The following is a 54,359-nucleotide window of genomic DNA, read 5'->3' on the forward strand; positions in this document are numbered from 1 at the left end:
GCGGCGGCCCTCGCAGACCACGGGGGAGTGCGCGATCACCTCGATCGGACGCGGGGTGGGGAAGGCGGTGTCCACCCGGTCGTACTCGACGCCGACCAGGTGCGGGAAGGACGCCCCGGTGGCGACGCCGGTGCCCTCGAACGCCCAGTGCTCCGGCGAGCCGACCACGTACGGGGCGTCCACCGGGTAGCCGTCGTAGATCACGCCGAGCATCGAGCTCTCCGGGTCGGCGCCCGGGCCGGCCCGGAAGTCGGTGGTCGCCGGGGCGCCGGTCTGGTGGCCCGGGTCCTGCGCCCACGCGTCCTTGTAGCAGACCACCGTCCGGTCCGGGCCCAGCTCCGAGGGCTCGAAGCGGACCCGGCGGAAACAGCAATTGGCGCCCAGGACCGCCAGGTTGGTGCCGGCGTCCCGGGCCGCGACCACCTGGGCGCGCTGCTCGGGGGACCAGTACTCGTCGTGGCCGAGCGAGAGGACGGCGCTCGCGCCGTGCAGCAGCCCGGGCTCGCGGGCCACGTCGATCCCGGTGGTGTAGGCGAGCGGTAGCCCGAGCCGCTCGGCGAGCGCGACCAGTGGCGCCTCGTACACCAGGAACAGCCCGGCGCCGTGGTCGTAGTCGTAGGGCCGGTCGAAGACCACCCGCAGCGAGCGGGTGGCCAGACCGCCGGTGGGGCCGTTGTAGAGGCTGTACCCGCCCCACCCGTTGTACGCCTGCCAGGTGGCGGGGGCGCTCATCACCACCGTCCGCCCGGCGGTGGCGGCGGAGCGGACGGTGAGCGGGACGTAGCGCTGGCCGGAGCCGTCCTCGGCGTCCAGGCGCAGCAGGTAGGCGCCCTCGGGCCAGCCGGTGGTGTCCACGGCGAGGGTGCGCTGCCAGCCGGTCAGCACGGTCCTGGTCGCGGGGTCCACCCGCGGGGCGGGCTGCCGGCCGCCCGGGACGTGCTCGCGGCGCCAGACCAGGCGGGCGCGGGCGCCGTCGTACCAGCCGGTGCGGTAGGCGGAGACGGTGAAGGCGGCGGCCGGGGTGGAGACGTGCAGGCCGAACTGCTCACCGGGCAGCACGCTGACCCGGTCGGCGAAGCCCTCGATGGCGTCGGCGGGGCCGGGGTTGGTGATCTCCCAGTCGGGCGCGCCGGGCAGGGACTGCTCCGGCGGGACGCCCACGTGCTGGGCGTCAGCGGTCGGGGCGGGGTCGTCGGGCGAGGGGCGCGGGGCAGGGCCGTCGGACGAGGAGTGCGGGGCGGGGTCCGGGCGGCGGGTGCCGCAGGAGGCGGTGGCCGCCGCCAGCAGGCCCAGGCCCAGAATCCCCCGCCGACTCGGTTCCGCCACCGCTGCCTCCCTGGTGTCCGTCCTCGGCAAACCTGCACACATCGGTCGATCGCGCGGACATCCTCGCCCGTTCCGGGCAGCAGGTGCGGCCCGCCGCGCCGGGACGACCAGCCCGGCGGGGCGCCGCCCGCCACCGCTGAGGGCCGTCCGGGGCACCGCTGGCGTGTCCGGACGCGCTGCTCCCCGGCGGCACCGATCCGGTCCCCTAGCCTGACCAGGCCCGCCGTCCGGCGGCCTTTGGGGGGCCGGAGCCGAGCGCGGCCGGCCGACTCGTGGACAGGGGTGCACGTGGTGTCGTCGGATTCGGCCGATCCGGGGGTGACGCCCGCGACCCGCGGCGCGAGGTTCCGGGAGTGGATGCTGGAAGGCCTGTCGGACATGGCCAAGCAGCACCCCGGCCCGCACGCCGAGGCGCCGCACGTCAAGGGCCAGCGCTGGTGGCGGGTGATGTGCCTGACCGGCCTGGACTACTTCTCCACGCTCGGCTACCAGCCCGGCATCGCCGCCCTCGCCGCCGGCCTGCTCTCGCCGCTGGCGACCATCGTGCTGGTGATCGTCACCCTGCTCGGCGCCCTGCCCGTCTACCGGCGGGTCGCCCAGGAGAGCCCGCACGGCCAGGGCTCGATCGCGATGCTGGAGCGGCTGCTGTCGTTCTGGCAGGGCAAGCTCTTCGTGCTCACGCTGCTCGGCTTCGCGGCCACCGACTTCATGATCACCATCACCCTGTCGGCCGCCGACGCGACCGCGCACCTGGTGGAGAACCCGCATCTGCACAGCGTGCTGACCGGCAAGCAGGTGACGATCACCCTCATCATGGTGGCCCTGCTCGGCGGGGTCTTCCTCAAGGGCTTCAGCGAGGCGATCGGCATCGCCGTCGTCCTGGTCGCGGTCTACCTCGCGCTGAACGTCGTGGTGGTGACCAACGGACTCTGGCACGTGCTGAAGGCCCCGCACGTCGTCGGCGACTGGACGGACGCGCTCACCGCCGAGCACGGCAACGTGATCGCGATGATCGGCGTCGCACTGATCGTCTTTCCGAAGCTCGCGCTCGGCCTGTCCGGCTTCGAGACCGGCGTCGCCGTGATGCCGCACATCGAGGGCGACCCGGACGACACCGAGGAGAAGCCCACCGGCCGGATCCGCGGCGCCCGCAAGCTGCTCACCACCGCGGCCGTGATCATGAGCTGCTTCCTGATCACCACCAGCCTCATCACCACCCTGCTGATCCCGGCGGACGCCTTCAAGGCCGGCGGCCAGGCCAACGGGCGGGCGCTCGCCTACCTCGCCCACCAGAACCTCGGCAACACCTTCGGCAGCGTCTACGACCTGTCCACGATCGCCATCCTCTGGTTCGCCGGCGCCTCCGCGATGGCCGGACTGCTCAACCTGATGCCGCGCTACCTGCCCCGCTACGGCATGGCCCCGCACTGGGCCCGCGCGGTGCGCCCCACCGTGATCGTCCTCACCCTGATCGCCTTCCTGGTCACCTGGCTGTTCGACGCCAACGTGGACGCCCAGGGCGGCGCGTACGCGACCGGCGTGCTGGTGCTGATCAGTTCGGCCGCCATCGCCGTCACCATCGCCGCCCACAAGTCCGGGCAGCGCCGCAGGACGGTCGGCTTCGCCGTGATCGCCGGGGTCTTCCTCTACACCACGGCCGTGAACATCGCCGAGCGGCCGGACGGCGTCAAGATCGGCGGCTGCTTCATCGCCGGCATCATGCTGGTCTCCTTCCTCTCCCGGCTCAAGCGGGCCTTCGAACTGCGCGTCACCGACGTGGTGCTCGACGCCGTCGCGGAACGCTTCGTCCGGGACTACATGCACCGCCCGCTGCGGCTGATCGCCAACGAGCCGAACAGCCGGGACCTCGCCGAGTACCGCGACAAGATCCGCCAGATCCGCGCCGACAACGACATCCCGGTCGAGGACGACCTGGTGTTCGTGGAGGTCACGGTGCTCGACCCGTCCGACTTCGAGGCCGAGCTGACCGTGCGCGGCGAGGTGCTGCACGACCGCTACCGGGTGCTGACGCTGCAGAGCTCCAGCGTGCCGAACGCGCTGGCCGCCCTGCTGCTGCGGGTGCGGGACCTCACCGGGCAGCAGCCGCACATCTACTTCGAGTGGACCGAGGGCAACCCCTTCGCCCAGTTCCTCAGGTTCTTCCTGTTCGGGCAGGGCGAGATCGCCCCCGTCACCCGCGAAGTCCTGCGCGAGGCCGAACCGGACCGCAGCCGCCGCCCGGCCGTCCACGTCGGCTGACGGCACCTCCCCGCCGAACGGGTCGGCCGTCTGCGCCTCCTGCTCAGTGGCAGTCCAGGTCAGCGGCAGTCCGGGTCGTTCTGGTCAGCGACTCGGGTGGGACTTGCTCCAGGCCGGGGCGACGAAGGCCACCAGGGCGACGGCGAAGCCGAGTTGGAGAAGGTGCCGGATCCAGTCGATGCCCGAGGTGTGGCGGACACCGATCCATCCGGAGACGGCGTTGCCGAGCCAGGCCCCGGCGGCGCCGAGCAGCATCGTCAGCCACCAGGGGATCGACTGCGGCCCGCGCAGGATCAGCTTGGCCAGTACGCCCAGCACGAAGCCGATGATCAGAATCCACAGGAGCTGGAACATCGCAGTCCACCTTCCGGGCGCCGCCGGACTGACCCCGGTGCGCCGAATCGCCGAGACGCGGTTCGTCCCATGATCGCCCGGATCGGCCGAACGGGCACGTCGGGAGCTTCTACCGCTCCGGCCGCACCTGCTCGGTCCTGAGCTTCACCGAGGACTCCTGGCGGCCGGCTCTCAGCGCTCCAGTGCCGCCTCGACGGCCTCGCGGACGTCCGGGTGCGGGTCGTTCGCGAGGCCGTCGAGCAGGGCGGCGACACCCGGGGTGGACCAGCCGGCGACGGCCCACACCAGTTCCTCGCGCACGGCCGGGTCCGGGTGGGCGGCCAGCCGGGCGAGGCGGTCCAGTGGGCCGCGGCGGCGGCGCCCGAAGCTCTGCAGGGCGGCGAGCAGTTCGGCGGGGTCGCCCGGCTCGCCGGCGGCCTCGATCCGGGCGAGCAGGACGGGCACGGGCGGCGGCGGGGCGTCCAACGGGTGCTGGTGGCGCTCGCGCAGTCGACGGCTGCCGTACCCGCCGACGGGCTGGCAGCCCATGCAGGGACAAGGCCGGGTGCCGTGGGCGTTCGGCTGGTAGCGCCAGCCGGAGACCTGCGGCACGCCGCGGATCCGGTGGACCTCGCGGGCGCCCACCGCGCGCGGCACGAACACCTCCCAGCCGCGCGGGTCCGCCAGTTCGGCGATCCGCCGCACCGCCTCGGCGGCGGGTACCCGCTGCTGGGCGTCCCTCGCGCGGTCCCGGTAGTGCCCGGCCAGCACCTGCTGCGTGTCGTCCAGCCGGAGGTGCACCGCGACCAGCGAGCCCCCGGTGCCGAACCGGGCCAGTTCGCGCAGCCACTGGTGGGTCAGCGGGTACGAGGGCAGTACCGGGAAGCAGTACAGCCCGCGCACCCCGCCCTGCCCCCGGCTGTCGGCCCGGATCCCGGCGCGGCGGATCCGCGGCGCGTTCGCCGCGGCGGTCAGGTGCACGAACATCGCCATGGCCCGGGATGCTAGCGGCTGGCCGACCGCGGGCCCATCGGATTTCCTCGGGAGGCGGGGCGGGGCGGGGCGGCGCGGGGCGGGGCGGGAGGCAGAGCAGGAGGCGGGGCAGGAGGCGTCAGGCGGTGCCCGTGCGGCGGGTGATCAGGGCGGCGAGGCCGTCCAGGATGCGGTCCAGGCCGAAGTCCAGGGCCTGGTCGCGCCCGTCCTCGCCGGTCATGGCGGCGGCCAGGGCGGGGTAGCGGTCGGCGTGCTGGTGCACCAGCGTGCCGAGGGCGGTGAGGAGTTCGGCTTCGGGGGAGCCGTCGGGCCCGGCGGCGCGGGACTGCTGGGCGATGCTGCGGACGTGTCCGGCGAGCAGGACGGCGGCGTCCATCCGCTCGGGGCCGGTCAGTCCGTGGCCGTCGAGGGCGGTCACCACCCGTTCCAGCCAGGTGAGTTCCTTCGGGCCCATCACCCGGGGGCCGACGGTGGCGTCGAGCAGCCACGGGTGGCGGCCGAACGACTCGGTCAAGTGGTGCGCCCAGGCCGTGAGTTGGCTCCTCCAGTCGTGGGCGCGCCGGTCCTGCGGGGGCTCGCCGACGGCGGCCTCGACCATCAGGGCGACGAGTTCGGCCTTGCCGGGCACGTAGCGGTAGAGCGACATCTTGGTGAAGTCGAGCAGCCCGGCGACCTTCTGCATCGAGACCGCGCCCAGGCCTTCGGCGTCCGCGATCTCGACGCCCGCCGCCGCGATCCGCTCCAGGCTGAGGGCCGGTTTCGGCCCGCGGGTGGGCTTGGCCGGGGGGCCCCAGAGCAGCCGCACCATGTCGTTCGCCGCCTCGCTCACATTCCGCTCCCGTTCTGGGGGTTGCTCGTCCGACCTAACTGCGTCTACCGTACACAGCAGCAAACAGTATCCACCGGACACAGTTTCTCGATCCTCTCGGACGGAGTGGTTTCCCATGAGCACCAAGGTCCTGATCTCGGGCGCGAGCATCGCCGGCCCCGCCCTGGCCCACTGGCTCAGCCGGTACGGCTTCGAGGTCACCGTCGTCGAACTCGCCCCGGCGCTGCGCGGCGGCGGCCAGAACGTCGACTTCCGCGGCCGCACCCACCTGACGGTGCTGGAGCGGATGGGCGTCCTCGACGAACTGCGCGCGCTCGACACCGGCGGCAGCCCGATGACCTTCCTCGGCGCCGACGGCCGCCGACTCCTGCACCTGCCCGCCGAGTTCGCGGGCGGCGAACTGGAGATCCCGCGCGGCGAACTCGCCCAGCTGCTGTACCGGCACAGCCGCGCCCGCGCCGATTACGTCTTCGGCGACTCCATCACCGCCCTGGAGGAGACCCCGAGCGGTGTGCGGGCCGCCTTCCGGCACGGCGCGCCGCGCGAGTTCGACCTGGTGATCGGCGCCGACGGGCTGCACTCCAACGTCCGCCGGCTCGCCTTCGGCCCCGAGCAGCGCTACGTCCGCCACCTCGGCTACTACGCGGCCACCTGGCAGTTCCCCAACGACCTCGGCCTGCCGCCCGGTTCGGTCGGCCTCAACGTCCCCGGCCGGCTCGCCTCGATCGGCGCCGACCACCGCGACCCGGCCCGCGCGGGCGCCTTCTGCCTCTTCGCCTCGCCCGAACTGCGCTACGACCGCCACGACCAGGAGCAGCAGAAGGCCCTGGTGCGGGACGCCTTCTCGGGCCTGGGCTGGGAGGTACCGCGCCTGCTGGAGAGCCTGCGGCACGCCCCCGAGCTCTACTTCGACTCGATCAGCCGCGCCGACGTCCCCACCTGGTCCAGCGGCCGGATCGCCCTGCTCGGCGACGCGGCCTGCGGCGCCACCATCGGCGGCATGGGCATCGGCACCGCCGTGGTGGCCGCGTACGTCCTGGCCGGCGAACTGGCCCGGGCCCGCGGCGACCACCGCACCGCCTTCGCCCGGTACGAGCAACTGCTGCGCGGCTACGCCCAGGGCTGCCAGAAGGGCGGGGACCGCACCGGCCCGTTCCTGGCGCCGCGCACCGCCACCGGCCTGCGCGTGCGCAACGGGCTGCTGAACCGGCGCTGGGTGCTGAACCGGATGCTGGAGCTCGGGAAGCAGGTCTCCAGCGTCGAGCTGCCGGACTACGAGCTGCCGAAGGGCGGGCTGCCGGACTGCGAGCCGCTGGAGAGCGAGCTGCCGGAGGGCGAGCTGCCGAAGTGCGCGCGCGAGTCGGCCGGCCGGTTCAGTGCGGCGGGCTGATCCGGGCGCCGCCGTCCAGGGCCGCCTCCACCTGGACGGCCGCCCGGGCCGGGCGCTCGACGGCCAGCGTGTGGTCCGGGGCGGGCCGGTCGGCGGACCAGTCCGGGCCCTTGACGGCGAGCCGGGTGACCCGCCGGCTGCCCGCCGCGAGTAGGAACTCCGCCCCCTGCGGGGAGCGCCACCAGGCCCAGCCGACGACGTCCTGCTCGAACCGGCTGCACGCCCGCCCCGGGCCGCCGCCGGTGCGCTGCGGGCCGCGGGCGGTCGGCAGCAGGACGGCGGTGGCGGCGCTGCCCTCGCCGGTCCAGCGGTCGGCTCGCAGGCAGACCCAGGACGCCGAGCCCGCGTTCTGCGGCAGCGGCTGCACCGCGAAGGCCCACAGGTTGAGCTGCTTGACGCCCGGCGTGCCGTCCGGGACGGCGCAGCCCGCGCGGGCCCAGGCCAGCAGCGCGTCCTGGCCGGTGGCCTCGCGCGGCTCGCGGGCCGGCTGGGTACGGTCCGGTGGCGGGGAGTAGGTGAGGTGCGCGGGGACGAGTCCGCCGAGGTCGGTCAGCAGGAAGGCGTGCTTCTCGGCGATGGCGGGGGAGGAGTGCAGCTGGAGCACCGTGGCGCCGTGGCAGTCCGCGAGCCCACCGCCCGGGACCGCCGCCGTGACCCCGTCAGGGTGGTCCAACGGCCGTGCGGGGGAGTCGGGTTGGTCGATCCGGCGGGTCTCGGCGGCGTCCACCCAGGGGGCCAGCAGATAGCGCACGGCGGTGCCCTGGCGGCGCAGCACCACCGCGCCCGCCGTGGTCACGTCCGAGTCGTCGGCCCGGGCGAGGTCCAGGCCGCCGTCGCGCCCGTCGGTGTAGCGGGCGAGCCGCCGGCCGTCGAACAGCACCACCACGGCGGCGCCGTCGACCGTCCCGGCGAACAGCAGGGCCGGCGGGGCGACGGGCGGCGTGGCGTCCACGCCCGGCTCGGTGCGGGTCTGCGGGCCCGGCCGCTCCCAGGCGGCCAGGGCGCGGCCGAGCAGCGCGCCGTCGTCGCGGCGGTCGCCGCGGGCGGGCCAGGCGGTGAAGTCGACCCGCGCGGTGTGCTGCCACCGGTCCGGCTCGACCCGGGTCAGGCGGGCCGGGTCGGCCGCGGTGCCGGACGGGGCGGGTGCGGGGCGGGCCGCAGGCGCGGCCGGGCCGGAGTCGGCCACCACGGCCGCCGTCGTGCTGAGCCCGAGCAGGCCGACCAGCAGCACGGCGCTCCACGTCCGGCGGCGGCGCAGCAGGTCGGTGGGCTGGACCCGCACCGCGCACGGGTCGAAGGCGGGCGGCTCCGGGTCCGCCCCGCCGGTCACACCGGCCGCCGCCGCGACGGCCTCCTCGGGGCGCTCGACCCCGGCCTGTCGCAGCACCCCGGCCGCCTGCTCCGGCGTCAGCCCCTCCACCGCGCGCAGGGCGAAGGCCGCCCGGGCGGGGGCGTCGAGCGCCGCGAGCGCGTGGTCCAGCGCCGCGTCCTCCTCGCCGCCGTGCGGGGTGAACAGCCGCAGTCCCCAGATCCGGGGAGCGGGCAGCCGCCGCGCGGGGTGCGGCCGCAGCGTTGCGCGCAGCACCCGCAGGCGCAGTGCGGCGTACACCGGGTCCTCGTCCGCTGCCGGCGGACCGGCCGGGCGGGTCCAGCGGGAGGGTAGGGCGCGCTGGACGGTCGCGTGCGCGGCCAGCACCCGGCTGTGTCGGTCCCGGTCGGCGGGCAGCGCGAGGTACGCCAGCCGGGCCAGCCTGCGGTAGTGGCGCACCAGCGCGGCCTCGGCCTGGGCCACCGGGCGTGCCGCGGCGCCCTGCGCCGGCGATGCCGCGCCCATCGTCCGTCCTGCCAACGGGCCCTCCCCGGATGCCGTGCGTGCTGTCGTGGTGGACGGTCCAACGAGTCGATCATGTGATGGTTGCGCCGTCCGGGTCGCCGGGTCGGTGCGTTGCTGGTTTCGGCGAGGCGGCGGGCGGGCGGCGGTTCGGCACGGTGTCGGATCCGCGTTCGGCGGGCGGGCCCAAGGTCCCGCCCGTTCAGCCCCTTGGCCCCTGGCGGCCCGTGCCGCCGGGCGCGATGCTGCCGGTACCGGCCGGGACGATCCGCGCCCGGCCGCAAGAGTGTCGTGGACGAGGTGAACCGGCGTGCGGCATGCCACCGTCGAATCAGTGATGACCAGCCCCGTGGTCCGGGTCGCGCCCGAGACCGGCTTCCGGGAGATCGTCGCGCTGCTGACCGAGTACGACATCACCGGGGTGCCGGTGGTGGACGCGGAGGGGCGGCCGCTCGGGATCGTCTCCGAGGCCGACCTGCTGCGCACGCTGGCCGCGCAGGAGGATCCGGGCGCGCTGCTGCCCGCCCCCGAGGCGGCGCCGGCCGGCCCGGGCGGTGCCGTGACCGCGGCCGACCTGATGACCGGGCAGCCGGTCTGCACGACGCCCGGGACCAGCGTGGTCGCGGCGGCCCGGCTGATGAGCCGGCACGGGCTGAAGCGGCTGCCGGTGCTGGACGAGGACGGACGGGTGACCGGCATGGTCAGCCGCGGGGACCTGCTGCGGGTGTTCCTGCGCGAGGACGTGGTGATCCGGCGGGAGATCGTCGAGGAGGTGCTCGGCCGGATCGACGGGGTGAGCCCGGCGGAGATCGGCGTCGAGGTCGATCAGGGCCGGGTGGTGCTCAGCGGTACGGTGCCCGAGCCGTACCTGGTCCCGATCGTGCTCAACCTGTGCCGCTCGGTGGACGGCGTGGTCTCGGTCACCGACCGGCTCGGTGCGGGCGGGGCGGCCGCTCCGGTGGGCTGATCCGTCGATCCTGCGATCCGACCGCTGTGCGCCGCCCCGGCCCGGGCGGTTCGCTTCGCATACTGCGGAGCGTATCGGGTAACTCACCCTGTGTGCCCGGCGGGTCGAACTGTCGGGGCGCCGGAGCACAGGGGAGGCGGCCGTGGCGGTCGTATTCGACGCGGACTTCACTTCGACCAGACAGTGGACTGCCGGGCGCACCAGTGCCTACCCCCGGATGGGGCCGACCAACCGGAGCGACCACAAGCTCGACTACCTCGGCCGCGGCTACTGCCCGGGCGGCGTGTTCAGCGCCACCCGGCGGCTCGTCGGCGGGCTCTGGACGTGCAACCTGCTCACCACCGAGGGCAGTCCGGACGGCTTCCAGGCCCGCACCGGCGACCAGCTGTCGGCACGCATCACGCTGCCCGTCGGCCTGGGTGCCTGGCCGGCCGTCTGGACCTGGCGGGACGGCGGCAACGAGGTCGACCTCTTCGAGTACCACCCCGACCACCCTGACCTGTTGGAGTTCTCCAACCACGTCCGGGGTGGGTACCGGTACTGGCACGGCGCCGGCTCGGGGATCGCGCCCGGGTCGACCTTCGACCTGCGGGTCGTGCTCGGCGCGAACTCGGTGGACTGGTACGTCGAGGACGAGCTGGTCTACGCGGACCTGCACGGGGTCGGTCCCGGCTGGCAGGCGTACCTGATCGTCAACCTGTCGGTCGCGGACGGCACGTACCACGACCGGCCGCCGCTGCAGGGGCCGGACCGGCTCAGCTGGGTCTGCCACAGCCTTCAGGTCGAGCGCTGAGCGTCCCGCCTCACGGGGCGAAGGTGGCGGTGACCGGGCCGCGCGGGCCGGAGCGCTGGAACCAGACCGTCCGGCGGTGCGCGCCGATGTGCGCGGGGTGGGCCACGTACAGGTCGTCGCGCGGGGCGCGTTCGTTGCCGGGGGCCAGGGCCGCGTCCACGGCGCGCGCGGCGATGGCGCGCAGCAGGGCGGTGGCGGTCGCTTCGGCCGCGGGCGGTGCGATGGCGAGCGCGGTGAGTTCGGCCCAGAGCGCGGTGGAGACGTAGCTGATCGGGGAGTGGCCGAGCGCGGGATGGGGGCGGTGGTCCCCGTGGCGCCGCAGTACCCCGGCCGTGACGAGCTGCTCGGGCGAGCGGTCGTCGGCCGGTGGGTGGTGGTTCATGGGCGGCAACGCTACCCCGGTGGGCCGGGCGCTGAGCGCCGGAACGTTTTCTCAGGCTTTCTTCAGGGCGCTTCGGCCCGGTGCGGGCGCACGATGGTGGTGAGGCGCTGGTCACCTCGGCGGGCCCCGGCTGCGGGGCCGGAGGAGGAGGTCCCCATGAGGTACTGGCACGGACACGGCCACGTCCTGGGTGGCTGGGGCATCGGTGTGATGGCGGTCTTGACGCTGCTGGTCCTGCTGGTGCTGGTGCTCGCCGCCATCGCCCTGTTCCGGTACGTGTCGCGGTCGCGTCGACCGCTGCCGTACGGCCCGGCGGGTCCGGGTGCGGCGGGGCCGGGTTCGGGTTCGGCGGCTTCGGGTGCGGCGGGGCCGGGGTGGGGCGCACCGCACGGCGCGGCGGCCGGGCCGACGCCCGAGCAACTGCTCGCGGAGCGGTTCGCGCGTGGCGAGATCGACACCGAGGAGTACCGGCACAGGCTCGACACGCTGCGCTCGGTGAACGGGCCGGGTGACGGCTGAGCCGGGGCGCACGCGGGCCCGCCACACGGTGGTGCGTGTGGCGGGCCCGTCTGCGGTGGCGGCCTGGCCGGCGTTTGCGCAGCCCGTTCGGCCTGCGCGGTCTACTCGGCGTGCGTGGCCTGCTGGGCCTATTCGACGACCAGCTCGACCGGGATGTTGCCGCGGGTGGCGCGCGAGTACGGGCAGACCTCGTGCGCCTGCTTGACCAGCTGCTCGCCGGTCCCGTCCGCGAGTGCCTCGGGCAGTTCGACGCGCAGCACGACGGCCAGGCCGAAGCCGGCGCCGTCCTTGCCGATCGACACCTCGGCGGTGACCGAGACCTCGCTGGTGTCGACCCGGGCCTGGCGGCCGACCAGGCCGAGGGCGCTGGCGAAGCAGGCCGCGTAGCCGGCCGCGAACAGCTGCTCGGGGTTGGTGCCCTGGCCGCTGCCGCCGAGCGCGGGCGGCATCGCGAGCGCGAGGTCCAGCTGCCCGTCGGAGCTGACGGCGCGGCCCTCCCGGCCGTTGGCGGTGGCGGCTGCGGTGTAGAGCGCGTCCATGGTCGGTTCCCTTCGTGTGTTCCGGCGGCCGCCGGGCCGCCCTCTGGAGATAAGTAGAGCACACAATTCAATTGCGCACAACTGAATGGCGTGAGGGTGATCGGTACCATGGAGCCATGACCACGCTCCCCGGCATGGCGGACGAGGAACTGCTCCGCCTCGACCAGCAGATCTGCTTCTCGCTGAACGCGGCCTCCCGCGCCTTCGGCGGCGTCTACCGGGTGCTGCTCCGCGACCTCGGACTCACCTACCCCCAGTACCTCGTCCTGCTCGTGCTCTGGGAGGACGGCGACCTGCCCGTCAAGCGGATCGGCGAGCGCCTGCGGCTCGACTCCGGCACGCTCTCCCCGCTGCTCAAGCGGCTGGAGGCGGCCGGGTTGGTGCGGCGCGAGCGCAGCCCGGAGGATGAGCGGTCGGTCACCGTCAGCCTCACCGCCGAGGGCTCCGCCCTGCGCGAGCGGGCCGGCCGGGTGCCGCGCCGGCTGTTCGATGCGACCGGACTGCCGGTCGAGGACCTGGCCGCGCTGCGCGTACTGCTGGAGCGGGTGACCGCCGCGCTGGACTCGGCGGTGGTGGAGCCGGCGCCGTAGTCGCGGCATCCTCCCTGTCAAGTCGGGCGGTCCACGGTCTGTGACGTGGGTCACGTGCGTCTGGGTCCCGGGCTCCTGTCGGGGCCGAACCGGCAGGTCAGCGCCGGTTTTCGAAAGTGAACGGAAACGGTCGCCAATTGTCCGCCCGATCCGGTCAACAACCCGGGCCGCCCGGACGGTTACACCACGAGCCCCCAGGGGCCGTCGGCGTGCCACCCGGTGGGCCGGCCAGCTGACCCACGAAAGGGGGGCGCGTGTGCTGAACACCCCCGGGCCGGGCGAGAAGCGGGACCTGCGGGCGGACCCGCTCGGCGCGCTGCCGGCCGACTTCGAGGCCTTCTTCACCCGCGAGCACCCGGGCTACCTCCGGTACGCCCAGCAGCGCCTGCGACATCGCGAGGACGCGCAGGACGCCGTCCAGAACGCGGGCGCCACGCTCTACAAGAACTGGCGCCGCGCCCTGGCCAGCGCCGACCCGCAGGCCTTCGCCTTCAAGATCGTCAAGGATGCGGTGGTGGACCTCCTGCGCGAGCGCCGCCGTGCCGAACGCAAACGGCTGCGCGTCATCGCGCAACGCCGGCCCGACACCAGCCAGGACGAACTGGACCAGCTCGCCGAACTCGACGCGCTGGACTGGGCGATGGAGGAACTCGCACGCGCCGCCCCGGTCCAGGCCGACGTCGTCCGGCTGCGCCAGGCGGGCCTGTCCTACCCGGACATCGGCCGCAGCCTCGGCATCGCGCACACCACCGCCCGCACCTACTACAGCCTCGGGCGGCGCCACCTGGAGTACCTGCTGGAGCAGCCGGACGACGGGCAGGCGCCGTGAAGGTCACCGAACTGCTGCGGGCGGACGCCGCCCTGCTGGAACGCGAGTTCCGCGACCACGACCCGGCCGCCTTCACCCGTCGGCTGGCCGAGCGGCTCGCCGCCGCCCGCCGGCCCGCGCCACCCGCCCGCGAACGCCCGGCCCGCCCGCCCGCGAACGCCCGGCCGCCGCACGCATTCGGCGAGCCCCCGTGGGCCGGCGGCCGGACCGAGCTCCGCCGCGACCTGCGGCACCTGTGCGCCACCGTGGCGGGCGCGGTGGACCCGGCCGAACTGGCTCTGGACCTCGAACTCGCCGAGAAGACGGCCTTCCGCACCCTCGGCTGCCTGCTCTACGGGATGGGCCGCACCGCCGACGGCGTCTTCTGGTGGCGGATCGCGACGCAGTACGGCGACCAGCTGGCCGTGCACTGCCTGGCCGTCCACTACGCGGCCGAGGGCGAGACCCGGGACGCGGCCCGCTGGGCCGCCCAGGCCGAGGACCTCAGCGCCCCCGGTCACCTGCCCGCCCTGGCCCCGGACGCCGGGCCGGGCGGCGCCGCGCAACTGGCGCGGGAACTGGCCGAGCGCTACGACGGCGAGATCCTGCTGACGCTCAGGGACGTGCTGGCGGTGCGCCCGGGGGCGGACGGCGGACGGCTGGGCCTGCGGTCGGTGCGGGGGAGAGGGGTGGTGCGCATCCGGTGAGCCGGGCGGTGGGGCGGTGGGGCGCTGGTGGGTGGAGGGCGGTGGTGGTGGCAGCGGGGCGGCCGCCGCCCGCGGGCTCACGCGAGCCCCGTGATGGCGTCGCCGACGTACTCGGCCCCGATCACGGCCAGCACGGTGGTCGTGATCGCCGTGCTGTGGGTGGCCAGCCAGGCCTTCCACTCCCCGAGGGTCCGCGCCGAGCGGTCCCCGCGGAGCAGGTGGACCGCGAGCGGAAGCAGCGTGCACAGCGAACCGATCAGCACCATCAGCGCGGCGGCCACCACCGTGCCCCCGACCCCGGCCGTACTGGCGGCGATCGAGGCCGCGCCGCCGACGGCCAGTGCCAGGTTCTTCGGGCCGGTCGTGACCAGGGCCACCGCGAGACCGGCCGACCGGCCCGCGCTGAAGCGGCCCACCTCCCGCATCCACCTCGGCGGCGCGGTGACGTGCCCCGCGCGGGGCCGGTCGCGCCACTGCTTCGCGGTCATCAGGACGAACAGGACGCCCAGCGCGAGCTCCAGCCAGTACGACCAGGTCGGCCGGCCGCCACCCGAACCCAGTGCGCTGCCCGCCGCCACCACGACCGCCACCACCGCCGCCAGGCCGACCGCCCAGCCGGCCGCGAAGGCGAGCGCGATGGTCCGCCCGCGCGGTGCGGCCAGCATCAGGACCACCGCGACCAGCGCCGGCGGGCTGATCGCGAGGCCCACCGCCGACGCCAGCATCGAACCGACCGCCTCGCCCATCCCGCTCCCGCCTCCTCGCCGTCGCCCGGGCTCGCCCGGCGCAGCCGCCGTCAGCGCCCGTCCGGCGCAGCCGCGGTTCGGGCCCGTGCCGTGAAACCGCTGCCCCGGGGCGTCTGGTGAAGCCGCTGCCCCGGGCCTGCTCCGCCGGGCACACGTCTGCCCCATTCAGCTACGCCCGGGGCCGCCGTGCACGGCCGGGGCCGCTGTGCGGGTGAGGTCCGGGGGTGGTGCTCAGGCCCGGAACGGCCGTCGTTCGCCCGGAACCGCCGAGGGCCGCCGCACCGGTGCGGTGCGGCGGCCCTCGGACGTGGTCACGGCAGCGGATCAGTCGTTGCCCGACTCGATCGCGGCGCTGTCGAGCGCGGTGGACTTGGCCGCCAGCGCCTCGGCGTCGGGGCCGGCGGCGGCGATCGGCGCCGCCCCGCCGGGCGCCAGCTCACCGATCAGGCCGCTCCACGGCGCCAGCTGGCCGTGCACCGCGTACTGCTCCAGCTTGCTGCGCGAGTCGGCGATGTCGAGGTTGCGCATGGTCAGCTGGCCGATGCGGTCGTCCGGGACGAACGCGGCGTCGACGCTGCGCTCCATGGACAGCTTCTCGGGGTGGTAGCTGAGGTTCGGGCCCTGGGTGTCGAGCACCGAGTAGTCCTGGCCGCGGCGCAGTCGCAGCGTGACGCTGCCGGTGACCGGCTGGCCGACCCAGCGCTGCAGGCTGTCGCGGAGCATCAGCGACTGCGGGTCGAACCAGCGGCCCTCGTACAGCAGCCGCCCGAGCCGGCGGCCCTGCGTGTGGTAGGTGGCGACGGTGTCCTCGTTGTGGATCGCGTTGAGCAGCCGCTCGTAGGCGGTGTGCAGCAGCGCCATGCCGGGGGCCTCGTAGATGCCGCGGCTCTTGGCCTCGATGATGCGGTTCTCGATCTGGTCCGACATGCCCAGGCCGTGGCGCCCGCCGATCCGGTTGGCCTCGTGCACCAGCTCGACGGCGTCGGCGAACGCCCGGCCGTTGATGCGGACCGGACGGCCGAACTCGAACTCGATCGTCACGTCCTCGGTCTGGATCTCGACCGCCGGGTCCCAGAAGGCCACGCCCATGATCGGGCTGACGATCTCCATCGAGGTGTCCAGGTACTCCAGCCGCTTGGCCTCGTGGGTGGCGCCCCAGATGTTGGCGTCGGTGGAGTAGGCCTTCTCGGCGGAGTCGCGGTACGGCAGGTCGCGCTCGGAGAGCCAGGCGGACATCTCCTTGCGGCCGCCGAGCTCGGTGACGAACCGCTGGTCCAGCCACGGCTTGTAGATCCGCAGGCTGGGGTTGGCGAGCAGGCCGTAGCGGTAGAACCGCTCGATGTCGTTGCCCTTGTAGGTGGAGCCGTCGCCCCAGATGGAGACCTCGTCCTCGCGCATCGCGCGGACCAGCAGGGTGCCGGTCACGGCGCGGCCGAGCGGGGTGGTGTTGAAGTACGTCTGCCCGGCGGAGCGGATGTGGAAGGCGCCGCAGGCGAGGGCGGCCAGGCCCTCCTCGACCAGCGCCGCCCGGCAGTCGACCAGCCGGGCCTGCTCGGCGCCGTAGGCGCGGCCGCGGGCCGGGACGTCGGCGAGGTTCGGCTCGTCGTACTGGCCGATGTCGGCCGTGTAGGCGTAGGGGACGGCGCCGTGCTCGCGCATCCACGCGACGGCGACGGAGGTGTCCAATCCACCGGAGAATGCGATGCCGATCCGTTCACCGACCGGCAGCTTGCTCAAGACCTTCGACATGCATGCACCCTTGACCCGCGAGGCGCGGGCTCCTGACTTAGCGACGTGTGAGGGGATTCGGCGTATCCGATGCCCGCACTCTGGCATAGGTTTGCAGAGTACCGCAAGAGCATACGATCGGCTCGGCGAGGGGCGGCCGCTCCTGTTGCCGCCCCCGGCCGTGGCCGATCGGTGGTCGCCGTACCTCAACCCGGCTTTCTCCCAGGCGCGTTGGGAGGTCGGATGTCGGGGCGGGGGTCAGGAGGCGCTGTCGGCGTCCGGCCCCTGGGCGCGCAGGCGGCGGACGTTCTCCAGCGACTCGCGCAGTTCGGTGAGCCAGGTGTCGGAGTGGCGCTGCACCAGGCGGACACACCAGGCGAGCGCCTCGCTGCGGCTGCGGGCGACGCCCGCCTCCACCAGGGTGTCGAGCACCTGCCGTTCGGGCTGGCGCAGCCGGGTCATGACGGGGGCGGAGACGGTGGTGAACATGCCCCTCAGGTCGCCGCACTCGGCGCCCCAGGAGACCTTGCGGCCGTAACGGCGCTCGGCCTCCCGGGCGACGGCGATCCGGGCGTCCCTGGTCCGGTCGCGGAACTCGGCGATCCGGCCCTCGAACGCCGCTTCGCGCTCGGCGTCCGATGCTGCTTGGTCGAGGACGGGTTCGGTGATGCGGCCGACGACGGTGATCTCTTCGCGGTCCGGGGTGATCTCGACGAGATCGGTGAACAGGTCGGCGGGGAGGCGGCCGGTGAACCACCCCCGGAGCTCTTCGGGCGAGGTTGTAATCATGTAATCAGCATTACTCGGGGTGGGGGTGATCGCAAGACCCCGGGGAGGAACGTCGGGAGGAGCGCCGGAGGAACGGCGGAGGGCCGTCAGCGCGTGGCGGAGACCGGCACCCGGGCCCGGGCCCGCGCCCGGCCGCGCAGCCAGGGCGTCCGGGCGGCCAGCGCGCCGAGGCCGAGCGCCACCAGGTGCCCGGCGTCGGCCAGTTGCTGGTCCAGCGCCCAGGTCACGGCCAGCCCCAGCCCGAGCGCGGGCAGCCCGAACCGGCGCAGCGGAGCCGGGCCCAGGGCCAGCAGGCAGCCGGCGGTGCCGACCAGCCCGTAGCTGATCCCGACGTCACGCGCCCGGGACAGCGCCCCCGGGATCCGGGCGGTGAGCATCACCCACATGGCGCCCTCGGTGAGCAGAGTGGCGCCCAGGTGCCCGAAGACGAAGACCGCGCCGGCCCGGGCCGGGCCCCAGCGCCACTCGGCCAGACCCAGCACCACGGCCACCGCCGCGATGCCCGCCCAGGCGGGCACCCCGTCGACCACCAGCCCGCTGGTGAACATCGTCCACCACTTGCCGACCTCCATGTGGTGGACGTTGCTGCTGTTGTGCCGGACGAACCGGGCCCGGGCGCCGTGGCTCTGGCCGGCCAGCCAGCAGGCCGTCGCGGTCAGCAGCAGCACGTACACCGTGGTCAGCCGCAGCCGGTCCGCCACGCGCAGCGCCGGGTGCCGCGCGTCGGCGCCGGCGTCGAGACCTGCAGGTGCGGTCGTTGTGCCGCGCTCGCTCATCGTGCCCGTCGCCCTCGCTGTGCGGTCCCGGTGGTGCCGCCCGGCGGCCCCCGGCGGCCCGTTCCGGGCGGTCAGAGCGCCAGCGTACGCCAGCCCCGGGTGATCTCCTCGCCGACCGAACTCGCGTTCGGCGCCGGGCTGCCCGGGACCGGAGCGGCCGTCAGCAGCTCCAGCAGCTCCAGCAGCTCCAGCAGCGCCGCGCCGTCCGCCGGGCGCCCGGCCGGGTCGGCGTTCAGCGCGCGGACCACCACGGCGGCCAGCGCTAGGGGCTCTCTTTCGGATCACGTCGGATCAGCGCGCGGCGTCGGAGTGCGTGCATCGCAAGGCGGAGGAGGGAGTCCATGCGGAGTATCGGCGACCGACGACAACGCGGCGAGGTGCGTGCTCCGGCGTCGCGCGCCCGGCGTGATCCGAAAGAGAGCCCCTAGGCCCAGGGCGTGGGGGACGCGGGAGACCGTCCGCGAGACCCGCTCACCCGAAGGGCGCACCGCGTCGACGCGCCGGGGGGTGCCCCGGGTGAGGGTGAAGGGGACCGTCGAGGAGGCGCCGATGACCGGTGGCACCACCAACGCGCCCGGACACCGGCGCCCCTGGTGGGCACGCCTCGCGCACGCGGCCTGGACCTACGTCCGCCGGGCCCCGGGCACCTACGTGTGGCTGGCGATCCTGCTCGCCACCACGCAGGTGATCCGCCACGTCGACACCGCGACCGCCGACCGGATCCTGGAACGGCGCTCGACCAACCTGCACCACCTCCAGGTCTCACCGGTGCGCGTGCTGATCACCAGCGCGCTGTGGATCGCGGGCGGCGGGTGGCTGAGCTACTTCCTGCTCTACAACCTCTTCCACGTGCCCGCCGAACGCTGGCTCGGCACCCTGCGCTGGATCTCGGTGGCGATGATCGCGCACGTCGGCGCGACCTACCTCAGCGAGGGCCTGCTCGGGTGGGCGATCCACCGCGGCATCGCCCCGCCGAGGGCCGTCTACACCCTCGACTACGGCGTCAGCTACGCGCTCGCCGGGGTGGTCGCGGTGCTCACCTATCTGATCGTGCGGCCCTGGCGGTACCTGTACGTGGCCGGTGTGCTGGTCTTCTACGGCCTGGGTGTCGCGCAGAGCCGGGACTACACCAGCATCGGCCACTTCAGCGCCGTGCTGATCGGCCTGGCCTGCTACCCGCTGACCCGGGACCGCCCAGGCTCCTGGGACCCGGTCGCCACGGGCCGGCTCGTCCGAGGGCGGCTGCGGCTGCGGTGATGGTGGCGGGGACGGTGGCGGCTGCGCCGTGGTGGCGGCGCCGATGGATCAGCGGGTGCGCGGGGGGCCCGGGGCGGGCGCGCCCAGGTAGACGTTCAGCGGGGGCTCCTGGGCCAGCACCGCCCCCGCAGTGACGGAGAAGGTGACGGCGGCGCAGAGCGCGATCAGCCAGGACAGCAGTATCAGCACCAGCCCCAGCGAACCGTACTGGGCCAGACTACGGTTCAGCGCGCCCGGCATGTAGACCGGGGCGGTCAGCGACATCGCGGTGGCCGCGGCGGCCGTCAGCAGCGCGCCGGGCAGCAGCGGCAGCCAGCCGACCCGGGCGCTCAACAACAGGTGGGTGGTCCACCACCAGACCACGAAGGACGTTGCGAAGGTGAGCGGCAGGCCCAGCCAGAAGCCGACGCCGAAGCCGTCCCGCAGCGAGCCCTGGAAGACCAGCACCGTCAGCCAGGCCACGATCCACAGCAGCCACCGCCAGGCCGCCGCCCGGGTCCCGGCCTTCGGCAGCCGCCAGGCGTGCTCGCAGACCCGGGCCACCGCGCGGCTGCAACTGGTCCCCGACAGCAGTGCCATCAGCACGCCGATGATTCCGGTGGTGCCCCGCAGGTCCCCGTTGCCGTACAGCGCCTGGCGCAGCTCCTGATCCGAGGCGCCGGAGACGCCGAACAGCGCGCGGAGCGAGGCCACCAGCTGGTCCCGCACATCGGCCGGGGCGAACGCGGCCACTGCGAACAGCAGCGGTACGGAGGTCAGGAAGATCTGGGAGGCCATCCGGGTGGCGGCGTCCAGCAGTCCGGGGGAGAGCAGCCGGGCCGTCAGCTCGGTGATCACGGGGAAGCGCCGCTCGGCCTCGGCCCGCGCTCGCTCCCACCGCCCGCGCCCCCGGGCCAGCCGCTCCCCCCAACGGCTGGCGGCCTCCCTCACCGACCTCATCTCTCGGTCCTCCCGCAGCGGGGCAACGATCCGCCCCAGTCAAGGCCAGCCCGGCCCGCCCCGCCACCGGAGGTGTCCGTCCGCGGGCGGGTGGGCGGCGTCGGGCGTCTGGGGTGGGGGTCGGGGCCCGGGTAGCGGGTGCGGTGTGGTCGTGGGTCTACCGTCGGGGCGGCGGGCTCGTGAGGCTCGTGGGGTTCCGCCCGATGAGGGTGTTGAGCACGTTGAGGGCCGCCTTCTTGCGCTGGGCCTTGCGCGACCAGACCGCCGGGCAGACGACCCCGAAGAAGAACAGCAGCACCACGACGAGGCTCGGGGCCGCCGAGATGATCGCGATGGTGTTGTTGCTCTGGAACCCGGCCGCGACCGGGCCGGCGCCGGTCGCGGCGACTCCGGCCGGAGCGAGCCAGCGGGGGCCCGGTGCGGGCGGTGCGGTGCCCGTGGCCTGGGCGCTTCCGCCCGACGCGGGAATCCCCGTACCCTCGTGCATGTAGTTCTCCGGGTGTTGATGGGGCTACGAGTGATGACGGCTTCCTGTTGACGCAGGGAGCCGTCGCTCCGTTGTGGGGCGTACGGCTCGTACCGACAGTGGATACGATGACAGAGCTGCGGAAGGCCGAAAAACCGCAGAAAACATCGCGGGACTTGAGAAAGTTGATGTTGGTCCAGGTCAGAGACGTACCGACGTCGATGATGTGACCCGCATCACAGGAAATGGGAGAGGAACTGTGAGGAATCTCACGGTGGGGATATGGCGCGCAGGCTCCCGCTGAGTGGAACGGGCCCGCTGGTCTCCTTCGCCCACGAGCTCCGCGAACTCAAGGAACGGTCCCGGGGCACGGTCGAGACGGTCGTCGCGCTAGGCGCCTCGCGGACGGCGGTCTACGCCGCCCTGAACGGATCCCGCCTGCCGAGCGCCAAGAACCTGGACGCCATGGTCGAGGCGTGGGGCAGCGGCAGCGAGCTCGAACGGCGGCAGTGGCACGACCGGCGACGAGCCGCCGAGGAAGGCCTCGCGGAGGCGGCCCGGCGGCAGGGCGCGGCGACAGCAGGCCGCACACCCGAGGAGGAGGACTTCACCCGCGCGCTGCGCGGACTGTGGAACAAGGTCGGCGACCCGTCGACCGAACGGGTGGCGCGCCACTGCGACCTGAGCGCGCGAACCCTCGACTCCTACCTGGACGGACGGACCATTCCGACGGAGTCGCGGCTTCGCGAACTCTTCGACGGGCTGTCCGCGCTGCGCGCCGATGACAGCGCCTGGCTGGCGGCCACCCGGGACACCTTCATCGGGGAAGTGCTCTTCCGCGCCCAGACGGCGCGGCAGGGGGAGCGGGCGAGGGTCAGGGAACTGGCCACGGCCCTCCCGGAAGGGCAGGCGCCCGTCGAGTTCGGCCCGTTCCCCGACGGCATCGGGCCGGTGCCGGGCGTACGACTGGGCCAGGAGTTCGACAACCGGCGGACGCTCTCGCTCGCCGGCGTGCACCGGCCGCTCCAGGCCGGTATCTGCGGTCTGCGAGAACTCGGCGCGGAATCGATCGTGGTCTCCGGTGGGTACCAGGACGACGAGGATCTCGGTGATGTGATCCTCTACACCGGGGAGGGCGGGCGGAGCCCGCAGACGGGGCAGCCGGCCCGGAACCAGCAGCTGACGCGCGGCAACGCGGCCCTGGCGACGAGCGCGGCGACCGGGGCCCCGGTTCGCGTGGTCCGGGGAGTCACCACCGCGACCCGCTCCTTCTACCGCTACGACGGGCTCTTCCGGGTCGAGGACCTCTGGTCCGAGACCTCCTCCGGCGGCTTCCTCGTGTGGCGGTTCCGCCTGGTAGCCCTTTCCCCGGCCGAACAGGCCGCGGCAGTCGCCCGGGTGTCGGATCGGGTGACGGCTCCGACGGATGAGGATGGTCGGGAGGCGGGTCAGGCGGAAGACGTCCGGAAGGGTAAGGGTGAGGACGTCGGGCAGGCGGGGCCCGTCCGATCCGCGACATCGGTCGTGCGCGTCGTCCGGAACACCGCGATCGCCACCCACGTGAAACGTGCGCACGACTACACCTGTCAGGTGTGCGGCGTCCGCATGGCGGTCCCGGGCGGCGCCTACGCCGAGGCCGCACACATCACGCCCCTGGGGAGCCCGCACAACGGAGCGGACACCGTCGACAACGTTCTCTGCCTGTGTGCCAACCACCACGTGCTGTTCGACTTCGGCATGCTGATCGTCAATGACGACCTCACGGTGGTGAGCCGCGACGACAGCTCCGTGCTGGGCCGGCTGCGGGAGACACCGGATCACGTCGTCGACCGGAAGCGCCTCGCGGAGCATCGGCTGCGGCACGGGGTTCCCCGGCACGAGGGCATGCGCTGAGCCTCCCGTCCGGTCGTCTGGGTCGTTACCCCGTCTGCTCGTGGTGAACGGGCGGGGCAGCGGGTTGAGCCGAGGGCGGGGCCGGGGGGATCGTGCTACTGGCTGACGGACTGGGCCAGGCAGAGGATGTTGCCCTCGCTGTCCTTGAACCAGGCGGCGCGCAGGTTGTCGCGTTCGGCGATGCCGTTGACGGTCTTCAGCCCGGGGAAGTCGTACTCCTCGAACGTGATGCCGCGCTCACGCAGGGCGGACATCGCGCCGTCGAGGTCGGCGACCTTGAAGCTGGCGAGGGTGTGGGCGGCCTGTCCGCCGCTGGGGGTGTGGTAGATCGTGAACTGGGTGCCGCCGCAGTCGCAGACCAGTTCCTCGTCGGTCTCCTCGGCGAGCTTGAGGCCGAGGGTGTCGGTGTAGAAACTCCTCGCGCGGGCGAGGTCGGCGGCGGGGATGACGGCCTGCAGTGGTGCGTCTCCAAGCATGGTGCTTCGCCTCCTCCTGCTTCCAGGCTAGGGACGTTGGCGGGCGGGCGCCCACGGGGGCGGTGGGCGGCGGCGGGGCGTGTGCGGGAGATTGCCGGGTGTTGCTGCGCTCGGAGAGGTGCGGTCGAGCGGGGCGCGGAGGGTCCGGCACGGTCGTTCGTGTGCCTTCACGGGTGGCGACCCCGTCCGGCAATCGGGTTGTCGCGTCCCGCCGCCTGGCCTCAGCCGCGCTGCGGCCAGGCGTGCGGCACCCGCTCCAGCACGCCGGCGCCGAACACCTCGTACAGCGGCAGGGTCTCCAGGTGGACGTAGCCGATGTGGCAGTCGCAGACCGGCAACGGGCAGCCGCGCGCCCGCAGTTGGGTGCGGTAGGAGCCGTCGTACAGGTTGCCGAGGACGTCCCGGACGAAGTGGCAGCGGCGGACGGTGCCGTCGCCGTCCACGGAGAGCACGGACTCGCCGGTGCGGCAGGGGCGGTCGGCGCTGGGGTGGGCGTGCCGGCTGTAGCCGAAGTGCGGGTCGACGGCCGCCCAGTCCGCGGCCTCGGCGTCGGTACAGGTGCGGCCCTCGGCGGCGTTGACCCAGAGGTAGACGCCTGCGGCGAGCTCGGCGCGTAGCCGGCGGGCCTCGGTCAGGTGCTCGGGCTGCCCGACCACGCCGACGCTGTAGCGCACGCCCAGGGCGTCCAGCTCCCGGCACTTGGCGAGGAAGCGCTCCCGGGTGACCTGGCCGGGGTGGTACGTCACCCAGAGCGCGAGGGTGTCGGGATCGGCCTCGGCGAGCCAGTCGGTCCGGCAGCTGAGGTTGGTCTGGATCGCCACCCGGCGTACGTGGGGGAGCTTGCTCAGCTGGACCAACGTCCGTCGGTACCACGACCGCACCAGGCCCTCGCCCCAGGGCGTGAACAGCAGGGCGAGGGTGTCACCGCTGCCCGCCCGTCCGGCCGCCCAGCCGGTGAACCGCTCCAAGGCCGAGCGGTCGGCGCGCAGTTGATCGGGTGTGTCGCGGCGCTTGGCGAACGGGCAGTAGGGGCAGTCGTAGTCGCAGGAGGCGAGTGGGCCACGGTAGAGCAGGGTGAGGTCGCGCCCACGGTCAGTCGCGCCGGTCTCTGCGGTTGGCGCGGTCGGTGTGCGCGGTGTGGGCGGGGTGGTGGACGGCAGGCCGAGGAAGGTCATTTCGCCTCGTACGCCGTCATCAGGGACCGGACCTCGGGCGAGAACAGCATCGGCCCGGCCGCGTCCGAGTGCGCGAGGCCCTCCGGGCTGAGGACCAGGCGGTCCTGGTCATCGGCGAGCCAGCCGCGCGCGGTGAACTCGGCCAGCTCCGTCGGGAAGTCGGCGGCCGGTGTACTGCCGAAGCGGGCCCGGTAGTCGGCCAGCGGCATGCCCTCGGCCTGGAGCAGCGACTGCACCAGGTGCCGCCGGCGCGGCTCCTCGCCGCTCATCCGGTGGCCCACCTCGGCGTGGTGGAAGTCCTCGGTGGCGACGAAGCCGTCGATGATTCCGCGCACCTCGGTGGCGTTCACCGCGTAGTCGAAGGAGTAGTGCAGCCGTGAGGTGTAGGAGCGGGCGCCGCAGCCCAGGCCGACCATGCCGTCCGTCTGGCAGGCGTACTCGCTCGCCCCGGCCTGCGGGGAAGCGGCGCGGCGGAACATCCGCATCGACACCTGCTGGTAGCCGTGGGCCAGCAGGTGGTCGCGGCCGGTGCGGTAGAGCGCGAGCCGGCGGGTGTCCCAGGCGGACTGGCTCTCCTGCTCGCCGCGCCGGGCCAGGCCGGTGAGCGGGCGCACGTAGAGCGGGTAGAGGTACAGCTCCTCGGGCTGCCAGGCGAGCGCGGCGTCCAGCGAGTGCAGCCAACTGGCCTCGGACTGGCCGTCGATGCCGTAGATGAGGTCGATGTTGAGCACCGGGAACCCGGCGGCACGGATCCGGTCGAGGGCGCCCTCCACCTCGGCCCGCTTCTGCGGGCGCACGGCGGAGCGGGCCTCGGCGTCGACGAAGGACTGCACGCCCAGGCTCAGCCGGGTGGCGCCCCGGGCGGCCAGGACCTCCAGCCGGTCGGCGGTCGCGGTGGCGGGGGAGGCCTCCACCGAGAGCGGTATCGCCCGCAGGTCGGTGCCCATCCGCTGCTCGGCGATGTCGCACAGCCGCTCCAGCTCGCCGGCCGTCAGATAGGTGGGCGTGCCGCCGCCGAAGGCGGCCAGTGCGAAGCGCGCGCCCTCGTCCAGCGCGGCGCGGATGGCCACCGCCTGGCGCTCCAGGGCGTCCAGGTACGCGGTGGTCAGGCCCTCGGGGCTGCCGATCCTGGTGAACAGGTTGCAGAAGCCGCAGCGGACCTCGCAGAACGGGATGTGCAGGTAGAGCGAGAGCGCGTCCTGTGCCTCGCCGGCCCACAGCTCGCGCAGCCCCGGGCGCTCCGGCAGCGGGCGGTAGGCGGTCTTGTGCGGGTAGGCGTAGACGTAGGACTGGTAGGGCGAGTCGGGGCGCGGGGGTGTGGTGGTCATGCGCGCTCCTCGGTGGTGGCGGCGATGGCTGTGACGGTGGCGGGGACGGCAGCGGGGGCAGGGAAAGCTGAGGCGGCTGTGGCTGCGGCTGCGGCTGCGGGGGCGGCATCGGGGACGGCTGCGGGGATCGTGAAGTGGGCGTACGGGACGGTCCAGACCACCTCGTGGCCGATCCGGTGCCCGGTGTAGCCGTCCTCGCCGTACGCCGTGCCGTGGTCGGAACAGACGATCGCGAAGCAGGGGCGGCGGGCGCTCATCGCCGCGAAGAGCCGGCCGATGTGGGCGTCCACGTACTCCAGGGCGGCGGCGTGGCTGGCCCGGGAGTCGCCGTGCTCACGGGTGGCGCCGGGCAGGTGGAACCAGTTGGGCTGGTGCAGTGCCGAGACGTTCAGGAACAGGAAGAGCGGTTGCCCGGCGGGCTGTTCGGCGGCGACCCGCTCCGCCCGGGCGACCTGCTCCTCGAAGGACGTCGGGGACGGCACGCCCATCCTGGGCTCCCAGTGGCTCTCCTGGAACAGGCCGGGCAGCACCGAGCCGAGCGGGCCCTGCTTGTTGAAGAAGCCCACGCCGCCGATGCAGACCGTCCGGTACCCGGCGGCGGCGAGGGCGGTCGGCAGATCCGGTGCGTCGAACACCCAGGTGCGCGGGGCGGTGCTCTCGGAACCGGCGAAGCGGGCCGCGAACAGGCGCGGGTGGGGACCGCCGGGGGAGGCCGGGGTGGGCAGGAAACCGGCCAGGATCGCCTGGTGGGAGGCGTAGGTGAAGCTGCCGGGCGCGTGCCGGCGCTCCCAGCGGCCGCCGGGGAGGAAGGCGGCGAGGTGCGGGATCCGGCCGGCGGCGGCCAGCTCCTCGGCGACGTCGAAGCGGAGCGTGTCGAGTGTGACGAGCAGCAGGTCGTGCGTGCCGACGACCGCGTTCATGTCGGGGGCCGGAGCGGGAGCCTGGGTGTGGGGGGAGGTCTGGTGGTTCATCGGGAGGGTTCCGTGATCTGGTGGTCCGTCGGGGTGGGGAGGGGCGTTCCGGTGGTGCGGCCGGTGGCCCCGGTGAGGGCGGCGATCTGGGCGCCGTAGGTGTCGAGGCCCTCGGCGGGGCCGCCGGGCAGGCCGGTGAGGTTGGGGAGCAGGTCGCCGAAGGCGTTGACCTCGCCGACCAGGGCGCGTCGCCAGCCGGCCGTGGGCAGGACGTCGACCCCGACCATCAACGAGCCGGGGAAGCAGGCCGCCGCGCGCTCGGCCGTCTCCAGCAGGGCCGGCCATGCGGGCCCGGCGGCCTCCCGGGCCAGGTCGAGGCTGCCCCGGGCGCCGCCGAGGTGCAGGTTGGTCATCGGCTGCGCGCTCGTGCGCACCACCGCGTGGGTGGCCCGGCCGGCGACCACCACCACGCGCAGGTCCGCCGAGCGGCCGGACTGCGCGGCTTTCGGGATCCACTGCTCGACGTGCAGCCCGTCCGGTGCCAGCCGGTCGATGGTCTCGGCCACCTCCCGCTCGCTGCGGTAGTGGCGGACCCGCAGCGAGTTGTGCAGCAGCCCGTCGGCCAGCTCGACCGACGTGGTGGCCAGGACCTGCCCGCGCGGCCCGAACTGCAGGGCCGTCACCCCGGAGGCGGAGGAGCCGTGCGCGGGCTTGACGAAGACCCGGCGCAGGCCGGCCGCGGCCAGCCGCCCGCGCAACTGCTCCCAGCCGGTGACCTCGCCGCCCAGCGCCCGGGGTACCGGCACCCCGGCGGCGGCGAGGAGCGTGTGTGCCCGCCGCTTGTCGAACATCACGGCGATCTCCTCCGGATCGCCCAGCAGCCGTACGCCGGGGCGCCCGGCCAGCTCGCGCAGCGCGGCCGTCACCCCCGCGTACCAGGCGGCCGTGCCCTCGACCCGGGTCGGCGCGTAGGACGGGCCGAGCGCCGGGCCGCGCAGCAGTTCGTCGACCAGGGCCTCCTCACCGGGCGACTCGATCCGCAGCAGGCCGTCCTCGGGCAGCCGGTAGTCGCCGCGCAGCACGTCCAGCCAGGGCAGGACGGCGGGCTCGGGCAGCCCGGCGGCCCGGGCGGCGGCGGCGAACAGCGTCACCCGTCGGTGCCCGGGATTGCCGAGGACGGTCAGCTGCGGTGTCATCGTGCCGTCACCCGCCTACTCGGCGACCGCGACGTAGCGGTCCCCGTCGTCCTCGTCCTCGTCGGGGTCCTCGGCCTCGGAGAGGTCGAGCGCGACCCCGGGCAGGGACTCGGTGAGGCGCTGCTGCAGCTCCTCGCTGAGGTAGTGGTGGTGCAGGTCGAGGGCGCGCAGGTGGGTGAGCGGCTGGCCCTCCAGCAGGGCGGCGGCGCCCTCGTCGGAGAGCACGCCCATGGACAGGTCGAGCGACTCCAGCCGGGCCACCACGGGCGCGTGCGCGACGGCCGAGGCGATCTCGTCCTGGAACTCACTGTTGGCCAGCCCGAGGTGGCGCAGGCTCGGGAGGCGGGCGCCGTCCAGGAAGGGCCCGAGGTCGTCGATCGTGGCGTCACCGCCGTACTCGTCCACGCCGAGCCAGAGCGTCAGGCGCTCCAGCGCCGGCAGCTCGGAACCCGCCACCGCCCGCACCACCCGGGCCGGCAGGCCGCCGGCCTCGAAGCGCAGCGAGGTCAGCCGGTCGTGCCGCACCGGCTGGAGGCTCAGGTCCGTGCCACCGCGGACGGTCAGCTCGGTCAGCCCGGGGAAGGCCGTCAGCAGCGGGGTGACGTCGCCCATCTCCATCCAGGAGATCTCGCACTCGTCGTAGGTCACGTCCCCGAGGAAGAGCGCCTCCAGGGCGGGCAGGCGCTCCGCGTCCGCGGCGATGGCGGCGACGGTGGCGGCCACGGGGACGTAGCCGCCGTGCCACCAGGGGCCGATCACCAGGGCGCGGATTCCGCCAGGGTCGACGGTGTCGAGGAAGGTCTGCCAGAGCTGCGCGAAGTCGTGCTTCGCGTCGTAGTCCAGGGCGAGCCGCCAGGCGACCGAGCCGGCGGCGGGCGGCGTGCGGGTGCCGTCGTCGGGGGTGAAGTCGCGGATCGGCAGGTCGTGGAAGCGGTCGGGGTGGAGGGAGACGGTCATGTCGGTTCCAGACGGATGGGCGTGGTGGGCTGGTCGGTGTGGTGGTGCGGCGGCGTTGGGCGCGCGGGCGGTGACGGTTACTCGGCCACGGCGACGTAGCGCCACCGGTCGTCGGGCTTTCCGGCCTCGGAGAGGTCGATCTCGACGCCCGGCAGGGCCTCGGTGAGGCGCTGCTGCACCTCCCCGGTGAGGAAGTGGTGGTGCAGGTCGAGGGCGCGCAGGTGGGTGAGGGGCTGGCCCTCCAGCAGGGCGGTGGCGCCCTGGTCGGTCAGTACGCCCATGGCGAGGCTGAGCGACTCCAGCCGGGCCACCACGGGCGCGTGCGCCACGGCGGCCGCGATGTCGTCCTCGAACTCACTGTTCTGCAGGCCCAGATGGCGCACCGCGGGGAAGCGTGTGCCGTCCAGGAAGGGGGCGAGGTCGTCCAGCGTGGCGTCGCCGCCGTAGTTGTCGACGCCGAGCCAGAGTTCGAGCCGCTCCAGGGCGGGGAAGTCGCAGCCGGCCACCGCCCGCACCACCGGGGCAGGCAGGCCGCCGGCCTCGAAGCGCAGCGCTCGCAGCGCCTCGTGGCGCACGGGTGTCAGCTCCAGGTCGCTGCCGCCGCGCACCACCAGCTCGGTCAGTTCGGGGTAGGCCGTCAGCAGCGGGGTGACATCGCACATCTCCAACCAGGAGATCTCGCTCTCCTCGTAGGTGACGTCGCCGACGAAGAGACCCCGCAGCGCGGGCAGCCGGTCCGCCGCCTCGACGATCGCGGCCAGGGCGGCGTCGAGTTGCTCCGGCTCGTCGGAGAACCACGGGCCGATCACCACGGCCGTCACGCGCTCGGTGTCGACCGTGTCGAGGAACTGCCGCCAGCGCTCGGTGAAGGCCTCCTCGGACTCGTAGTGCAGGCCGATCCGCCAGGCTGCCGACGCCGGCTCCGGCAGGGTCACGGCTGCCGCGTCGCCGGCGTCGGCGGCCTCGTCCAGGGCCTGGACGAAGTCGAAGACCGGGAGACCGTGGAACTGCTCGATGTGGTGGTTGACGGTCATGCGCTGCTCCTCAGGGGTCGGGGCCGAACACGTGTCTACCAGCCGGGTCCGACAATCCGGTGGCCGGGTGGCCGGCCGGGCGCGTTGTCAGACCCTTGCTCTACGTTCTGGTCGTGGCTCCGGAACGTGACCGCGAACAGCGCGGTGGAGCCCGGGATTCCGGCAGTCGCCGGGGTCCGGCCGTACGGCGAGGGAGGACTGATGTACCGCCAGGGCGATGTGCTGATCGTGCCGGTCGAGGAGGGCGCCGTGCCGCCCCGGGTGGCCGCGCTGGCCGTCCAGCCCCGGGACGGCCGGGGCCGGATGGTGCTGGCCCTCGGGGAGGTCACCGGCCACGCGCACGCCGTGGTCGGTCCCGGGGAACTGCGCCGGGAGGCCGGTCCGTTCGGCGCGGGCTGGTTGCACCTGCCCGAGGGCGGCCGGGTGGTGCACGAGGAGCATGCGGCGATACCGCTGCCGAAGAGCTGGTACCGGGTGGTGCGCCAGCGCGAGTACACCCCGGGCGCAGTGCGGGTGGTCGCGGACTGACGCAGGGTCCGACGAACGGGCCGACGGCTGACGGACCGGCCGACGGGCGGGTGGCGGGGTGGCGGGCGATGGCAGGCAGCCGGTAGACGGGTGGGCGGGCGCGGCGTGCCACGCGGAACGTGCAGCGTGGAACGCGCAGTGCCGAACGGAACGGAAGCAGGCGGCCGGGCGGGGAGCCCGGCCGGGAACGGAGCAGACGATGGAGACGACGATCCCTGACCGCCCGGCGGGCGCGGTGACGGCCGGGCCCGCCGAGGTGACGGCCCGCTGGCGGGCCGCTGCGGCGGCCACCGGCCCGGCCGACCGGTCGGCGGCCGAGCACGCGGTCCGGGCCGCCTACCGGGCGGCCGGGCTGCCCGAGCCCACGGCCGTCCGCTGGTTCGGCTCGCCGTTCGCCGCCGCCGAGGCGGCGCTGCAGCTGCGGGCCGCCGGCGCGGTGAGCGTACGCGAGGCCGTGCGCACCGGGCCCTGGGAACAGGCCCGGCGGCGGGCCGTCGAGGAGGTCGGCGCGGCCGGGTGGGCGGCGCACTGGGCACTCACCGGCGGCGAGCTCGGCCCGGTCACCACCCCGCTCGCCGACCGCATCCGCACGGCGGTCCTCGACCGGCTCGCCCCCGAGGCCGACCGGGAGGAGGCCTCGGACGACGCGGCCGCCGCCGCCCGCGCCCGGCGCACCACCGTCCGGCTCGCCCTGCTCGACGCCGTGCGCGGCCAGCACGACGCTCCCTGGTTCGCCGCCTTCGAGGCCGCCTCCGACGCGGCCGGGGGCAGCGCCGAGGCCGTCGCGCCGCTCGCCGGGGTGGCCCGCGAGGCCGGCTGGTGGTGGCCGTACCAGGACGTCGCGCTGGTCAGCGAGCGCCCCGTCGCGCTGCACCGTGACGAGGCCGGGCGGCTCGACCGGGCGGACGGCCCCGCCCTGGAGTACGCCGACGGCTTCGCCCTGCACGCCTGGCGCGGCATGCCCGTGCCCGCCGAGTTCCTGGCCGGGCTGGCCGACGTCACCGTCGAGCGGATCCGCACCGAGGAGAACGCCGAACTGCGCCGTGTCCTGCTGGAGCACTACGGCTACGAGCGCTACCTGGCCGACTCCGGTGCTGAGCCCATCCACCGCGACGAGACCGGGGTGCTCTGGCGGATCACCCTGCCCGACGACGAACCGGTGGTCATGGTCGAGGTCGTCAACTCGACCGCCGAGCCCGACGGCACCTTCCGCACCTACTGGCTGCGCGTCCCGCCGAGCACCCGCACCGCCCGCGCCGGGGTCGCCTGGACCTTCGGCATACCCGAGTCCGAGTACCACCCGCAGCGCGAGACCTGACCGGCCCGGACCCCCGGCGCAGGCCGCTGAGCCGCGCATCTCGGCCAGCCGATCTCGGGGCTGCCCTCGGCGGGGTGCGGGACAGGTCAGCGTGAGGTCGGTCCGACGTTGCGGACCCAGACGGGGAAGGGGGGCCTGGCGTTGGGCGCGGTCTGGTCCGACGGGTCGGTCTCGGCTGGCTGTCGGCCGCTCAGGAAGCCCTCGACGAACGGAACGAGGTCGTCGGAGGGCAGGTAGGTGCCGCCGAACGGCAGTTCATCGACGGCCACCGATCCGGTGGAGCAGCGGAGTTGATCGACCTGCTCGTCGTGCCACACGTAGAAGGTCGCCACCCCGGCGAAGCCCAGCGCGTGGATACGGTGCCGGATGGCCTGAGCGGTTCGTTCGAAGGCGGCGACCACCTCGGTCACGGACAAGGACTGCTTGTCCTCATCCTCCGCACTCAGGTACCAGGTGTTGGTCCGCCACTCGACCCGCCGGTCGCTCGGCTCCAGCACCAGTGGTTCGTCCGCTATTTCGGCGATCCATGTCAATAGCACCCCGGAATTGTCCCGGCCGGTGTGGATCGTGCAGTCGTCGGGGTCGGCCAGGGTCAGGGGGCGCGGGCGATGAGCACGGGTTGGACGAAGCCCGTTCGGGCGGGTGGTTGCCAGTGGGAGGTGGTGAAGCCGGCCTCGGAGGCGAGGGCGGTGAGCTGGGACTGGGTGAGGGCCCAGTAGGTGGAGCGACGGATGTCGGTCTGCCATTGGCCGGTGGCATCGGGGGTGAGGTGGAAGAGCTCCAGGTCGTAGCGCTCGCCGTCCTCATGCCAGTGCCAGAGCTGGAAGATGACGGACCGTCGGCCGTCGCGTTCGGTGGTCTGGGGCGGGGTGGCGGCCGGGCGGGAGCGGCGCAGGTCGTCGTAGGGGCGGATGGTGAGCAGGAGCAGGCCGCCGGGGCGCAGCACGCGGCGCATCTCGGTGAGGGCGGTGCGGACCTCCTCGGGGGTGAGTAGGTGGGGGAGCGCGTTGTCGGCGCAGACGACGACGTCGAACCGGGCGTCGGCGAAGGGGAGCCCGCGCATGTCGGCGGCCGCGGTGGGGAGACGGAGGCCCCGTAGGGCGGCTTCGGTGACGGCCCGGGCGGCGGCGGCCGGGCTGAGGTCGGTGCCGGTGACGCGGTGGCCGAGGGCGGCGAGGCCGAGGGCCTGGGTGCCGATGCCGCACGCGCAGTCCAGGACGTCGACCGGGCGATCGCCGAGGCCGGCGCGGATCAGGGCGTCGAGGCTGGCGCCCTGGCGGGCGACGGAGGCGTCCCAGTCGGGGTAGAGGAGGTGGTACCCGGCCGCGAACTCGTCGTAGAAGCGGCCGACGGGGGACTGCGGTGAGGAGGTCATGGCGTCGGGGCTCCACGGTGGCGAGAGGGGTGAAGAGCGGGCACGACGGGCGTTGACGTGGGCGAGGTGGTAGGCGGGGTCCTCGCCTGCTCGTTCGTCACGCCGTCATCCTCGCCCAGCCGTACCGGGGGCGGACAGCGGTTTTCCGAGGCCGGGGAACGATGGGGCGGCGGTTCGGAGCCGGTGACCGGGCTGATCACGGCAGGCGGTCTGCTCGTGGTCCGGGGAACCGCCCTGCGGCACGAGGGCATGACCCGGACGGTGAAACAGTTCGCCGGGCGGGCGGGCCACCGGGATGATGCCGGTATGCGCACCTTCGAAGAGCTGATCGCCGAGGCCGAGGCGGTGTCCGTGGACGGCTGGGACTTCTCCTGGCTCGCCGGCCGCGCCACCGAGGAACGGCCGTCCTGGGGCTACCAGCGGCTGCTGGCCGAGCGGCTGGGTCGGGCCTCGGCAGCCCTGGACATCCAGACGGGCGGCGGCGAGGTGCTGGCCGGCGCGGCCCGGCTCGCCGCTGCGAAGCCCGTCGCAGGACAGCCCACCGAAGGGCAGCCCACCGAAGGACAGCCCACCGAAGGGCAGCCCGCCCCCGGGGCGTCTGCCCCCGCGCAGCGCGGAGCGCTTCCGGCCACCATGGCGGCCACCGAGTCCTGGCCGCCGAATGTCGCGCGCGCCACCGGCCTGCTGCACCCGCTGGGCGTGGTGGTGGTCGCGGACCCGGACGAGCCGCCGCTGCCGTTCGGCGACGGGGCCTTCGACCTGGTCACCAGCCGTCATCCGGTGAAGGCCTGGTGGTCGGAGATCGCCCGGGTGCTGCGGCCCGGCGGCGCCTACTACGCCCAGCACGTGGGGCCGGCGTCCGGGTTCGAACTGGTCGAGTACTTCCTCGGCCCGCAGCCCGAGGCACGCCGGGCACGCCGCCCGGAGGACGAGAGCGCCGCCGCGCGTGACGCCGGGCTGGAGGTGGTGGACCTGCGCTCCGAGCGGCTCCGGATGGAGTTCCTCGACATCGGCGCGGTGGTGTACTTCCTGCGGAAGGTGATCTGGATGGTCCCGGGCTTCACCGTGGCGGCCTACCGGGACCGGCTGCGTGAACTGGACGCCCTGATCCGGGCGGAGGGGCCGTTCGTCGCCCACTCCGCGCGCTTCCTGATCGAGGCGCGCAAGCCGTAGGACGGCTCGGGCCCGGCCGCGCCCCGCCGGGGAGGGTGGCGGGGCGCGGCCGGGCTGGCAGGTGGCGCCGTCACGCGGCGGCGTCAGGCGGCGCCGCTCACGCCAGGGCGACCAGTTCCAGGTAGGAGTCGTGCCACAGGTCCTCGTCGCCGTCCGGGAGGAGCAGGACGCGGTCGGGCCGCAGGGCCTCGATGGCACCCAGGTCGTGGGTGACCATCACGATCGCGCCCGGGTAGGTGCCGACCGCCGCCAGCACCTCCGCCCGGGAGGCCGGGTCGAGGTTGTTGGTGGGCTCGTCGAGCAGCAGGACGTTGGCGCCGGAGTGGACCAGGCCGGCCAGCGCCAGCCGGGTCTTCTCACCGCCCGAGAGGACCCCGGCCGACTTGTCGGCGTCGTCGCCGCGGAACAGGAACGCGCCGAGGACGTGCCGCAGTTCGCCGTCGCTCAGGTGCGGCGCGGCCTGGGCGAGGTTGTCGCGGACGCTGCGCGCCGGGTCGAGGGTGTCGTGCTCCTGCGCGAAGTAGCCGAGCCGCAGGCCCGGGCCGGGCACCACCCGGCCGGTGTCGGCGCTTTCGTGGCCGGCCAGGATGCGCAGCAGGGTGGTCTTGCCGGCACCGTTCAGGCCGAGCACGACCATCCGGCTGCCCCGGTCGACGGCCAGGTCGAGGCCGGTGAGCACCGGGCGGCCGGCGTAGGCCTTGGCGAGGCTGATCGCGCCGAGCGGCATCCGGCCGCAGGGGGCGGGTTCGGGCAGCCGGATCCGGGCCGTCCGTTCGGCCTGCCGGGCGGGTTCGAGGTCGGCGAGCATCCGGTCGGCGCGGCGGGCCATGCTGCGGGCGCTGGTGGCGGTGGCGACGTTGGCCCGCATCCGGTCGGCCTGGGCGTGCAGGGCGGCGGCCTTGCGTTCGGCGTTGGCCCGTTCCCGGGTGCGGCGGCGTTCGTCGGCGGCGCGCTGGTCGAGGTAGGCCCGCCAGCCGGTGTTGTGGACGTCGATCGTGGCGTGCTGCGGGTCGAGGTGGAAGACCCGGTTGACGGTGTCGGCGAGCAGGCCGAGGTCGTGGCTGATCAGGACCAGCCCGCCCTGGTGGGCCGCGAGGAAGCCGCGCAGCCAGGCGACGGAGTCGGCGTCGAGGTGGTTGGTGGGTTCGTCGAGTAGTAGGGTGCCGTGGTCGGCGAAGAGGATCCGGGCCAGCTCGACCCGGCGGCGCTGGCCGCCGGAGAGGGTGCCGACCGGGGTGTCCATGACCCGGGCGGGCAGTCCGAGGCCGGCCGCGACCCGGGCGGCCTCGGCCTCGGCCGCGTAGCCGCCCCGGGACTGGAACTCGGCCTCGGCGCGGGTGTAGGCGTCCATCGCCCGGCGCTGGTCGTGCGGTCCGTCGGCCTGCGCCATCGCCTCTTCGGCGGCGCGCAGCGCGTGGACGGCGGTGGCCAGGCCGCGGGCGGACAGGATGCGGTCGGTGACGGTGGCGGACGGGTCGGCGGCGCGGGAGTCCTGCGGGAGGTAGCCGACGGGGCCGGTGCGGGTGACCGTCCCGGCGGCGGGCGGCAGTTGTCCGGCGAGGGTGGCGAGCAGGGTGGTCTTGCCTGCGCCGTTGCGGCCGACCAGGCCGATCCGGTCGCCGGGGGCGATGTGGACGGTGATGTCGGACAGCAGGAGGCGGGCGCCGACGCGCAGGTCGACACCACGGGTGGTGATCACGGGATAACGCTCCGAAACAGCGAACGGACACACGGGTGGTGTGGAGGCGGGTCCGTCGGCTAGGAAATTCGGGGCGTAGACATGCGGCCCAGGGTAGCGGGGCGGGTGGAGCGTCCGCATCCGAATTGCCGGCGGGAGCGCACCGCGTCCGCGCGGGTGTCGGTGGGCAACGCGCTCTGGCCCCAACCGGCCGAAAGAGCGCACCGCGTCCGCGCGGGTTTCGGCCAGTGGGGCGGGTGTTGGCTCGTGGGGCCCCCTTGCCGGGGCGCGGGCCCCGCGCTTCCATGACCCGCATGGGTCGACGTGAGCTCGTTCTCTTGACTGATCACAGTTCGACCGAAGGAAGCCGCGACGTCCTCGCCGCCGCCGCCCGGGCCCTCACCGGCCGGGCGCCCGTGCTGCTCGACGCCCGGCACTTCATGACCGGCGGGGGCGGCCGGATCCGCCCCGAGGACGGGGGCGGGCTGCGCCTGGAGGCGGACGGCCGCAGCGTGGCGGCCGACGCCGTCGTGGTCTACGAGATCCCGCCGCACCGGCGGCGCGACTTCGCGCCCTTCCAGCGGCTGCTGGGCGCACACGGCGCCCGCTCGCTCGGCACCGATGTGCAGGCCTGGCGGGCGGCCACCGAGAAGGACCTCACGGTGGCCCGCTTCACCCGCGACGGCGTCGCGCACATGCCGACCGTCTCGCTGTCCCGGCCGAGCCCGCGGGCCGCCGCCGAGGCCTTCGACCGGCTCGGCGGCGACGTCTGGGCCCGGCCCTGCGTCGGGATGGGCGGCGACGACGTCTTCCACGTCACCACTCACGCCCAACTCGCCTCCGCCGCACGGCACTACGAGCACGACGGGGCGGACTGGCTGATCGCCCGGGACGCCCGCAACTTCACCCCGGACGGCCGCCGCCACCAGTACCGGGTGGTGGTGCTCGACGGCCGGGTGGTCCGGGTCGTCGAACACGTGCAGGCGGATCCGGACGCCCCCTGCAACGAGAGCCGCGGCGCCGTCTCCGCCCCGCTCGCCGCCGCCGAACTTCCCCGGGGCCTCGCGGACCTGGCGATCCGCGCGGTCGCCTGCCTCGGCCTGCCGCTGGCCGGTGTCGACCTCGCCGCCGAGAGCGGCGGCGTGGTCTTCGAGGTCAACGTCCACCCGGCGTTCGGCCGCGGCGCCCTGGAGCAGGTCGCCGTGCCGTACGTGGCCGCGCACCTGGAGCCCGTCTGACGGTTCCGGCCGGGTGCGCGGCGGCCGGGCGCGCCCCGGGCCGGCAGCTGGCGAAGGAGGCCGGTCGGCGGCCGGGCACGTCCCTGGCCGGTCAGCTCCGCAGGATGGCGGCGAGGAGCGACGGGCGGAACAGCAGCGTCGGCGGGGCGACCAGCGACATCACCTCGTGGAAGGCGGCGGTGACCGCCGGGTTGTGGGCGGCGCCGGCCAGCACCTTGTCGAGGAAGCGGTGCTGGAGCGCGAGCAGGGCGCCGGAGGGTCCGCCGGTGGTGGCGGCGAAGCGGACGTCCTCGGTGCAGGACATCACCCACGGGTTCTTGGAGACGGCCGCGATCGCGCGCCGGGCGTCCCGGGCCGTGGCGTGGCCGATGCCGCCGTGGCGCAGGGCGGTGCGGCGCAGCTCCCGGGCGCAGAACAGGGCGACGGTGACGCCCTGCCCGTACACCGGGTTGAAGGTGCTGGCGGCGTCGCCGACCACCACCAGGCCGTCCGGGGCGCTGCGTTCGTAGTGCCGCCGGATGCCGGGGCCGGGGACGAAGCCGCGCACCTCGCCGGCCGGCTCGGCCTGCTGGAGCGCCTCGCGGATGCTCGGGTCGCGCAGCCGGGCCAGTTGCTTGGTGAACCCGGCTTCGCCGGGCTCGGGTTCGGCGCCGCGCATGCCGGCGACGCTGACGATCCAGCGGTCGCCCTCGACCGGCAGCAGCACGCCCAGGTGGGGCGCGTCCGGGGCCTTGGTCTGCACGTAGATCGCCTTGTAGCCGATGTCGACGCCGGCCGGGCGGTGGAACAGCCGGGAGGAGTACGCGACGCCCGCGTCCACCCGCTCCTCGGGCACCGGCGGGTGGCCCAGCTCCGCCAGCCAGTCCGGCACCGAGGTCGTGCGGCCGGCCGCGTCCACCACCAACTCGGCAGGTATCTCCCGGACTTCGCTGCGTTCGGGCCCGCGGTCGCGGACCTTGACGCCGGTCACCGTGCGGGCCGACCCGAGCAGGCCGACCACGTCGGCGCCCTCCAGGAACTCGATCGTGGGCTCGGCGCGGACCCGGTCCAGCACCGCCTTGTCCAGCACCGGCCGGGTGCAGGAGAGGAAGGCGAGCTGCGCCGGGTACTGCGCCATCCACCCCGCCGAGCTGAGCCACTTCAGATCGCCCGAGACGGCGACCCTCGTCGCGCCCGCCTCCGTGAGCTCCTGGTTGATGCCGGGCATCATCTCCTCCAGCGCCCGGTGCCCGGCCTCCAGCACCAGGTGCGCGTGCCAGCCCTGCGGCACCCCGGCCCGGAACGTGGGCTCCGCCGGGTAGCGGTCCCGCTCCACCACCACGATCCGTTCGGCGAACCCGCGCAGGGCCCAGGCCGCCACCGTGCCGGCCAGCCCGCCGCCGATCACCACCGCCGTGCCCCGCCCGGGGGCCGTTTCCGAAGAAGTCATGACACGTAGCGTAGTCGGGCAGTGGCGGCCCCGTAATCGCATCGGCGGGATGAACGGGCAGGACACGGGCGGCCGTTGGTGCCCGAACGCGCCGGGCGCACGACCGGTCCGGAACACTGTCGCGCGGCGCCCCCGGGGGCGGGCGGTGGGAGGCACCCGGGAGCGGGTACTACACTCGGCGGGAGTTGTGCAGGCCCCCCTTCCGGTGCGCGGGCGCGCGGAGCCGAGGAGGTGAGAGCCGTGGAGTGCAGTAGTCCGGGTCGAAGTCGGCCCCGCCCCCGGTTGTCCCGCACCATTCGCGGCACCCGGCGTTCCTCCTCCCGTACGGCTCCCGCGCGGCGCTGACCTCGTCCTCGACGGGGTGCCGCCGGTCGCGCCGTGCGCGTGGTGGCCGGCCGGGCGCCTCCGGCCCGCCGTCCCCGGACGGCGACCGGGCACCCACCGTGGAGGTACCCGCCATGTCCGACTGGCGTGTGCGCGCCGTGCGCGCGAGCAAGCGTCCGTTCTCCCGCCCCGCCGGGGGCTCCGGACCCGCCGACGCGCAGCCGGCGCCGGAGCACTCGATGGATCCGCGGCCCGACCAGCCCGTCGAGCCGGTCACCCTGGAGCGTTCCGTGGTGGACGCGGCGGTCTACCGGGACGGGCGGCGGATCGACACACCGGCGAACCTCGCCGACATCTACCGCGAACTGCCCGACCGGCCCGGCGCGATGGCCTGGATCGGCCTGTACCGCCCCGCCGAGGCGCAGCTGCTGGAGGCGGCGGACCGGTTCAACCTGCACGAACTGGCCGTCGAGGATGCCATCGTCGCCCACCAGCGGCCGAAGCTGGAGCGCTACGGCGACACGCTGTTCGTGGTGCTGCGCGCCGCGCGCTACCTGGACGAGGCGGAGGAGGTCGACTTCGGCGAGATCCACCTCTTCGTGGGCCCCGACTTCGTGCTCACCGTCCGCCATTCGCAGGCACCGGACCTGTCCGCGGTGCGCCGCCGCCTGGAGACGGACCCGGACCTGCTCGCGCTCGGCCCGGAGGCGGTGCTGTACGCGGTGCTGGACGCCGTGGTGGACGGGTACGCGCCGGTGATCGCCGGGCTCCAGCACGACATCGACGAGATCGAGACGGAGGTGTTCGGCGGCGACCCGCAGGTCTCCCGGCGCATCTACGAGCTGTCCCGCGAGGTGATCGAGCTCCAGCGGGCCACCCGGCCGCTGCTGGAGATCATGAAGAGCCTGGAGGCGGGCTTCGGCAAGTACGGCACCGACGACGAGCTGCAGCGCTACCTGCGCGACGTCGCCGACCACGCCACCTACGCCGCCGAGCGGGTGGACGGCTTCCGGCAGATGCTGCAGAACATCCTGACCGTGAACGCGACGCTGGTCTCGCAGCGGCAGAACGAGGAGATGAAGCAGCTCGCCGAGGCCGGGCACGTGCAGAACGACGAGATCAAGAAGATCTCCTCCTGGGCGGCGATCCTCTTCGCGCCGACGCTGATCGGCACCGTGTACGGGATGAACTTCGAGATCATGCCGGAGCTCAAGTGGGCGTTCGGCTACCCGTTCGCGGTCGGGCTGATGGCGCTGGTCTGCACCGGGTTGTACGTGGTCTTCAAGCGCCGCAACTGGCTCTGACGGCGGGGCGCGGCGGGGCGCGGCGCGGCTGGTGCGGGGCGCGGCGCGGTCCGGCTCGGGCGCGGTGCTCGCGACCGGCTCCGCCGTGCCGCCGAAATCCGGCGCGGCCCCGCGAAGGCAGCGCTGACCGGCTGCCGCAACCGGCGCCGACCGTACGGCCGTTCGCCCGGCGTCAGGGATTCGTCAGGGCGGCGGCGCGGCGCTTGCCCCGGTCCGCGCCCGCCGGTTGGATGAGGAGCATGAACCGCCCGGCACGCCACCACGACCGCCCGCCGCATCCGCGGCCGCCGGTCCGCGTCGCCGCGGCCGCCATCGCCGTGCGCTGATCCGCGCCTCCCCGCCGGAGGGCACGGCACGTGCCGCGCCCCGCCCCGTCGCCCGATCGGCGCGGGGTGCGGGCGGGCGCGCGAGTTCCGCATCTCATCAGGTCTTTTGAGCCCGCACCCCGGCCCGGACAGGGCCGGCGGTGCCCCGCACCCTGGGAACGGTCATGTCCGAATCCGTCCTGTCCGCTCGTACCGCCCTCGTCACCGGCGCCTCCTCCGGCATCGGCTGGGAGACCGCCCGGCTGCTCGCCGGGCTGGGTGCCACCGTGCTGGTGCACGCCCGGACCACCCCGGAGGCCGAGGCGGCCGTCGCCAGGCTGGTCGACGCCGGCGCCCGCCGGGACCAACTCGTCGAGCTGGCCGCCGACTTCACCCGCCTCTCGGAGGTCGCGGTGCTGGCCGGCACGGTCGTCAAGCACTACCCGGCGCTGGACCGGCTGGTCAACAACGCCGCCGCGCTGGCGCCCGAGCGCTGCACGCTGACCGACGACGGCAACGAGGTCTCGCTGCAGGTCAACTTCCTGGCCGCGCACCTGCTGGCCAGGCTGCTGCGGGCGCCGCTCTCGGCGTCCGGCGACGCCCGGATCGTCAACGTCTCGTCCTCGCTGCACCGGACGGCGTCGATGAACTGGTCGGACCCGCACCGGGTGAAGAGGTACTCACGGGTGGCCGCGTACGCGCAGTCGCAGCTCGCGCTCACCATGGCGACCGCCGACATGGCCCCGGCCGGCTCCGGCATCACCGCCGTCAGCCTCAACCCGGGCCTGTGCGACACGGCGCTGCTGCCGCTGTACGGGCGGGCCGGCGCGCCGGCGGCGGAGGGTGCGGCGGCCGTCGTCCGGCTCTGCCTGCCGGACGTCGCGGTCGCCAACGGCGCCTACTACGACGGCGGTTCGGTGGCGCCGGTGGCGCAGGCCGCCCAGGAGGAGCGCTCGCTGAAGCGCCTGGTCAAGCTGGCGGACCAGTTGGTCGGCCAGGCCGCTTGAAGCCCTTTCCCGGAATCGGAGAGCACACGATGTCCAAGCGCGCCCGCAAGAAGAGGGCCCGGCGGAAGAGCACGGCGAACCGCGGCCGCCGGGCCGGGCAGGGCTGACCCGCCCACCACCGCAGGCCACCACCGATCACCACCACCCATCACCACCACCCATCACCACTCACCACCGCCGCGAACCGGCGGGCACCGCCGGGCGCCGGGGACGGTCGCTAAGGATGCGTCAAGAACGGCGCCCGGCGGCGTCAAGGAGCCGTCAGGGGGCGGCTTCCCGCAGGTGGCGCGGCACTAGCGTCGCCCGGCGGAGAGAAACGGTTCTGCTCCGGTTTCAGCAGGAAACCCCGGCGGACCGTGCAACGGGGGAGAGGAACGTGCGGCCATGACCACCTCGGCAGCGGGCACGACGGCCACCACGGGGGAGACGGCCCCGGGGACGGAACCCGATCCGGCGGGTGAACCGGCCCCAGCCCCAGCCCCGGCCACGGCCCCAGCCCCGGCCACGGCCGCCCCGACCCCCCGCCCGAGCCCCCTGGCCCGGCTCCGGCACGGCGCGCGGACGGTCGGCGGCCGCGCCTACTGGACCACCCCGCGCCTGGTCCGCGGCCTCACCGCGCTCAGCCTGGCCGCCCTGATCGGCCTCGGCGCGGCCGCCACCACCGTCCTCGGCGGGGCCCGCGACGGCACCGACACCATCGGCCACCGGGCCGCCCCGCAGGCCACCCGCGCCGCCGACCTCTACTTCGCGCTCAGCGACATGGACGCCCAGGCCGCCAACCTGCTGCTGGTCGGCGCCGACCCCGACTACACGACGCTGCGCAAGCAGACCCTCGACACCTACGAGCAGCGCCGCGCGCAGGCCGACGGCGACCTCCAACAGGCCGCCCAGGCCGCGGCCGCCGACCCGGCCGGCCAGCGCGCCGTCCAGCAGGTGCTCGGCCGGCTCGGCAGCTACGAGGCCCTGGTGGCCCGCGCCCAGCTGCTGGAGGAGCAGGCCAAGGCCCCGGCCGGCCAGCCCTCGCCCGCCGCCCTGGACGCCTACCGCCAGGCCACCGACCTGCTGCGCCAGCAACTGCTGCCCGCCGCCGACCAGGTCACCGCCGCCAACGAGGCCACCGTCGAGCAGGTCTACACCGAGCGCCGCGACGCCCTCGGCAGCGGCTGGTGGTGGCTGCTCGCGGTCGGCCTGCTCGCGCTCGCCGCGCTGCTCGGGCTCCAGCGCGTCCTGGCGGTGCGCTACCACCGCGTCGTCAACCCGGCGCTGGCCGCAGTCACGCTGCTCACCGCCGTCGTGCTGGCGATCGGCCTGCACCTGGTCAGCCGCGCCGACGACCACCTGGTGACCGCCAAGAGCAACGCCTACGACTCGGTGATCGCGCTCAGCCGCGCCCGTGCCGTCGCCTTCGACCTGAACGCCGACGAGAGCCGCTACCTCACCGACCCGTCCCGCGCGGCCGCCTACGAGCAGAGCTTCCTCGACAAGACCCAGGCGATCGCCCGCCTGGACGGCGCCACCCTCGCCGACTACAACGCCCAGCTGGCGGCCGCCGCGGCCCGGCACCGCGCCGACCACACGGCCGTCCCCTTCGGCGGCTACCTCGGCACCGAACTGCACAACATCACCTTCCCCGGCGAGCAGGACGCCGCCGAGCGGGTGCTCGCCGCCTTCCAGCAGTACCAGCAGGACGACCGGAAGATCCGCGCGCTGCGCGACGAGGGCCGGCTCAAGGAGGCGGTGACGCTCAACACCGGCCTCTCCCAGGGGCAGTCCAACTACGACTTCGACCAGCTGAGCACGGCCATCGGGGACACCATCGCGGTCAACGCCAAGGCGATGGACTCGGCGGTCGCCGCGACCGACGGCGACCTCGACGCCGGCACGGCGGCCCTGGCCGCGGGCGCGCTGGCGGCGGCGCTCGCGCTCACCGCGCTGGGCGTCCGACCGCGCCTGCGCGAGTACCGGTAGCCGCCGGCGCCGACCCGCGGTGGGGCCCGGTGGCGGTATGCGTCGCCACCGGGCCCCGCCCCCGGCAGCCGGTTACGCCGCGGACGGGCGTCGGCGAAACCCCCGGCGGGCTCCGGTGCGCCCGGGCTCCGGCGCCCCGGCCTCAGTCGGCGGCGAGCCGGTCGTACTCGGCGTCCGGGTCCAGCTGGCGCCGGTACTCGGCGTGCAGCCGGACGTCGCCGTCCGGGCCGGCCAGGCGGGCGAGCGGGCCCCGGGCGCCCGGGAGCGGCCGGGCGCACGGCCACTGCTGGGCGAGTACGGCGAGCGGCGCGCCGTCGCCGGTGTGCAGGATCCAGCTGGCGCGGCCGCCGCCGATCAGGGGCAGGTACGGCCGGGGGAGTCCGAGGGCGGCGAGCGCCTGCGGCAGGTCGAGGTCGTCGGGGAGGGTGAGCGCCGCGGGGTGCGGGGCGCCGGCGTCGTCGCCGGCCGCGACGCTGTCCCGGGTGAGGTGGATGCGCATGGCCGGACAGCATAGGGCGCGCGGACGGGCCCGCGCGCCCGTGCACCGGTGTGCCGGTTTGACAAACGCCCTTGCCGTCCCGGCGAATGGCAGGCATGGCCGACGAAGACTTCGAGAACGTCCTCACCACGGTGGGCCCCCGGCTGCGAGCCCTGCGACGCGAGCGCGGCACCACCCTCGCCAAACTGGCCGCCGCCACCGGGATCTCGCTCAGCACGCTGTCCCGGCTGGAGTCCGGGCAGCGCAAGCCGACCCTGGAACTGCTGCTGCCGCTGGCCCGGGAGTACCGGGTGCCGCTGGACGAACTGGTCGGCGCCCCGGCCACCGGAGACCCCCGGGTCCATCCCCGCCCGGTGACCAGGAACGGCCAGACCATCATCCCGCTCACCCGCCACCTCGGCGGTCTGCACGCCTTCAAGCAGATCATGCCGCCCGGCCGGGGCACCGAGCCCGAGCTGGAGCTGAAGGTGCACGAGGGCCACGAGTGGCTGTACGTGCTGTCCGGCCGGCTGCGGCTGGTGCTCGGTTCGCACGACCTGGTGCTGACGGCCGGTGAGGCCGCCGAGTTCGACACCCGGACCCCGCACGCCTTCGGCAACGCCGGGCCGCAGCCGGTGGAGTTCCTCAGTCTGTTCGGTCCTCAGGGTGAGCGGATCCATGTCAGGGCGCGCCCGGGAACCTCCGTTCGGTAGGTTCGTTCCCTGACAGCGGGGGTTTTCCGTTCCGGTCTCCCGCCAGGCCGTCGGGAGGGGCCGAGAAGATGAGTGTCCAGCAGAGTACGGAGTCCGGCGAGAGCGGTGGAACCGGGGAGCGCGGCGCGGTGGGTGCGCCCGAAGTCCCGGGCGCGGCGGGGGCCTTCGAGGCCTCCGGTGGCGGCGCCGGCCGGGCCGGCGGTGGTTCCGGCGGCGACGGGAGCGGCGGCAGCGGTCCGACCGGTGGGGCCGACGGCGCCGGCGGCGCGGAGCCGGACGCCAAGAGCGGGCGGAAGAAGCGCCCGTTCTGGCAGGAGCTTCCGATTCTGCTGGTGATCGCCCTGCTGCTCTCGCTCGGCATCAAGACCTTCTTCGTCCAGGCCTTCTCGATCCCCTCGGGTTCGATGGAGCAGACCCTGGCGATCGGCGACCGGGTGCTGGTCGACAAGTTGACGCCGTGGTTCGGCGCCGAGCCCGAGCGCGGCGAGGTGGTGGTCTTCCGTGATCCGGGCGGCTGGCTGGAGAGCGCGCCGACGCACGCGGACGGCTCGGTGATGAGCTCGGTCCAGAAGGTGCTGAGCACCGTCGGCCTGATGCCCTCGGCGGACGAGAAGGACCTGATCAAGCGGGTGATCGCGGTCGGCGGGGACACCGTCGAGTGCAAGGCGGGCAGCCCGCTGAAGGTGAACGGCGTCGCGCTGGACGAGCCGTACCTGTTCCCCGGTTCGGCGCCCTGCGACCAGGACCCGGTGGGCACCGTCACCGTCCCCAAGGGCAAGCTCTGGGTGATGGGCGACCACCGCAACAACTCGCGGGACTCGCGCCCGCACCACAACGAGACCGGTGACGGCTTCGTGCCGGTGGGGAACGTGATCGGCCGGGCCTTCGTCGTCGCGTGGCCGCTCACGGACTGGTCCACCCTGCCCGTCCCGGACACCTTCGGCAAGGTGCCGGCAGGCGCGGCCGCGCCGGTGGAGGCGCCGTCGGCGCCGGACGCGCTCGGGCTGGCCGCCGTCGTGCCGTTCGCCCTGTGGCGCCGCCGCCGTGGCGCGCGCCGGGGTCGCCGCTGAGCCGGGTGAGGGCTTCGGCGGAACTCCTCCCGCGATTCTCTACACGCCTGTAGAGTTTCCGGGGTGAGCTGCACGCCTGGTCGCGTGGCCGCCCGACCGGGGAGGCCGCGCGTCGGGGCCGGGTCGGGAGGCGGAACCGTGGTGGAGAGTCGGCGCAGTCCTGTGGCCGTCGGGGAGCCGGCGGACCCGGACGTCCAGTGGGTGTACCAGCCGGTCGAGGTGGACCTCGGCGGCGGCACCTGGGCGTCCGGGCGGATCAGCGGCTGGTGGCAGGACTCGGCCGGGCAGCGGTGGTGCCGGTTGCGGGTGAGCCGCAGTGGCCGGCCGGCCGGCTGGGAGCGGTTCGACCCGGCGCGGGTCCTGCTGCTGCCGGTCGCCGGGCTCTGAGGAGGCGTCGGCCGGTTCCGATCGGAACCGGTACCAGCCTGATCGGAACCGGTCCGGTGGGTTCGGACGTCCCTCGGTGCGGCGATCACGAGGCGTTGTCCATAGAGGCGTTGTCCATAAGAGATTCACAAAATATGACGGCATGTGCGATTCTGTGCAGCGCCCCCGTGACCCGCCCCATCCGTGCCGGCACCTTGGGGGGCCCGGGGCCGCCGACATGCCACTTCATCGACCGGGGACGACGTGAGTTCCGAGATCTACTTCAGCAGCAACTACCGCGACCTGTGCGAGCAGCACGGCACCGGCGCGGGCTTCCAGTTCGAGTTCTCCTGCTACCGCTGCTCCGACACCTGGCGCTCGTCGTTCGAGGCGTTCACCACCGGCCAGGTGGCGGGCTGGATCGGCAAGGGCGTCAGCGCCGCCTGGAACCTCATCGGCGGCAACGCCAACACCATCAGCAACGCCGCCGACGGCCTGGCCGGCCACACCTGGGGCAACGCGCGCGACGCCGCCTTCCAGCGCGCGATCACCAACGCCCAGGTGCACTTCAACCGCTGCGCCCGCTGCACCCACTACGTCTGCGGCCGCTGCTTCGACCCGGGCCAGGGCCTGTGCCACACCTGCGCCCCGGACACCGCGGCCGAGGCGATGGCGGCGCAGCGGCGCGGCCTCAACGACATGGTGTCCGACCGCTCCTACCAGCAGGGCCAGCAGTCCGGCGCCGAGTTCGACGTGCGGACGCCGCGCCAGCTCGTCTGCCCGCAGTGCTCGGCGGAGACGCACGGCACGCCGTTCTGCCCGGGCTGCGGACACCGGCTCGCCCAGCCGACCCAGTGCGGCCAGTGCCACCAGGACATCCCGGAGGGCGCGGCGTTCTGCCCGGGCTGCGGCACCAGGCGCTGACCCCGCAGACCCCGCGCACACTGCGCACCCCACGCACCTCGCGACGGCGGGGCGCCTGCGGATCAGGATCCGCAGGCGCCCCGCCGTCGTCGTACGTCCCGTCCGGGTCAGCCGTACGACACGTTGGCGCACGGGTCGTCGTCGGCCGACCGGGCGGCGTTGGCGACGCTGCTGGGCACCGGGGCCGGAGCAGCCGGGGCCCCGCCGGGCGACGTGGAGGCGGCCGGGTCGGCGGCGCCGGCCGGATTGGCGGCGGCGAAGTCGTGGCCGAGCACCACGCTGACGCCCTTGCCGCCGGCCTGGACGGTGGCGCCCGGGAACAGCTTCGCGACCGCGTCGGCCGCGGCGCGCTCGCCCGCGCCGTACTCGACGACCGTGGTGGCGCGCGGCTTGCCGGTCGCGTTGCCGACGCTGGTCACGGTGTAGCCGGCACCCTTGACGGCCTCCGCGGCCTTGCCGCCGAGCCCGGTCGCGCCGGTGCCGTTGAGCACGGCGACCTTCACGTCGGCGGGCTTGGCCTCGCCGCTCTTGGCGTCCGGGACGGGGGTGGTGGCGGTGGGGCTGGGGGTGGCCTCGGCGGCGGGGGTGCCCGGCGCGGCGGAGTCCGCGGCGGTGGCGCTCGCGTCCTGGCCGTCCAGGGTGCGGTCGGCCTTGAGCGCGGCCCAGAGCTGGTCCGAGTCGGGGTGGAGCAGGGCGACCCGCGGGCCCTCGTAGCGCCACGGCGCCGTCACGAACTTGACGTCGTGCAGGTTGACGTCCTTGAGCGACATGGCGAAGGAGAGCAGCTTGGCCGCCGAGCCGAGGTCGGGGTCGACGGTGAGCGACTTGGTCGCGGCGTCGGCGAGCGGCAGCAGGGTGGTCGGGTCCATGCCGCGGGACTTGACCTCCTTGATGAGCGAGGAGAGGAAGGCCTGCTGACGCTTGGTGCGGCCGATGTCGGAGCCGTCGCCGATGCCGTGCCGCACCCGGACGAAGTCGAGCGCGGACTGGCCCTCCACCTTCTGTTTGCCCTTGGGGAAGACCAGCTTGCCCTTCTTGCCCAGGTTCGGGTTGAGATCGCCCTCGTGGATGTCGTTCGGCAGACAGACCTCGACGCCGCCGACCGCCTTGGTCATCGAGGCGAAGCCGTTGAAGTCCACCACGATGGTGTGGTCGACCCGCAGGTTGGTGAGCTTCTCGACGGCGTTCTGGGTGCAGGCCGGGTTGCCCTGGTCGGTGTCGCCCACCGAGAAGGCGCTGTTGAACATCACATTGGTCTGTTCCTTGGTCCACTTGCCGTTCGGGAGCTTGCACGCCGGGATGGTGACCAGGGAGTCGCGGGGGATGGAGATGCCGACGGCGTGCTTGTGGTCGGCGTAGACGTGCAGCAGGATCGCGGTGTCCGAGCGGGCGCCGCCGTCCCCGCCGCCGCCGAGGTCGCTGTTGCCGTTGCCGCGGCTGTCCGAGCCGATCAGCAGGACGTTGACCGGGCTGCGGCCCTGGGCGTCCGGCGCCGCGGCGGCCGGGCGGTCCTTGCTGAGGGCGTCGCCGTCGAAGGTGGTGAGGTTGCTGTTCAGGCGGTAGTAGACGGCGCAGCCGCCGAGGACCAGGAGGGCGGTGCAGCCGGCCGTCGCCCAGAGCACCTTCTCCTTGGTGCTGCGCTTGGCCTTGGGCTTCGCCCGGCTTGTACGGCTGGCCTGACCGGCCCGGCCTGCCTGATCCGGCCGGCCGGCCTGGCCGCCGTCCGCCGGGCGGCCCTGCGCGGTGCGCTCCTCGGCTGTGCGGCCGTCGGGTATGTCGCCGTCGGGTATGCGGCCCTCCGGCGAGCCGCCGGCTGCCCGGCGCGGCGATTTTCCGGCTCCGGGGGAACCCCTGCGACCAGACACGTCGTCATCCTCCACAGTTGCCACGAAACCCCCGTCGGACCGGCGGGCGTGCGTGGCCGGGGCCGGAGCCGATTCGGGCAGGCCCGTCGCTAAACTTTTACACCGCTGTAGAAACTCAGTGGAGCATACTAGGCGCAGATGAGAAAACCACCTGGTCAGACCAGCGGATCCGGTCGGCCAGGCTCCTCTGTGCTGCTCAGAACCCGTACGAGGAGCACGATGACTCACCGGATCGCACGTTCGATAGCCGGCGCCCTGGTGGCACTGCTGGCCGCCGTCGGCCTCACCGCCGCGGCGTCGAGCGCGACGGCGACGGCCGCACCCCGGCCCGTCGCGGCCGCCGCCACCACCGTTTCCGTCACCGGCTCCGGCCCGGCCGCCCCGGCGGCGGGCCCGGCCGTCTCCGTCAGCACCCGGAGCGGTCAGACCGCGCCGGCCGCCCACCTCGCGGCCAAGGACGAGAAGAAGAAGTCGGGCTTCTTCGCCAAGCTCGGCAAGTTCCTGATCGTCGTGGTCATCCTGATCATCCTGTTCTTCGTGCTGCTGATCGTCGGCATCGTCTACGCCGCGAAGCGGATCTTCGGCCGCCGCAAGTGAGCCGCGGTGGCCCGCCCCGGCGCCGCTGCGGCACCGGGGCGGGCCACCCGGGCGCGATTGGCCCTGGGCGCGGCATGCGACCGGCCCGACGATGGGCGGCATGAGCGACTACCTCGGCCACCAGACCCCCGACGGCCACCAGGCCTCTGGCGGACAGCAGACCCCCGACGGACAGCAGGCCCCCGAGGGCCAACGGACCCCCGACGGACACCGGACCCCCGGCGCGCTGCGCCCCGAGAGCCGGATCGTCCACCCGCCCCTCGCGGACACCGCCGGCAGCCGTCCGATGGGCGTGCCGCTGCACCAGAGCCACCTCTTCGCCTTCGACACCAGCGACGCGCTCACCCAGGCCTTCAGCGGCCCGGGCGGGGCCTTCTTCTACAACCGCTACGGCAATCCGACCGTCCGCTCGCTGGAGACGGCGGTGGCCGACCTCGAAGGCGGCGCCGGCGCGATCGCCACCGCCTCCGGCATGGGCGCGATCAACACCGTCCTGCTCGCCCTGCTGCGCTCCGGCGACCACGTGATCGCCCAGCGAAGCCTGTACGGCGGCACCTTCGCCGTGCTCGCCGACCTCGCCGAGCGCTGGGGGGTGGAGGTCACCCACGTCGGGGGCGACGACCCGGCCGAGGTCGAGGCGGCGCTGCGGCCCACCACCCGGCTGCTGCACCTGGAGACCATCTCCAACCCCACCACCAGGGTCACCGACCTGCCCGGGCTGATCGGCGTCGCCAAGCGGGCCGGGGTGGTCAGCGTGGTGGACAACACCTTCGCGACGCCGCTGCTCTGCCGGCCGATCGAGTACGGCGCGGACGTCGTCATCCACTCGGCCACCAAGTACCTCGGCGGCCACTCGGACGTCCTGGCCGGCGTCGCCGTTCTCGCGGACGCCGAACTGCACCGCAAGGTCTGGCACTACGCCGTCGAACTCGGCGCCGCCGCCGACCCGTTCGCCGCCTGGCTGACCCTGCGCGGCCTCCAGACCCTCGCCCTGCGGGTCCGCCGGCACTGCGAGACCGCGCTCGACCTGGCCGGCCGCCTCGCCGCCCACCCCGCGGTCGGCGCCGTCCACTACCCGGGCCTGCCCGGGCACCCCGACCACGACCTCGCCCGCCGGCTCCTGCCCGACGGCCACGGCGGCGTCCTGGCCTTCGACCTCGTCGGCGGCCGCGAGGCGGCCCGCACCTTCACCGAGTCCGTCCGCCTGGCCGCCCTCGCCCCCTCCCTCGGCGGCGTGCACACCCTCGTGCTCCACCCGGCCAGCACCTCCCACCGCCAGCTCGACGACGCCGAGTTGGCCGCCGCCGGGATCGGCCCGGGGACGGTGCGGGTGTCGGTGGGCATCGAGCACCCCGAGGACCTGTGGGCGGACATGGAGGGCGCCCTGGCGAAGGTGTGACGGCAGCCCGCCCGGCGCCGACGGGCTGCCGATCGCGTTTGCGTGCGCGTGCACCTAAATATAGAGTGCGTGCACACGCACACACTCTGCCCCGGAGAAGTCCGGGGAGACCCGAGGAGAGACCTCCATGGACACCGACGCCGCCCCGATCGTCCTCATCACCGGCACCTCCTCCGGGATCGGCCTCGCCACCGCCGTGGCCGCCGCCCGCGCCGGGTACGGCGTCGTCGCCACCATGCGCGACACCGGACGGGCCGAAGCCCTGCGGCGCGCCGCCGCCGAGGCGGGCGTCGACGGGCGGATCGAGGTCGAGCAGCTGGACGTCACCGACCCGGCCTCCGTCACCGCCTGCCTGGAGACCGTCCTCGCCCGGCACGGCCGGCTCGACGCGGTGGTCAACAACGCGGGCGCCGGCCACGTCGGCACGATCGAGCAGGACGGGACGGCGCCGGTGCGGGCCGCCATGGAGGTGAACTTCTTCGGCGTGGTCGAGGTCACCCGGGCCGCACTGCCGCACCTGCGGGCCTCCGGCGGCCGGGTGGTCACCGTGACCAGCGTCGGCGGCGTGGTCGGACAGCCCTTCAACGAGGCGTACTGCGCCGCCAAGTTCGCCGTCGAGGGCTTCATGGAGTCGCTGGCGCCGGTCGCCGCCACCGTCGGCGTGCACGTCACCGTCGTCGAACCGGGCGCCGTCGCCAGCGAGTTCATCGGCAACCAGGCCATCGACCTGCCCGCGCTGACCGCCGCGGCCGGCCCGTACGCCCCCGCCCTGCGGGCCTACGTCGACCGCACGCTGAAGGCCTTCGCCCAGGCCCAGACCCCGGAGCAGGCGGCCGCCCCGATCGTCGCGGCCCTCACCGCCGAGCGGCCGCCGCTGCGGGTGCAGACCTCCGAGGCGGCCCGGGCCTTCGCCGGCACCAAGCTGGCCGACCTGGACGGCTCGGTGGTGCGGCGGATGACGGGCGGCTGGGTGGCCTGAGGGATCCGACCCGGGGTCTGACGCGGCTGACAGGTCCGACGGGCTTGACGGGCCCGATGGTCCCGCTCGGGGCGGCTCGGGGCTGCTCAGGGCGGTACGGGGCTGCTCGGGACGGTACAGGGCCGGCGGCCGGGGTGGGAACGGAATGATCGCCGGTCATACTTGGGCGGCGGCGCCCGACACCGGACGCCGCGGGCCGTGCCGGCACCGCCCGGCGCAGCCCGCCCGCCAGCCGTCCCGCCCAGACCGGAGGAACCGATGAGCAGCCACCTGCCGACCCACCGCCCGGCGGCCGGGGCCCCGGCAGTGCCGTGGAACCGGCAGCGGCTGCGCAGCAACAACGAGTGGCTGCTGCTCGAACTGCTGCGCACCGGCGGCGGCTCCTCGCGCGCCCAACTCGCCCGGGACACCGGCCTGTCCAAGCCCACCGTCTCCGCCGCCCTGGCCGCCCTGGAGCAGGCCGGGCTGGTCCGCGAGGCCGGCCGGCTGGCCCCCGAGCGCGGCCGCACCGCGGTGCTGTACGAGGTCGACCCGGCCGCCGGGCACGTGCTCGGCGTGGACATCGGGCGGGCCAGGCTGCGGGTCGCCGTCGCGGACCTCGCCGGGACGGTCGTCGCCCGCCGCGACGTGGCCAACCGGGGCCGCTCGGCGAACGCCGTCGCCGACGCCGTGGTCGCCGCCGCCCACGAGGCCATCGCCGAGGCGGGCCTGGCCGCCGACGACATCGTGCACGCGGTGATCGGCACCCCGGGCGTGTGGGACGAGCAGCGGCGCGGCGTGCGCTACGCCACCAGCCTGCCCGGCTGGGGCCGGCCCGGCCTGTTCGACCGGATCGGGGAGGGCCTGGGGGTGGCCGTCACCGTGGCCAACGACGCCAACCTGGCCGCGCTCGGCGAGTACACCCTCGGTGCCGGCCGGGGCAGTCGGATGTTCGCCTACCTGCTGGTCGGCACCGGCCTGGGCGTCGGCGTGGTCAAGGACGGCGAACTGCTGCTCGGCGCGCACGGCGCGCTGGGCGAGATCGGCCTGGTGCCGCTGCCCGCCCGCGCCGGTGAGCCTCCGGCGACCATCGAGCAGGAGGCCGCCGCGGACGCCGTGGTGCGCACCGCCCAGGACCTCGGGCTGGGCGGCGCGCCCACGGCCAAGCAGGTATTCGAACGGGCCCGGGCCGGCGACCCGGCGGCGGTCCGGGCCGTCGACCGTGAAGCCGGCCAACTCGCCTACGCCGTCGCCGTGTTGTCCGCCGTACTGGATCCGGACCTGGTGGTCCTCGGCGGCGGCATCGGCAACAGCGCGGACCTGCTCCTGGAGCCGCTGGAGCAGGCCCTGCACCGGATCGCCCCGATGCGTCCGACGCTTGCGCCGAGCCTGCTGGGGGAGGAGGCGGTCCTCCTCGGCGCGGTCGCCACCGCCCTGGAGACCGCGCGCCCGGAGGTGTTCGAGCGCCGGACGGCGGGGCTGCCCTAACGGCGGCCTGTGGCTCGGCCGACGGCTCGACCAGCCGCTCGGCCGCTCAGCCGGTGGCCAGGGTGAGGCCGTAGACGCTCAGGATCGGGTAGACGGGCTGGAAGCAGGGCCGGCAATGCCAGGAACACGCCGGATTTCCCTGCGCTCCGGCGCTATACGCCTGTTGGGGCGGTAAGCGGCTCGGCGGTTCGGCGCAGCGTGACGGCGGACCGGAGGGCGGCGACGCTCGGTGGCCGGCAGATCTCGATCTGCCAACGAGTGGGAGATCCGTGCACAGATCGTGTGCGGGCTCTGCTTGAATCGCACACCTCATCCAAACGGAACGGAGCGTTCTCCACCCATGCCTTCACGCATACGCGGGCGTCGGCGCGCCGGCCTGGCCGGCTTCGCCGGACTCGTCCTCACCGTCGGTCTGGCGCTGACCGGTTGCGACCCGTCGGCCGCCGACGGCGGAGCCAAGGCCTCGCCCCCGGTGACCGCCCCGGCGGCCGCCACCACCCAGTCGACCCCGCCGGCCGCACCGCCCGCCGTGCCCCCGGCCAGCACGCCGCCGCCCGCGTCCGACCCCGCGCCGAGCACACCGGCCGCCCCCGCGCCGGCGGCCCCCAGCACCCACGCGCCGTCGCCCACCCCGAAGGCGCCGCAGCCGAAGACCACCACGGCCCAGCCGCCGACCGCCCCGGAGCCGCAGCACACCGCGGCGGCCGGCGGCGCGGAGTGCGAGCTCCGCTCGAACGCGGGGAACTGCTATGCGGCCGGGCAGTTCTGCCGCAACGCCGATCTCGGCAAGAGCACCCATGACGCCAACGGGGGGATGATCTACTGCCGGATGGTCAGCGGCAAGCCGCACTGGCAGGCCTGAGCGAGGCCGACCGGGTGCGGGGGGCGAGCCGTCAGTTCCCGTGCCCGGTCGGCCC

54 protein-coding genes (2 of these 54 only partly in view) are annotated in these 54,359 nt (G+C 74.4%); 26 read left to right on the top strand and 28 right to left on the bottom strand.

The features are described from left to right. A protein-coding gene (locus tag A6F73_RS30360) for a N,N-dimethylformamidase beta subunit family domain-containing protein (protein WP_208869134.1) crosses the window boundary here: on the bottom strand, positions 1–1,326 show its 5' portion. Its footprint begins 252 nt before the window's first position; the window shows 1,326 of its 1,578 coding nt (coding positions 1–1,326); it begins with the start codon at positions 1,324–1,326; its stop codon lies beyond the left edge, outside the window. A gap of 357 nt (positions 1,327–1,683) precedes the next feature. On the opposite strand from A6F73_RS30360, the gene A6F73_RS30365 reads away from it, so the two are divergent. Continuing rightward, entirely contained in the window at positions 1,684–3,585 is a 1,902-nt protein-coding gene (locus A6F73_RS30365) for an APC family permease (protein WP_107452983.1), read from the top strand. An 84-nt stretch (positions 3,586–3,669) separates the two neighbouring features. On the opposite strand, the gene A6F73_RS30370 is transcribed toward A6F73_RS30365, so the two are convergent. The 3 genes from A6F73_RS30370 to A6F73_RS30380 all read right to left on the bottom strand — a co-directional run bounded on the left by A6F73_RS30370 (position 3,670) and on the right by A6F73_RS30380 (position 5,740). Then, positions 3,670–3,939 (bottom strand): hypothetical protein, encoded by a 270-nt coding sequence (locus A6F73_RS30370; protein ID WP_063350696.1) that lies wholly within the window; start codon positions 3,937–3,939, stop codon positions 3,670–3,672. A 171-nt stretch (positions 3,940–4,110) separates the two neighbouring features. Then, positions 4,111–4,911, bottom strand: a complete 801-nt coding sequence (locus tag A6F73_RS30375; protein ID WP_208869135.1) for a HEAT repeat domain-containing protein — start codon at positions 4,909–4,911, stop codon at positions 4,111–4,113. Between the two features lie 118 nt (positions 4,912–5,029). Beyond that, a complete protein-coding gene (locus A6F73_RS30380; protein WP_079136148.1) occupies positions 5,030–5,740 on the bottom strand; it encodes a TetR/AcrR family transcriptional regulator C-terminal domain-containing protein in 711 nt (236 codons plus the stop codon). A gap of 115 nt (positions 5,741–5,855) precedes the next feature. On the opposite strand from A6F73_RS30380, the gene A6F73_RS30385 reads away from it, so the two are divergent. Continuing rightward, positions 5,856–7,130, top strand: a complete 1,275-nt coding sequence (locus tag A6F73_RS30385; RefSeq protein WP_079136149.1) for an FAD-dependent monooxygenase — start codon at positions 5,856–5,858, stop codon at positions 7,128–7,130. Here the strand turns inward: A6F73_RS30385 and A6F73_RS30390 are convergent. Continuing rightward, positions 7,114–8,964 carry a hypothetical protein gene (locus A6F73_RS30390; RefSeq protein ID WP_063350697.1) on the bottom strand — a complete coding sequence of 617 codons (1,851 nt, stop codon included), beginning with the start codon at positions 8,962–8,964 and terminating at the stop codon, positions 7,114–7,116. The genes A6F73_RS30385 and A6F73_RS30390 overlap by 17 nt on opposite strands. Positions 8,965–9,298: 334 nt before the next feature. Between A6F73_RS30390 and A6F73_RS30395 the strand changes: the two genes are divergently transcribed. Both A6F73_RS30395 and A6F73_RS30400 read left to right on the top strand, forming a co-directional pair. Beyond that, complete coding sequence (locus A6F73_RS30395; protein ID WP_244293556.1) at positions 9,299–9,928, top strand: CBS domain-containing protein; 630 nt, start codon at positions 9,299–9,301, stop codon at positions 9,926–9,928. A 142-nt stretch (positions 9,929–10,070) separates the two neighbouring features. Then, entirely contained in the window at positions 10,071–10,721 is a 651-nt protein-coding gene (locus tag A6F73_RS30400; RefSeq protein WP_063350699.1) for a hypothetical protein, read from the top strand. 10 nt (positions 10,722–10,731) lie between these two features. Here the strand turns inward: A6F73_RS30400 and A6F73_RS30405 are convergent, their stop codons facing one another. Continuing rightward, entirely contained in the window at positions 10,732–11,103 is a 372-nt protein-coding gene (locus tag A6F73_RS30405; protein ID WP_063350700.1) for a hypothetical protein, read from the bottom strand. Positions 11,104–11,259: 156 nt separating this feature from the next. Between A6F73_RS30405 and A6F73_RS30410 the strand changes: the two genes are divergently transcribed. Next, on the top strand, positions 11,260–11,622 hold the full coding sequence (locus tag A6F73_RS30410) for a hypothetical protein (RefSeq protein ID WP_063350701.1): 363 nt from the start codon (positions 11,260–11,262) through the stop codon (positions 11,620–11,622). 128 nt (positions 11,623–11,750) lie between these two features. Here the strand turns inward: A6F73_RS30410 and A6F73_RS30415 are convergent, their stop codons facing one another. Then, the gene (locus A6F73_RS30415; protein WP_063350702.1) at positions 11,751–12,161 is read right to left on the bottom strand and encodes an organic hydroperoxide resistance protein; all 411 of its coding nucleotides are present in this window, start codon (positions 12,159–12,161) and stop codon (positions 11,751–11,753) included. A 116-nt stretch (positions 12,162–12,277) separates the two neighbouring features. Between A6F73_RS30415 and A6F73_RS30420 the strand changes: the two genes are divergently transcribed. The 3 genes from A6F73_RS30420 (at position 12,278) to A6F73_RS30430 (ending at position 14,266) form a co-directional block, all read left to right on the top strand. Further along, positions 12,278–12,751 (top strand): MarR family transcriptional regulator, encoded by a 474-nt coding sequence (locus A6F73_RS30420; RefSeq protein WP_063350703.1) that lies wholly within the window; start codon positions 12,278–12,280, stop codon positions 12,749–12,751. A 256-nt stretch (positions 12,752–13,007) separates the two neighbouring features. Beyond that, positions 13,008–13,580 (top strand): sigma-70 family RNA polymerase sigma factor, encoded by a 573-nt coding sequence (locus A6F73_RS30425; RefSeq protein WP_063350704.1) that lies wholly within the window; start codon positions 13,008–13,010, stop codon positions 13,578–13,580. Next, a complete protein-coding gene (locus A6F73_RS30430) occupies positions 13,577–14,266 on the top strand; it encodes a hypothetical protein (RefSeq protein ID WP_063350705.1) in 690 nt (229 codons plus the stop codon). The genes A6F73_RS30425 and A6F73_RS30430 overlap by 4 nt, the downstream gene beginning before the upstream one ends. 77 nt (positions 14,267–14,343) lie before the next feature. Here the strand turns inward: A6F73_RS30430 and A6F73_RS30435 are convergent, their stop codons facing one another. From A6F73_RS30435 to A6F73_RS30455, 5 genes are all read right to left on the bottom strand, one after another. Continuing rightward, a complete protein-coding gene (locus tag A6F73_RS30435) occupies positions 14,344–15,012 on the bottom strand; it encodes a GAP family protein (RefSeq protein ID WP_063350706.1) in 669 nt (222 codons plus the stop codon). Between the two features lie 324 nt (positions 15,013–15,336). After that, on the bottom strand, positions 15,337–16,761 hold the full coding sequence (argG, locus tag A6F73_RS30440) for an argininosuccinate synthase (RefSeq protein ID WP_063350707.1): 1,425 nt from the start codon (positions 16,759–16,761) through the stop codon (positions 15,337–15,339). 237 nt (positions 16,762–16,998) lie between these two features. Continuing rightward, the gene (locus tag A6F73_RS30445; RefSeq protein ID WP_063350708.1) at positions 16,999–17,529 is read right to left on the bottom strand and encodes a hypothetical protein; all 531 of its coding nucleotides are present in this window, start codon (positions 17,527–17,529) and stop codon (positions 16,999–17,001) included. Positions 17,530–17,615: 86 nt separating this feature from the next. After that, on the bottom strand, positions 17,616–18,305 hold the full coding sequence (locus A6F73_RS30450) for a rhomboid-like protein (RefSeq protein ID WP_244293557.1): 690 nt from the start codon (positions 18,303–18,305) through the stop codon (positions 17,616–17,618). A 71-nt stretch (positions 18,306–18,376) separates the two neighbouring features. Beyond that, positions 18,377–18,556 (bottom strand): hypothetical protein, encoded by a 180-nt coding sequence (locus A6F73_RS30455; RefSeq protein ID WP_063350709.1) that lies wholly within the window; start codon positions 18,554–18,556, stop codon positions 18,377–18,379. A 298-nt stretch (positions 18,557–18,854) separates the two neighbouring features. Between A6F73_RS30455 and A6F73_RS30460 the strand changes: the two genes are divergently transcribed. Next, entirely contained in the window at positions 18,855–19,562 is a 708-nt protein-coding gene (locus tag A6F73_RS30460) for a rhomboid-like protein (protein ID WP_063350710.1), read from the top strand. Between the two features lie 48 nt (positions 19,563–19,610). Here A6F73_RS30460 and A6F73_RS30465 read toward each other — a convergent pair whose 3' ends face one another. Then, positions 19,611–20,501, bottom strand: a complete 891-nt coding sequence (locus A6F73_RS30465; protein WP_079136152.1) for a YhjD/YihY/BrkB family envelope integrity protein — start codon at positions 20,499–20,501, stop codon at positions 19,611–19,613. A 157-nt stretch (positions 20,502–20,658) separates the two neighbouring features. Beyond that, a complete protein-coding gene (locus A6F73_RS30470) occupies positions 20,659–20,988 on the bottom strand; it encodes a hypothetical protein (RefSeq protein WP_063350711.1) in 330 nt (109 codons plus the stop codon). Positions 20,989–21,249: 261 nt separating this feature from the next. On the opposite strand from A6F73_RS30470, the gene A6F73_RS39675 reads away from it, so the two are divergent. Continuing rightward, the gene (locus A6F73_RS39675) at positions 21,250–22,860 is read left to right on the top strand and encodes a YDG/SRA domain-containing protein (protein ID WP_244293558.1); all 1,611 of its coding nucleotides are present in this window, start codon (positions 21,250–21,252) and stop codon (positions 22,858–22,860) included. Between the two features lie 95 nt (positions 22,861–22,955). Here A6F73_RS39675 and A6F73_RS30480 read toward each other — a convergent pair whose 3' ends face one another. The 7 genes from A6F73_RS30480 to A6F73_RS30510 form a co-directional block, all read right to left on the bottom strand. Further along, positions 22,956–23,336 (bottom strand): VOC family protein, encoded by a 381-nt coding sequence (locus A6F73_RS30480; RefSeq protein ID WP_063350712.1) that lies wholly within the window; start codon positions 23,334–23,336, stop codon positions 22,956–22,958. A 221-nt stretch (positions 23,337–23,557) separates the two neighbouring features. After that, positions 23,558–24,511: an STM4011 family radical SAM protein gene (locus A6F73_RS30485; RefSeq protein WP_208869136.1), complete on the bottom strand. Its 954-nt coding sequence runs from the start codon at positions 24,509–24,511 to the stop codon at positions 23,558–23,560. Further along, complete coding sequence (locus tag A6F73_RS30490) at positions 24,508–25,839, bottom strand: STM4012 family radical SAM protein (RefSeq protein WP_063350713.1); 1,332 nt, start codon at positions 25,837–25,839, stop codon at positions 24,508–24,510. The genes A6F73_RS30485 and A6F73_RS30490 overlap by 4 nt, the downstream gene beginning before the upstream one ends. Next, entirely contained in the window at positions 25,836–26,759 is a 924-nt protein-coding gene (locus A6F73_RS30495) for an STM4013/SEN3800 family hydrolase (protein ID WP_208869217.1), read from the bottom strand. The genes A6F73_RS30490 and A6F73_RS30495 overlap by 4 nt, the downstream gene beginning before the upstream one ends. A gap of 47 nt (positions 26,760–26,806) precedes the next feature. Next, positions 26,807–27,946, bottom strand: a complete 1,140-nt coding sequence (locus A6F73_RS30500) for an STM4014 family protein (protein ID WP_063350714.1) — start codon at positions 27,944–27,946, stop codon at positions 26,807–26,809. Positions 27,947–27,961: 15 nt separating this feature from the next. Beyond that, positions 27,962–28,903 (bottom strand): STM4015 family protein, encoded by a 942-nt coding sequence (locus A6F73_RS30505; protein ID WP_063350715.1) that lies wholly within the window; start codon positions 28,901–28,903, stop codon positions 27,962–27,964. 77 nt (positions 28,904–28,980) lie between these two features. Next, entirely contained in the window at positions 28,981–29,937 is a 957-nt protein-coding gene (locus A6F73_RS30510; protein WP_063350716.1) for an STM4015 family protein, read from the bottom strand. Positions 29,938–30,138: 201 nt separating this feature from the next. Here A6F73_RS30510 and A6F73_RS30515 point away from each other — a divergent pair, with 201 nt between their 5' ends. Continuing rightward, the gene (locus tag A6F73_RS30515; protein WP_063350717.1) at positions 30,139–30,465 is read left to right on the top strand and encodes a hypothetical protein; all 327 of its coding nucleotides are present in this window, start codon (positions 30,139–30,141) and stop codon (positions 30,463–30,465) included. 199 nt (positions 30,466–30,664) lie between these two features. Further along, complete coding sequence (locus tag A6F73_RS30520) at positions 30,665–31,783, top strand: DUF6745 domain-containing protein (RefSeq protein WP_244293559.1); 1,119 nt, start codon at positions 30,665–30,667, stop codon at positions 31,781–31,783. An 86-nt stretch (positions 31,784–31,869) separates the two neighbouring features. Here the strand turns inward: A6F73_RS30520 and A6F73_RS30525 are convergent, their stop codons facing one another. Both A6F73_RS30525 and A6F73_RS30530 read right to left on the bottom strand, forming a co-directional pair. Then, the gene (locus A6F73_RS30525; protein WP_063350718.1) at positions 31,870–32,322 is read right to left on the bottom strand and encodes a hypothetical protein; all 453 of its coding nucleotides are present in this window, start codon (positions 32,320–32,322) and stop codon (positions 31,870–31,872) included. A gap of 53 nt (positions 32,323–32,375) precedes the next feature. Continuing rightward, positions 32,376–33,158, bottom strand: a complete 783-nt coding sequence (locus tag A6F73_RS30530; protein WP_063350719.1) for a class I SAM-dependent methyltransferase — start codon at positions 33,156–33,158, stop codon at positions 32,376–32,378. 306 nt (positions 33,159–33,464) lie between these two features. Between A6F73_RS30530 and A6F73_RS30535 the strand changes: the two genes are divergently transcribed. After that, complete coding sequence (locus A6F73_RS30535) at positions 33,465–34,331, top strand: methyltransferase domain-containing protein (RefSeq protein WP_063351690.1); 867 nt, start codon at positions 33,465–33,467, stop codon at positions 34,329–34,331. Between the two features lie 97 nt (positions 34,332–34,428). Here A6F73_RS30535 and A6F73_RS30540 read toward each other — a convergent pair whose 3' ends face one another. Further along, complete coding sequence (locus A6F73_RS30540; RefSeq protein WP_063350720.1) at positions 34,429–36,030, bottom strand: ABC-F family ATP-binding cassette domain-containing protein; 1,602 nt, start codon at positions 36,028–36,030, stop codon at positions 34,429–34,431. A 317-nt stretch (positions 36,031–36,347) separates the two neighbouring features. On the opposite strand from A6F73_RS30540, the gene A6F73_RS30545 reads away from it, so the two are divergent. Next, entirely contained in the window at positions 36,348–37,247 is a 900-nt protein-coding gene (locus tag A6F73_RS30545) for an alpha-L-glutamate ligase (protein WP_244293560.1), read from the top strand. A 91-nt stretch (positions 37,248–37,338) separates the two neighbouring features. Here A6F73_RS30545 and A6F73_RS30550 read toward each other — a convergent pair whose 3' ends face one another. Then, entirely contained in the window at positions 37,339–38,676 is a 1,338-nt protein-coding gene (locus A6F73_RS30550; RefSeq protein ID WP_063350722.1) for an FAD-dependent oxidoreductase, read from the bottom strand. Between the two features lie 458 nt (positions 38,677–39,134). Between A6F73_RS30550 and A6F73_RS30555 the strand changes: the two genes are divergently transcribed. The 3 genes from A6F73_RS30555 (at position 39,135) to A6F73_RS30565 (ending at position 43,584) form a co-directional block, all read left to right on the top strand. Beyond that, a complete protein-coding gene (locus A6F73_RS30555; RefSeq protein ID WP_063350723.1) occupies positions 39,135–40,304 on the top strand; it encodes a magnesium and cobalt transport protein CorA in 1,170 nt (389 codons plus the stop codon). A gap of 490 nt (positions 40,305–40,794) precedes the next feature. Further along, the gene (locus tag A6F73_RS30560; RefSeq protein ID WP_063350724.1) at positions 40,795–41,616 is read left to right on the top strand and encodes an SDR family NAD(P)-dependent oxidoreductase; all 822 of its coding nucleotides are present in this window, start codon (positions 40,795–40,797) and stop codon (positions 41,614–41,616) included. A 384-nt stretch (positions 41,617–42,000) separates the two neighbouring features. Continuing rightward, positions 42,001–43,584, top strand: a complete 1,584-nt coding sequence (locus A6F73_RS30565; RefSeq protein WP_063350725.1) for a hypothetical protein — start codon at positions 42,001–42,003, stop codon at positions 43,582–43,584. Positions 43,585–43,726: 142 nt separating this feature from the next. On the opposite strand, the gene A6F73_RS30570 is transcribed toward A6F73_RS30565, so the two are convergent. Beyond that, on the bottom strand, positions 43,727–44,083 hold the full coding sequence (locus A6F73_RS30570; protein ID WP_063350726.1) for a hypothetical protein: 357 nt from the start codon (positions 44,081–44,083) through the stop codon (positions 43,727–43,729). Between the two features lie 95 nt (positions 44,084–44,178). Between A6F73_RS30570 and A6F73_RS30575 the strand changes: the two genes are divergently transcribed. The 4 genes from A6F73_RS30575 to A6F73_RS30590 all read left to right on the top strand — a co-directional run bounded on the left by A6F73_RS30575 (position 44,179) and on the right by A6F73_RS30590 (position 47,135). After that, positions 44,179–44,775: a helix-turn-helix transcriptional regulator gene (locus A6F73_RS30575; RefSeq protein WP_063350727.1), complete on the top strand. Its 597-nt coding sequence runs from the start codon at positions 44,179–44,181 to the stop codon at positions 44,773–44,775. A gap of 68 nt (positions 44,776–44,843) precedes the next feature. Further along, positions 44,844–45,845: a signal peptidase I gene (gene lepB / locus A6F73_RS30580; RefSeq protein ID WP_079136155.1), complete on the top strand. Its 1,002-nt coding sequence runs from the start codon at positions 44,844–44,846 to the stop codon at positions 45,843–45,845. A 138-nt stretch (positions 45,846–45,983) separates the two neighbouring features. After that, positions 45,984–46,232, top strand: a complete 249-nt coding sequence (locus tag A6F73_RS41725; protein ID WP_159398582.1) for a hypothetical protein — start codon at positions 45,984–45,986, stop codon at positions 46,230–46,232. A 243-nt stretch (positions 46,233–46,475) separates the two neighbouring features. Continuing rightward, positions 46,476–47,135 carry a zinc ribbon domain-containing protein gene (locus A6F73_RS30590; RefSeq protein WP_063350729.1) on the top strand — a complete coding sequence of 220 codons (660 nt, stop codon included), beginning with the start codon at positions 46,476–46,478 and terminating at the stop codon, positions 47,133–47,135. 107 nt (positions 47,136–47,242) lie between these two features. Here the strand turns inward: A6F73_RS30590 and A6F73_RS42275 are convergent, their stop codons facing one another. Further along, positions 47,243–48,757, bottom strand: coding sequence for an LCP family protein (locus A6F73_RS42275; protein WP_063350730.1), 1,515 nt, complete (start codon positions 48,755–48,757; stop codon positions 47,243–47,245). Between the two features lie 462 nt (positions 48,758–49,219). Here A6F73_RS42275 and A6F73_RS42280 point away from each other — a divergent pair, with 462 nt between their 5' ends. The 5 genes from A6F73_RS42280 to A6F73_RS30620 all read left to right on the top strand — a co-directional run bounded on the left by A6F73_RS42280 (position 49,220) and on the right by A6F73_RS30620 (position 54,304). After that, entirely contained in the window at positions 49,220–49,597 is a 378-nt protein-coding gene (locus A6F73_RS42280) for a hypothetical protein (RefSeq protein WP_063350731.1), read from the top strand. A 100-nt stretch (positions 49,598–49,697) separates the two neighbouring features. Continuing rightward, complete coding sequence (locus A6F73_RS30605) at positions 49,698–50,996, top strand: aminotransferase class I/II-fold pyridoxal phosphate-dependent enzyme (RefSeq protein WP_079136156.1); 1,299 nt, start codon at positions 49,698–49,700, stop codon at positions 50,994–50,996. Positions 50,997–51,123: 127 nt separating this feature from the next. After that, positions 51,124–51,975 (top strand): SDR family NAD(P)-dependent oxidoreductase, encoded by an 852-nt coding sequence (locus A6F73_RS30610; protein ID WP_063350732.1) that lies wholly within the window; start codon positions 51,124–51,126, stop codon positions 51,973–51,975. Between the two features lie 258 nt (positions 51,976–52,233). After that, positions 52,234–53,442 carry an ROK family transcriptional regulator gene (locus tag A6F73_RS30615; RefSeq protein ID WP_063350733.1) on the top strand — a complete coding sequence of 403 codons (1,209 nt, stop codon included), beginning with the start codon at positions 52,234–52,236 and terminating at the stop codon, positions 53,440–53,442. Positions 53,443–53,782: 340 nt separating this feature from the next. Continuing rightward, positions 53,783–54,304: a hypothetical protein gene (locus A6F73_RS30620; protein WP_063350734.1), complete on the top strand. Its 522-nt coding sequence runs from the start codon at positions 53,783–53,785 to the stop codon at positions 54,302–54,304. A 31-nt stretch (positions 54,305–54,335) separates the two neighbouring features. Here A6F73_RS30620 and A6F73_RS30625 read toward each other — a convergent pair whose 3' ends face one another. Then, positions 54,336–54,359: the final stretch of a transcriptional regulator gene (locus A6F73_RS30625; RefSeq protein WP_244293561.1), read on the bottom strand. The gene runs 678 nt beyond the window's last position; only the last 24 of its 702 coding nucleotides appear in the window; the start codon falls outside the window, past its right edge; its stop codon occupies positions 54,336–54,338.

Origin of the sequence: Streptomyces sp. MJM8645 (genome assembly GCF_001625365.1) — a bacterium.
Taxonomy (GTDB): domain Bacteria; phylum Actinomycetota; class Actinomycetes; order Streptomycetales; family Streptomycetaceae; genus Kitasatospora.

What these genes read in the sequence shown, in the direction of transcription:
- A6F73_RS30495 (WP_208869217.1), bottom strand. Translation starts at nt 26,759, where the DNA reads ATGAACGCGGTCGTCGGCACGCACGACCTGCTGCTCGTCACACTCGAC.
- A6F73_RS30480 (WP_063350712.1), bottom strand. Translation starts at nt 23,336, where the DNA reads ATGCTTGGAGACGCACCACTGCAGGCCGTCATCCCCGCCGCCGACCTC.
- A6F73_RS30515 (WP_063350717.1), top strand. Translation starts at nt 30,139, where the DNA reads ATGTACCGCCAGGGCGATGTGCTGATCGTGCCGGTCGAGGAGGGCGCC.
- A6F73_RS30465 (WP_079136152.1), bottom strand. Translation starts at nt 20,501, where the DNA reads ATGAGGTCGGTGAGGGAGGCCGCCAGCCGTTGGGGGGAGCGGCTGGCC.
- A6F73_RS30530 (WP_063350719.1), bottom strand. Translation starts at nt 33,158, where the DNA reads ATGACCTCCTCACCGCAGTCCCCCGTCGGCCGCTTCTACGACGAGTTC.
- A6F73_RS30505 (WP_063350715.1), bottom strand. Translation starts at nt 28,903, where the DNA reads ATGACCGTCTCCCTCCACCCCGACCGCTTCCACGACCTGCCGATCCGC.
- A6F73_RS30445 (WP_063350708.1), bottom strand. Translation starts at nt 17,529, where the DNA reads ATGATTACAACCTCGCCCGAAGAGCTCCGGGGGTGGTTCACCGGCCGC.
- A6F73_RS30520 (WP_244293559.1), top strand. Translation starts at nt 30,665, where the DNA reads ATGGAGACGACGATCCCTGACCGCCCGGCGGGCGCGGTGACGGCCGGG.
- A6F73_RS42280 (WP_063350731.1), top strand. Translation starts at nt 49,220, where the DNA reads ATGACTCACCGGATCGCACGTTCGATAGCCGGCGCCCTGGTGGCACTG.
- A6F73_RS30615 (WP_063350733.1), top strand. Translation starts at nt 52,234, where the DNA reads ATGAGCAGCCACCTGCCGACCCACCGCCCGGCGGCCGGGGCCCCGGCA.
- A6F73_RS30550 (WP_063350722.1), bottom strand. Translation starts at nt 38,676, where the DNA reads ATGACTTCTTCGGAAACGGCCCCCGGGCGGGGCACGGCGGTGGTGATC.
- A6F73_RS30555 (WP_063350723.1), top strand. Translation starts at nt 39,135, where the DNA reads ATGTCCGACTGGCGTGTGCGCGCCGTGCGCGCGAGCAAGCGTCCGTTC.
- A6F73_RS30500 (WP_063350714.1), bottom strand. Translation starts at nt 27,946, where the DNA reads ATGACACCGCAGCTGACCGTCCTCGGCAATCCCGGGCACCGACGGGTG.
- A6F73_RS30565 (WP_063350725.1), top strand. Translation starts at nt 42,001, where the DNA reads ATGACCACCTCGGCAGCGGGCACGACGGCCACCACGGGGGAGACGGCC.
- A6F73_RS30510 (WP_063350716.1), bottom strand. Translation starts at nt 29,937, where the DNA reads ATGACCGTCAACCACCACATCGAGCAGTTCCACGGTCTCCCGGTCTTC.
- lepB (WP_079136155.1), top strand. Translation starts at nt 44,844, where the DNA reads ATGAGTGTCCAGCAGAGTACGGAGTCCGGCGAGAGCGGTGGAACCGGG.
- A6F73_RS30385 (WP_079136149.1), top strand. Translation starts at nt 5,856, where the DNA reads ATGAGCACCAAGGTCCTGATCTCGGGCGCGAGCATCGCCGGCCCCGCC.
- A6F73_RS30575 (WP_063350727.1), top strand. Translation starts at nt 44,179, where the DNA reads ATGGCCGACGAAGACTTCGAGAACGTCCTCACCACGGTGGGCCCCCGG.
- A6F73_RS30420 (WP_063350703.1), top strand. Translation starts at nt 12,278, where the DNA reads ATGACCACGCTCCCCGGCATGGCGGACGAGGAACTGCTCCGCCTCGAC.
- A6F73_RS30375 (WP_208869135.1), bottom strand. Translation starts at nt 4,911, where the DNA reads ATGGCGATGTTCGTGCACCTGACCGCCGCGGCGAACGCGCCGCGGATC.
- A6F73_RS30365 (WP_107452983.1), top strand. Translation starts at nt 1,684, where the DNA reads ATGCTGGAAGGCCTGTCGGACATGGCCAAGCAGCACCCCGGCCCGCAC.
- A6F73_RS30485 (WP_208869136.1), bottom strand. Translation starts at nt 24,511, where the DNA reads ATGACCTTCCTCGGCCTGCCGTCCACCACCCCGCCCACACCGCGCACA.
- argG (WP_063350707.1), bottom strand. Translation starts at nt 16,761, where the DNA reads ATGTCGAAGGTCTTGAGCAAGCTGCCGGTCGGTGAACGGATCGGCATC.
- A6F73_RS30370 (WP_063350696.1), bottom strand. Translation starts at nt 3,939, where the DNA reads ATGTTCCAGCTCCTGTGGATTCTGATCATCGGCTTCGTGCTGGGCGTA.
- A6F73_RS30605 (WP_079136156.1), top strand. Translation starts at nt 49,698, where the DNA reads ATGAGCGACTACCTCGGCCACCAGACCCCCGACGGCCACCAGGCCTCT.
- A6F73_RS30450 (WP_244293557.1), bottom strand. Translation starts at nt 18,305, where the DNA reads ATGAGCGAGCGCGGCACAACGACCGCACCTGCAGGTCTCGACGCCGGC.
- A6F73_RS30415 (WP_063350702.1), bottom strand. Translation starts at nt 12,161, where the DNA reads ATGGACGCGCTCTACACCGCAGCCGCCACCGCCAACGGCCGGGAGGGC.
- A6F73_RS30490 (WP_063350713.1), bottom strand. Translation starts at nt 25,839, where the DNA reads ATGACCACCACACCCCCGCGCCCCGACTCGCCCTACCAGTCCTACGTC.
- A6F73_RS30570 (WP_063350726.1), bottom strand. Translation starts at nt 44,083, where the DNA reads ATGCGCATCCACCTCACCCGGGACAGCGTCGCGGCCGGCGACGACGCC.
- A6F73_RS30620 (WP_063350734.1), top strand. Translation starts at nt 53,783, where the DNA reads ATGCCTTCACGCATACGCGGGCGTCGGCGCGCCGGCCTGGCCGGCTTC.
- A6F73_RS30470 (WP_063350711.1), bottom strand. Translation starts at nt 20,988, where the DNA reads ATGCACGAGGGTACGGGGATTCCCGCGTCGGGCGGAAGCGCCCAGGCC.
- A6F73_RS30460 (WP_063350710.1), top strand. Translation starts at nt 18,855, where the DNA reads ATGACCGGTGGCACCACCAACGCGCCCGGACACCGGCGCCCCTGGTGG.
- A6F73_RS30410 (WP_063350701.1), top strand. Translation starts at nt 11,260, where the DNA reads ATGAGGTACTGGCACGGACACGGCCACGTCCTGGGTGGCTGGGGCATC.
- A6F73_RS30535 (WP_063351690.1), top strand. Translation starts at nt 33,465, where the DNA reads ATGCGCACCTTCGAAGAGCTGATCGCCGAGGCCGAGGCGGTGTCCGTG.
- A6F73_RS30395 (WP_244293556.1), top strand. Translation starts at nt 9,299, where the DNA reads ATGACCAGCCCCGTGGTCCGGGTCGCGCCCGAGACCGGCTTCCGGGAG.
- A6F73_RS30610 (WP_063350732.1), top strand. Translation starts at nt 51,124, where the DNA reads ATGGACACCGACGCCGCCCCGATCGTCCTCATCACCGGCACCTCCTCC.
- A6F73_RS39675 (WP_244293558.1), top strand. Translation starts at nt 21,250, where the DNA reads ATGGCGCGCAGGCTCCCGCTGAGTGGAACGGGCCCGCTGGTCTCCTTC.
- A6F73_RS30560 (WP_063350724.1), top strand. Translation starts at nt 40,795, where the DNA reads ATGTCCGAATCCGTCCTGTCCGCTCGTACCGCCCTCGTCACCGGCGCC.
- A6F73_RS30435 (WP_063350706.1), bottom strand. Translation starts at nt 15,012, where the DNA reads ATGGGCGAGGCGGTCGGTTCGATGCTGGCGTCGGCGGTGGGCCTCGCG.
- A6F73_RS30405 (WP_063350700.1), bottom strand. Translation starts at nt 11,103, where the DNA reads ATGAACCACCACCCACCGGCCGACGACCGCTCGCCCGAGCAGCTCGTC.
- A6F73_RS30390 (WP_063350697.1), bottom strand. Translation starts at nt 8,964, where the DNA reads ATGGGCGCGGCATCGCCGGCGCAGGGCGCCGCGGCACGCCCGGTGGCC.